The organism is Asaia lannensis NBRC 102526 (assembly GCF_024054035.1).
In the GTDB taxonomy this organism is placed as follows: domain Bacteria; phylum Pseudomonadota; class Alphaproteobacteria; order Acetobacterales; family Acetobacteraceae; genus Asaia; species Asaia lannensis.
On the sequence record NZ_JAMXQU010000012.1, the window covers coordinates 1 to 57,671 of the forward strand.

The following is a 57,671-nucleotide window of genomic DNA, read 5'->3' on the forward strand; positions in this document are numbered from 1 at the left end:
CTTGCGGGCAATCCCGGCCATTCGGGCCCTCTGCTCTGGTGTCCACATCCAGAGCTTGAATCACATCCGCTCCAACTTTCCAAACAGGCTCTAAGAGCAAACCTTTCTCAGAACACGCCTCGATCGATTATTGATCGCTTTAAAATAACTCTGGCCGACACTGGCCTTGCACGGATCATTGACGATTTTCTATATTTGAGGAGTAAATGTATGGTTTGCTCTATACCAATTATTATTATATCCTGAGCGCAAAATGGATTTTTTAGAGTAAACTATGTTGAAGCTCATTTTCATTATGTCGGCTCTGTGTCTCTTGCTTGCTTTCCCATCAAAGCCGCATGCGGAAGAAACAAAATGCCGTTTTCCGGATATTCCCTCTTTTTCGGAAGGGAAAAAACTTCCGGATGGAAGTTTTGCAGATCTGTCTTTTGCCGACTATAGAACGGCCAATCCTAAGGGCGCTGCATTACTGCTGAGCTGCGCTCAAACCTTGTATAAAAATGCCAATCTATCCCAGCTGAATGACGCATCCCGGAAGAGGCTGGATCGTACCATGAGTACCACTTGGCATAATCATAATACTGGACCGACCGCTCAAAAAGACGGGTATATTGCTTTGGGTGGAAGCTCAGAGCTTGGAAGCGCCAATGATTTCGGGACGATGATTATCGATCCCGATAAAAGACTGGTAGCCGTAGGTCTGATTCTCAATAATGTCGATAGAATTGACGAAAGCGTTCCGGTTAATTACGTTAATTCTAATTTCGTATTTATTTATAATTCTCCCATGGACTCAGATAATGAATATATAACAGTAAACGAAATGCACTCTATTATCGAAAAAATAAATCATCATATCAATGATCAATATATTTTTGGTAATGAGTATTTTATGAGATCCAATATATAATAGAAAACTACGTCAATTAAATGGGTGCTTCGGAAATCGGCGGGGTCTTGCCCCTCAAGTCGAGACGACGCCCGTAGAGAGATGATGAACCAGGTCTTTATTCGAGGCGACCGTGGAAAATCTGTTGACGTGTTACAGCAACCGACATTAAAGCTGTAAGCTCTACGGAGGCGTGTGACCAGTACCAAGGCCCACGCCTTTTTTTATTGGCGTTCGCGTCTTCCCATAAAACCAGATCATGATGCGCGGTTTTGCTGCTGCAAGCGCAGACAATGTGCGCTCTTCGGGTGCCCGGCATTTCCATGTGTGGCAATCACAGGCGCGACGGGCTGCCGTCGGCCCGGGTCCGAAAGCCGCCATGATAACGCGGGATTATCTGTCATCCCCTTTTGGGCAGGACGCCAGATAACCCGCCTATACCGCTCATAATCCGCCAGATAATACCTGTTATCTGGCGGTTTTCAGACCCCGGCCAAGTGTCGGAAATCCAACCAAATCAATATCTTGTCGGAGAGTTGGGGCAATGGCACCACCTACGGACGCGAAAAGGCCCCGTATCTCTGACGATGACCGCCTCACAAATATGTGGCTCCACAACCGATCAGCGAACACGGCGCGGGCCTATCGTGCGGACCTTACCGCGTTCCGCAGCTGGGCGGCCAAACCGCTGGCCGAGGTGGTGCTTGATGACCTTCAGGCCTGGTTCGACAGCCTGCCCGGTTCGGATGCCACACGCCGCCGCAAGCTGGCCTCGGTCAAATCCGCCCTCGCCTTCGGGCTGCGTGTCGGATTTTTTGACGCAGATGTAGGCGCGGCGCTGCGCCTGGAGCGCGGGCGTGATCGTCTGAGTGAACGGATTCTGACTGAAGAAGATGTAAGGCGCATCATTGACGGCGAACCCTGCCCGCGAAAGCGGCTGGCGCTTCGCGTCCTGTATTTCATGGGGCTGCGCATTTCGGAAATGTGCGGCCTCACATGGCGAGATATGACACGGCGACAGCAAGGAGGCGTGGCCTCTGTTTGTGGCAAGGGCAACAAGACGCGTCATGTGTCTGTGCCCGCGAAGCTGTGGAAAGAGCTCATGGCCGCGAGGGCTGACGGCTGGCGTCCTGATACGCCGGTCGTCCCCGGTTATGATGGGTGCCCGCTTCACTTGAGCGCGGCGCACCGCCTCGTGAAGCGGGCAACGAAACGCGCAGGACTGCCTGACGCCTCGGCGCACTGGTTCCGCCATGCGCACGCCTCCCACGCGCTCGACAACGGCGCACCTGCCCATGTGGTGCAGCAAACGCTGGGGCACGCAGACCTCAAAACGACGACGCGTTACGCTCATGTTCATAAGGGTGACAGCGGCGCGAACTACCTCAAGGACTGACGCCCCATGATTCGGCGGCGGTCGTCATCAAAGGAGCCGATATGAGCCGCCGAGACAGACGCCGTCCCGAAACACCCGAGGAAATCGAGGCCGAAAACGTCGATTTCTGGACGCGCACCGCACGGCGGCATCGTGCTTTCATTCCATCAAGCCCTGAACAAAATTTGCAAATTGCCTTGCCTTTGCGGTCATCATTCGACCGGTAGGAAAGACAGCCCATAGATCGATATCAGGCAACGACCATGCCGGAAGGAGGCGCGTTACGGCGCCGCTCTCAAGTTCAGGGGCAAACATCCAGTCCGAGGTGATGGTCAGGCCCATATCAGCGAGTATTGCTGCCCGCAGGCCTTCGGCGGCGCTGACCCTGAGACGCCCGGAAACGGACACCGAGACGGCCGAGCCATCCCTGTGAAATGACCAGACATTGGGGAGCTGACTGTAAACGATCGCGTTGTGATCAGCCAGATCAGCAGGCACTGACGGCACCCCCGCACGCGCCAGATAGGCTGGTGTGGCCAAGACCGAGCGTTTGCCCGTTGCCAGTCTGCGTGCCACGGCAGATGAGTCAGCCAAAGCCCCCATACGCAACGAGATGTCCACCCCCTCGGCAACGAGATCGATCATCCGGTCATCAAGCAGAATATCCACATCGAGCTGCGGATGTGCATCGAGAAAGGCAGGAAGCCGCGGTATGATGTGCAATCGTGCAAATGTTGTCGCCGCCGACACACGCAACCGCCCTGACAGGCCGCTCCCGGCACCACGTGCGGCGAGCTCCGCTTCGTCGGCTTCCTGAAGCGCATTGCGTGCGCGTTCATAATATGCCTGCCCCGCTTCGGTGGCTGTAAGACCATGAGTGGAGCGTATGAGCAGGCTGACCTGTAGCCTCGCTTCCAGCTGTGCCACGATTTTCGAGACAGCGGGCTGACCAACATGAAGCTGCCGTGCCGCTGCTGAGAATGAACCCGTTTCGACCACACGCACGAACGTGGTCATCGCCTGATATCGGTCCATTCTATTCCTCCCGGGAATGATGCTTATCGCATCGAGCCATCTGCCATGCCCAGTGAAACAGAGGCAAACCAGGCCTGCAACCCGGTCAGCGTCGGGGAAGGATGGAGCAGGGTTCAGGATGATCGTTCATTTCACCAACGCCGTATCAACACGACCGGTGTCGCATTTCATCTCGGCCTATCAGCTCACCGGTGACCTGCCACAAGCCATGGTCGCTGCCCTTCTCCCGGCGCTCTCCGCTCTCCTTGCAAAACCTGATGGAGGAACCGCTCATGATTGAGGTCTACGCTTTCGCGACGCCCAACAGCGTCAAGGTCACCATCGCGCTGGAAGAGCTCGATCTCGCCTATGCGCTACACGGCATCAATATCCGGCAAGGCGAACAGGGTACCACGGCCTTTACGACGCTTAATCCTAACCAGAAGGTTCCGGTACTGGTTGATCACGACGCGAGGGATGAGAAGCTCGTCCTCACAGAGTCTGCAGCCATACTCGTATACCTGGCTGAAAAAACCGGCCGACTTCTCCCTGCAACCGGGGCCGAACGGGCGCGCGTTTTCGAGCAGCTTTTCTTTCACGCCTCTGCCCTGAGCCCCGCCTTCGGCCAATCGGGTTTCTTCCAGCGTTTCGCTAGCGAGAAACTGCCTCTCGCGATCGAGCGCTTCGACAAAGAGGCAAAACGCGTCCTGCATGTGCTCGACACCTTGCTGGCGCACCGGGATTTCGTGGCAGGCGATCATTTTACTATCGCCGATATTGCCCATTTCGGTTGGCTCTGGCGGCGCAGTTTTCCCGGCCTCACCCTCGATGACACCCCTCATATCGCCCGCTGGTACGAGCGGATTGCGGCCAGACCTGGCGTTCAGCGCGGTATCGCCCGGGTTGAAACGCTCGCCGCCCCAAACTGATCCTCTTCTGATCGCTCCGAGGTTATTCCCATGAACAAACTTTTTACGCCCTTCAATGCCGGGGCGCTGTCGCTCGGCCACAGAATCGTCATGGCACCCCTTACGCGCATGCGGTCGGACCATACTGGCAAGGCCAATGCCCTCATGGTGCTGTATTACAGCCAGCGCAGCTCACCCGGCGGTCTTATCATCTCAGAGGCAACACCCGTTGCGCTCGAAGGATACGGCTATGCCGGCGCGCCGGGCATCTATGACGACTCCCAGATAGACGGGTGGCGCAAGGTGACCGAAGCCGTTCATGCACGCGGTGGCAAGATTGTCATGCAGTTGTGGCACGTAGGGCGACAGTCGCATCCTGATCTGCAGCCAGGTGGTGCAGCCCCGGTCGCGCCCTCTGCAATCAAGGCAGAAGGCGACGCCTATACGCCCAGTGGCCCTGTCCCGTTTTCCATGCCGCGTGCCCTTTCGCTGGAGGAAATTCCCGCGGTGATCGAGCAGTTCAGGGAAGGTGCCGCAAGGGCAAAGCAGGCAGGTTTTGATGGCGTGGAAATTCATGGCGCCAATGGCTATCTGCCAGACCAGTTCCTGCAGGACGGTACCAACCACCGCACCGATGAGTATGGTGGCCCGATCGAGAACCGCGCTCGCTTTCTGTTGGAAGTGACACAGGCAGTCATATCCGTCTGGGGGGCAGACCGCGTGGGTGTTCGCCTGAGCCCAAGTGGCACCTACGGTTCGATGTCAGACAGCAACCCCCAAGAAACCTTCGGTTATGTGGCGGAGCAGCTGGACAGGCTCGGCATCGCCTATCTGCATGTGGTTGAACCCCGCATCAAGGGCACGGAACTCATCGCCGAGAGCGAACCTGTGGCCGCGCGTGATCTGCGCGAGAGATTTCGGGGCACGCTGATCGCGGCAGGTGGGTTCGACAAAAACAGTGCCGCAGCCGTGCTCGCATCCAGTGATGCCGATGCCGTCGCCTTCGGCCGGCATTTCATCAGCAATCCCGATCTGCCTGAGCGCCTGCGCGGGGACCTTGCTCTGACAAATTACGACCGCTCGACCTTCTACGGCGGCGATGCTCGTGGCTACACCGATTATCCCTTCTTCGACGCCTCGACACCAGAGCAATAACCACCGCGGTTATTCCACCAGGGAATGACCATTAGTCGTACCTGCCATCATCCCTCCGGTACGGCGACCTCCTATCGTCAGATCCGTCACCAGATTTCAAGGAAACGAACCCATGACACTTCAGGCAAAGCTCGACGCCTTCAAGACCGATTTCGAAGCCGGAAAGCCCCCCTATAACGTTCCGCATAGCGTCATCGAAACCATGCACCGTGCCACCGCCGAGCTGGTTGCGTCCGGCGCTGCGGAAAAAGCCCTCAAAGCCGGAGACAAGGCACCCGTTTTTACGCTGAACGACCCCGAGGGTAACCCTGTCTCTTCTGCTGATCTTCTGGCCAAGGGGCCTTTGGTCATCAGCTTTTATCGCGGTGTGTGGTGCCCTTACTGCAACATGGAATTGCAGGCTCTCGAAGCGGCACTTCCCTCATTTCGTGAGCTTGGCGCCCATCTGATCGCGATCTCCCCGCAAACTGCGGTAAACAGCCGAAAATCAATCCGCCAGAATGAACTGCAATTTCCGATCCTGTCTGACACGCATAATGACGTCGCCGCGCAGTTTGGCCTTCGCTTTACCCTGCCTGATTATCTGATTGAGCTTTACAAGAATCTCAAGAACGATCTGCCCGGTTTCAATGGTGACGACAGCTGGACGCTGCCTATGCCTGGCCGCTTCGTCATTGGTCAGGACGGCGTCATTCTCTATGCCGAGGTCAATCCGGATTATACGCGTCGCCCGGAACCTGCCGACATGCTTCCTGCCCTGCGCCACGCGACCCAGTCGGCCGACTGATTGCTCCATCCATACCGCCCCGGCTCGCGCAGGGGCGGAGTTTTTCACTGAGGATACGGAGAGAGATATGCGCTCCAATGACATGGGCAATAGCTTCACTCGCCATTTGATGGGTGACGAACAATCCGCCAAGCTCATCGCAGCATCACAGTCAGGCACATTTGGCGCAGCCATAGCCGGGTATGCAGTCGATCATGTTTTCGAGGACATCTGGACACGTGAAGGGCTCGATCAGGCGCGTCGAAGTCTCATCACCATGACCGTCATGGTTGCGCTGCGCCAGCCTCATGAATTCGGCCTCCATATGGGTTTTGCGCTCGATCACGGTATGAAGCTGAAGGAAATAGAGGAGGCTCTGATACAGATGCTCCCTTATGTCGGCTTCCCCGCCATTTCCGGTGTCATGCCTGTCGCTGCGAAGATCATTGCTGAGCGTGGACTCGACAAAAGCGAAGAGTATGAAGGCCATCGCGGTCTGCTCTGAGCCCTCACCCAAGTACTGTACCCTGCCGGTAGAACGGGCCTCGTCTCGCGCTCCCGATGACATCCAGCCTGCGGCGTTCACGAACCTCTCTGCGCCCCTCTCGCGCTTCGTGAGTACTTCACGGCAATCTGCCTTCGAAAAGGAACAGTTATGACGAAACTGCATCGAAAAACGGCCCTTGTGACCGGAGGAAGCAGCGGGCTCGGGCTTGCAATCGCAACGCGTTTCATCGCTGAAGGCGCATTTGTCTATATCACCGGTCGGCGACAGGCCGAGCTTGAGCGGGCTGTAGCGGCATTGGGCAGTCAGGCCGCCTCTATACAGGCCGATGTCAGTCTCCCCGGTGATATCGAACGCGTGGTGGAAACGATACGGCGTGAACGTGGGGCTATCGATATCCTGGTCGCCAATGCCGGTATCGTTCTGCCTCAAACACTCGAACAGGCAACACAAGCCAATTACGATCGGACGTTCGATATCAACGTGAAAGGCCTGTATTTCACGATCAGCAAGGCACTTGGCCTGTTGCGGTCTGGCAGCTCAGTCATCCTTGTGTCATCCATCGCTGCCAATAAGGGTGTGCCTGGCTATGGCACATACAGCGCAAGCAAGGCTGCAATACGCAGCCTGTCCAGAACCTGGACGGCCGAACTGGTCGAACGCGGCATACGGATCAATACCCTCAGCCCCGGACCGTTCGACACACCAATCATGGACAGTCAGGCCGATACGCCGGAAGGTGCCGAAGCCGTCAAGCGTCAATGGGCTGCAGCCGTGCCCATGAAGCGATTGGGGCAGCCAGAGGAACTTGCTGCGGCCGCGCTCTTTCTGGCTTCTGATGAAAGCAGTTATGTTGCAGGCATTGACCTCATTGTCGACGGTGGTGCGGCCGCGGTCTAGGGCTCCGTGATCACCACAGGATTGCGATCACCAGTACGGTGGAGCGTCAGCAGGACCCGCCCATACTGCCAATCAGACTGACATGGTTTCGCAAGGGTGAGCTATCATGATCCGTTTTTATCTCCATCCCACGCCCAACCCGGCGAAAATCGCCCTCATGCTCGAGGAAACCGGTTTGCCCTATGAGGCCATACCGGTCGATACCCGCAAGGGTGATCAGCATGACCCGGCGTTTCTCGCGATCAACCCCAATGGCAAAGTGCCTGCCATTATCGACACCGAAGGTCCTGCGGGCCCGGCAACACGCGTGTTCGATTCCAATGCAATACTGCTCTATCTTGCTGAAAAGACCGGGCAATATCTTGGGACCCCCGCGGACCGGCCTGAATTGCTGTCATGGTTGATGTTTATCGCATCCGGACTCGGGCCTTTTTCCGGTCAGGCCGTGCATTTTCAGCATGCAGCGCCCGCCGGGCTGGACTACGCCGTCAATCGGTACAGGCGCGAGGTCGAACGACATTACACAGTTCTCGACCAGCACCTCACGGACCGCCGTTACATCGTGGGCGATACTTTCACGATTGCCGATATGTCTGCCTGGGGCTGGCTGGAGCGTGCGCCCCGTGTGCTCAAGGAAGATTATCCGCTCGAGCGCTGGCCTGCACTTGCTCGCTTCATGCACGACATCAATGCCCGACCGGCCGTGTCGCGCGTACAGGCGCTCATGAAGAGGCACGCATTCAAGACCGATATGGACGATCAGGCACAACGGGCCCTCTTCCCATCCAATTTCCCTATCCACAATCGGGAGCAGCGCTCATGACCGCTTCGGAAAACTATACACCGCCCAGTGTCTGGACATGGGACAAACAGAATGGCGGCAAATTTGCCAGCACCAATCGCCCTGTCGCCGGGCCGACGCATGAAAAGAACCTCCCCTTAGGGCATCACCCGCTCCAGCTGTACTCACTGGGTACGCCCAATGGGGTAAAGGTGACGATCATGCTGGAGGAACTCCTGGCCCTGGGACATGAGGGGGCGGAATATGATGCCTGGCTGATCCATATAGGGGATGGCGATCAGTTCGGATCGGGCTTTACAGCCATCAACCCGAATTCCAAGATCCCGGCGCTGGTCGACCAAAGCGGGGGCACCCCCCTGCCCGTCTTCGAATCAGGATCGATCCTGCTTTATCTCGCCGAGAAATTCGCGGCTTTTCTGCCTCGGGATGTTCCATCGCGTACGGCCTGTCTGAACTGGCTTTTCTGGCAGGTCGGCAGCGCACCCTATCTCGGCGGCGGCTTTGGCCATTTCTATGCCTACGCCCCTGAGAAGATCGAATATGCAATCAACCGGTTTGCCATGGAGACCAAACGCCAGCTGGACGTTCTCGACCGGCAGCTTGCCAGGCATGAATATATAGCAGGCGACACCTATACAATCGCCGATATGGCAATCTTTCCCTGGTATGGCGGCCTTGTTGAAGGCTGGCTTTATAATGATGCTGCACAGTTTCTGAGCGTCCAGGAGTATTCCCATGTGCAGGCGTGGTCAGCCCGGTTGCTCGAACGCCCTGCTGTCCAGCGGGGCCGGATGGTGAACAGGCTCTCAGGCCCGCTCTCTTCCCAGCTTCGCGAACGCCATGACAGCTCGGATTTCGAGCTCAGAACGCAGGACAAGTTGCCGAAAGACAGCGCGATCTGATCGGTTCCACCCCGCCGCATCGGGCGATGCATCCCGCATCGCCCGGAACTACCAGCGTATCAGCCACGGCAATACCAGACGCGTGCCGCAGGCCGTCAGCGCACAGGCCAATGAATACCAGACGACGAGATAAAGCGGGTCATCGAAGGGGCAGGCAAGAGCAAAGACGAGCGCACCAAAAGCCGCGCCGGCAATGCCAGTGACCCACGCCGTTCCGCGCACATCAACCGGTGCGCCGCGGCGCACGATAACACCCAGCGCGAGGACAGCGGGCAGAGCAAGCTCTACGATCTTGCGTGCACAGACCATGCCGTGCACCGGATCAAGCCTGAGCCATAAGGCCTCTGGCTCAGCCTGAAGCGCATCCACAAGCCAGCCAAGAGCAAAAAGTACAAGAGCGGTCACGCCCAGCCGACGCAGCCCCTGCCGGGGCGAACGCGTCGGGTCGAGCGAGACCAGCGCCGAAGCAACGCCCAGCCCGACGATCAGCAGCAGTCCGATTGCCTTCCACCAGAAGCTCATCATGTGCATGGCATGGGGCATGTCAGGGCGCATCAGGCCAAACCCGAGCACTGCACCAATCTCGACCCCGGCGAGAACCGCGAGGGTCAAGGCATCGCGCCAGAGCGAGCGCCTCCGGACGGGGCGAAGATCGGTTACAAATTGCTCGATCAGGGGATCATTCACCATCATTGCCTCCCATCACCAGCGTGCTCATACGACTCAACCCGCGATGGATATCGACCTTCACCAGCGTCGCGGATTGCCCTGTGCGACGTGCTGCCTCCTCTATGCTCAATCCCTGCAACTTCACCAACCTGATCGCTTCTGCTGGCCCCGGCTTCAACTGCGCCAGAAGCTTTTCCAGTGCATGAGCCGTGGTCACCTGTTCCTCGTGATCGCCCACAGCCACCGTCTCATCAAGCAGGGTCGTTTGTGTACGCCTGGCGGCCCGGAGGCGATCAATCCATTTGTAACGCGCAATCGCCGCAATCCACGGGCCGAATTTCTGGGAAGGATCGAAGGTGTGACGCTTCTCATGCACCGCCATAAGGGTGTCCTGCACGGCGTCATCGACCATTGAGGGCGGCAAGCGTTTGAGGAAAAAACGGCGCAACCATGCCTGAGCCTCGCCCAGCACCAGGCGATAAGCCTGTGCATCTCCTGCCTGCGCGGCCTCCATCCAACGGCTCCAATCCGCTTCTGTCAAAAATCTGCTGCCTTCATGCGTGACCGGAGATCATTTCCTACCGCTATCATTTGACATACGTAAAGACCCGGGTGCCGTAGAAAGTGCGAGGACCGGCTCTGTCCGCCAGCTTGCCGGGAAGCTGGCACGCAGTGCGTCCAGCCGCGGGGCATCATAGGTCTCGATGTAGATATTATGCGGATAACGCGCCGCAAAATTCTGATGCTCTCTTTCCGCCCCGGTAAACGCCTTGTCAGGCTGAACATGCGTTGCGATGGGCTGGGCAAAGATGTGGGCGGCATCGAGTTGCGCGATATAGGCCTCTGCCTCGCGCGCCTGTTGCGCTGTGCGCGTAAAAATGACGGAACGGTATTGTGGCCCCGTATCGGGGAATTGCTGGTCGATCTGCGTCGGGTCCAGTGCCACGGTGAAGAATATCCGCATCAGCGTGCCAAAGCTGACGAGGGTCGGATCATACTCAACCTCAACCGATTCCGCATGACCGGTATCGCCTTCGCTGACGCGTTCATACTGGGCCGTGTCACGCGCACCGCCGTCATATCCAGCTCGGGTAGCGGTGACGCCTCGCACATGCTGGAAAATGCTCTGCACCCCCCAGAAACACCCTCCCGCAAAAACGACGCTGGATGGTGTCATCCCCGGACGGGAATCATCGGGGGGTGCCGTCATCTGCCCGATGGGTTTGTCGTTACCGGTCTTTGCCACGATAACGGGCTCAGGCAAGGTCGGATAGGCAGACGCCCTTGAGGTGACCTGGTGCAGAATGCCATAAAGGCTGAATGTGGCGAGCGCGACGCCAAGCACGTTTTTTCTGATCATCATGCGAACTTTCAGACTGGCCTGAAGGTAAAGGCTGCACCGTTCATGCAGTAGCGCAATCCGGTCGGTTGGGGACCGTCATCAAAGACATGGCCAAGATGACCACCGCATGTCGCGCACCGTACCTCCGTGCGCTCCATGCCAAGACTGTCATCCCCACGCTCCTGAACAGCTTGGGGCAGCGCTGCCGTGAAACTTGGCCAGCCCGTCCCGCTTTCGAACTTGCTGCGTGAGTCAAATGCCGGCGTTGCGCAGCCTGCGCAGGCAAACCGCCCCTGTCGGTGTTCGTTCAGGAGCGGGCTGGACCAGGGTGCCTCTGTGCCAGCCTCGCGCAGAATCTCGAATTGCTCCGGTGTGAGCAGGCGCCGCCATTCAGCAGCACTATGCGTCACGGGATAAGGTTCTGCGCCCCAGGCGCGGCCCGACAGAGCCAGACAGACTGAAGCAAGGCAGAATTGTCGACGCGATGTCATGAACTTCGCCCTTTTGCTGAATTTCACTCCATCCTTCGTGCTGCACCGTGCAAAGGTTACGGGCAGCCACAATGTTTTTGTTCGTTCCGTGCCGTAACTTTTAGGGGCCTGCGCACGAAGGAAGCTCTGCCAGCCTCCAGAAGACTCAGGGAACGAACTGCCATGTCACGATCGCGACGCGCGCCCGCACCGATCATACGCCTCACCCATTGGGCAGGCGCGCTTGCCATGCTCGTCATGATCGGTAGTGGCTGGCAGATCTACAACGCCTCCCCTATCCTGCCTTTCGAATTCCCCGCTGCCATCACTCTTGGAGGCTGGCTTGGCGGCGGCCTTGCCTGGCATTTTGCTGCCATGTGGGTGCTGATGGGGGCGGGGCTGGTTTACGTTGTGTATGGCGCCGCAAGCGGGCATTTTCGCAACGACCTGCGTCCCGCAGGACCGCGATCTGTGGTGAGGGATGTTGGGCAGGCCCTGCGCCTGAAGCTCTCCCACAAGGCCGGGCACTACAACGCCGTGCAACGTGCGCTCTACACGGGCGTGCTTGTGGTTGCTGTGCTGACAGTCACGACGGGCTTGTCGATCTGGAAACCCGTGCAACTTGGATGGCTGACCTGGTTGTTCGGAGGCTACAACATTGCCCGATGCATCCATTTTGCCATGATGAGCCTGATTGTGGGCTTTCTTTTGCTCCATATCGCGCTAGCCCTGATGGTGCCTGCCACCTTGTGGGGCATGGTGTTCGGGCGACGCATGACAGATAGCGACAGAGAGAGCGCATCATGAGCCCGCCGAAAATCGACCGCGCCGGTGTCGCGCCCGAGTTGCGCAAGCTCGAACGCAGGCTCTTCCTGCGAAACAGTCTTTCGCTTGGTGGGCTTTCCCTGCTGTCAGGCTGCGCGCTGGACGATAATGCGTCGGTGGAACACGCCCTCAGCCTGATGTCACGCTTTACCGACCGGATGCAGGCGCTTCTTTTCAGCCGCCAGCGCCTCGCAAGGGAATTCGATCCGTCACGCATCACCCATCCGTTTCCATTCAATGCCTATTATGACGAGAGCGACATAAGACTTGTCGAGACGTCATCATGGCGGCTGGAGGTAAGCGGGCTTGTTTCAGACAAGAGCCCCTGGTCGGTCGCCCGGTTTCGCTCCCTGCCGCAGAAAAGTCAGATCACGCGACATATTTGCGTGGAGGGGTGGAGCGCTATCGGAGATTGGTCGGGGGTTCCACTCTCTGTATTCCTGCAACATGTCGGGGCCGATCTGCGGGCAAAATATGTGAATTTCCGCTGTTTTGATGATTACAGCACGAGTATCGATATGGCGACGGCACTCCATCCGCAAACAATCATGGCGCTGGATTTTGGCGGGAACCCTCTCCCACCCGCCTATGGCGCCCCGATGAAAATCCGTATTCCTACAAAACTCGGCTATAAAAACCCGAAATATCTCGCCTCTATCGAGGTCACGAACCATTTCCCGGGTGGATATTGGGAAGACCAGGGCTATGACTGGTTCGGCGGTTCATAAAAAATCACGCAGGCATGTAACCTGCGGGCAGGCTGAGGCGAAAGAAAAGATATCGGAAGCTGGCGCGGCCATTTTCCGATCCTTTAAACCGATCCAGGAATGTAATCATGTCTTTTCGCACACTCGCACTCGCCTGTGCCTTTTCTTCGACAGTGCTGCTGGGAGCCCCTGCCTTCGCTCAGGACACCATGGCACAAGGGACGATGTCGCAGGGCGCTATGACACATGACAGCATGTCCCACGGTGACATGTCTTCAGACAACATGAAGAAGCATGCCATGACAAGGGACGAAATGGCGCCCCATGGAATGTCGAAGCAGTCCATGAGCAAGCATGGTAGCATGATGAAATCTGGGGGTATGGAAAAGAAGAACAAGATGGCCAACGCGATGAAGCGCGATCCGATGAGCAATGACGCGATGGGCGCTGAATCGAAAGGCGAGATGACAAAGCCAAACTGAGGAATTCACGCCTGTGGCCAAGAGCCACAGGTTTACCGTTCCGGGTGAAATTGCATTGTGCGACGGTTCTTACGGTCCCCAGCGCGTGGGCACCGGTAGAGAAAGATGATATCAGATAACTCTCGCATTCGGCGCCGATGACCTATGTCCCAAAGAATGACACGGCCGATTATCGTGTCAGATGTACACGCAAGGCGTCGATAAACACTCGGACCTTGGAAGAGAGGCTCCGATGTGCTGCATACACAGCATGTACCTCTACAGTCTCTGTCTGAAAATCGGGGAGCAGTCGTACAAGCCGCCCTTGCTCGACCAAGGAACGTGCCAGAAAGTCAGGTAAGCGTCCTATCCCTCCCCCATTTTCGAGGATGACCTGCAGAACGGCGGGCTCCGGGATAACGGATCCAACAGCAACCGACACGCAATGATCGCATGCCGAGCTATCCCGGAAACACCAGATCGAAGGATGATCGGTCCACCCGAGCAACTCGTGATCGGCCAGCTCGTACGGGGTTCGGGGCGTGCCCCTCTCAGAGAGATAGGACGGGCTGGCGCAGGGCCATAATTCGATCCCACCCAATTTGCTGGCGATCAGGTCCGAGTCAGACATGACTCCTATCCGGATTGCCACGTCGATATCCTCTTTCGGTAGATCGACAATTCGGTTTTCGGCGTCCAGATGGATGCGCAGATCGGGATAGTCTTGCAAAAAGCGCGGCAGCATTGGCGCCACCAGCCCGATTGCGAATGTCGTTGCCGCGCTGACTTTCAGAATACCCCGAGGCTGCCCCGTCACACCGTCAAGAGCCGCGGAGGCCTCGTTCAACTCGTCCATGACACGTCTTGCATGGGTGAGGAGTATGCGCCCGGCCTCGGTCAGCCTGAGGACCTGTGGGCCGCGTTCGAACAGCTTGGCTCCTATTTCGCCTTCCAGGCGCGATAGTGTTCGGCTGAGTGACGATTTAGGCGTGCCGCTCGAACGCGAGGCCGCACTGAGACTCATCGCCTCCGCGATACGCAGGAAGCTGCCAAGGTCATCTGAGTTCATGATCTGCGTTCCAGATGTGGAACGGCATGTTTGCATTGACCCATCTGCTCAGTCCACCGGGAACGACTTATCCTGCTTCTTACTCAAGGAGATCGAGATGTCGAAACCAGTCATTCTGATTATGGGCGGGACCGGACAACAAGGTGGCGCCACGATCCGCGAGATGCAACGCCGAGGGCATTGGCGCATTCGCGCGCTCGTTCGTAATGTGCACGCACCGAAAGCAGTCGCTCTGGCGACAAGTGGGGTTGAGGTCATTCGTGGAAATCTGGATGACGAGCGCTCCTTGCGACTAGCGCTTGATGGTGCTGAAGGCGTTTTGTCCGTCCAGTCGCCCATGAAGATCGGCCCAACCGGTGAGGAGCAGCAGGGAAAGAGGCTTGCCAGCCTCGCAAAGAAGAATGGTGTGCGGCACTTCGTGCAATGCTCCGCAGGCGGGGTAGAGCGACGGAGCGGCGTGCCTCATTTCGAGAGCAAATGGGCGATAGAGCAGCACATTGCCTCATTGGGGTTGCCCGCCACGGTTTTGCGCCCTGCTGCCTTCATGGAAAACTTTTTGAGCCTGATCTTTCGGATCACCATGCTTTCCATGATGAAGACCTATCTTAGGCCCAATCAGACCATGCAGCTTGTCTCGGTGGAAGATGTTGCTTGGTTCGCCGCGGAGGCGTTCGAGAAACCGGACCTGTATCTCGGCCGTGCTGTGGAGCTTGCTGGCGACAGTATGACCGCCCGCTCCGCAGTATCGACTTTGAGACATGACGGAATACGGCCCACCCTCTCCTCCATGATCCCGCCCGTGATACGAGCGCGCCTTCCGGAGGACTTTCGTCTGATGTTCGAGTGGATCGCTCGGGACGGATTCAGGGCCGATATCCCAGCTCTGCGGCGTGAGCACCCTTCATTGCTGACACTCGCAAACTGGGCAGAATCTAAGACAAAACCGGGTCATAGGCTTCTACGGTGATCCAAAGACCGGAGCCGTGACCGGAATATGCTGCCTGCGCAAGCTCCTGAGCTCAGGTTCTTGCGCAGGCAGAGAGAAATCTCATTCAGACTTTTCGGAGGAGGGTGGAAATAGGTATCTGTATCGGCTCACGAAGGAGCAGATGGCCCCGACAAGATGTTCTCCAATCACTGGACACGTCGCAAGTTTGCGAAAATTTCAGGTTGGACGAAGGACGATCTGACGATGATGATTGACGTGCCCTATCAGATAGGGCGTACCGCACAGCCTCTCGACTGCGGGTAAATGGGAGCGGCCCGCCCATCAACCCTGCGACAATCGTCATGTCATGGTGATGGATCCTGAACCTGCGCTCCTGCGCCTTGTTCCATCACCTCCTGATGAGGTCAGGTATCGCCTCTGCTCACTACGCAAAGCTATTATTGCGTGGCGCGTGACTGTGCAGAGGCGTCATTACGGATGATCATTTCCATAAACCGGAAGACAACTCAGCTTCACTAGTTTCCTATATCGTCCGACAGCGCTACACGCGGCCTGTCGAAGCGTGAGGACCGTCCGCAGCCGAACGATCCGTTGTCGCTCCATGGTACTGGAGACGGTTCAGGCGGCTCGTCTCGCAGTTTCCGGGCTCCGCCGTGAACCGTCGAGTTCGCACCAGAGCATGTGTGCCGCAGCTACAATTGCCGGCCCGATAAACAGACCTACCAGGCCAAGCATATGCAGCCCGCCCATGATAGCGACGATGGTGTGCAGGAACGGCAGGCGGGTCTCGTCCGAGATGAATTTCGGACGGACGAAATGCTCCCCACAAAACAGAACGAAAAGCCCCCAGCCCGCTACGGCGATACCCATGTTCATGGACCCCGATGCAGCAATGATGCCACCCACAAGAATTACTGCCGGATAACCGCAGAACGGGATCGATGCCGCAATCGCCAGAACAATCGTCAGAATGACGGCGTGCGCTGCGTCAGCAATGAAAATCAGCGGCGAGCAGACAAGCGCCTCACCAATACCAACAAGAACCAGCCCGTTGACGGCCCCGCGAACGCTTCGAACGATGTGCAGAAGAATGTCATCGCGCTGCGTGAGCTGCATACTGACCGTACGAAGAGAGGATGTGATGCGCCCGTAGGATAGGAGACAACACGCAGCGGTAAGCATCGCAACGAAAAAGGCCTCGAGAAGATGTGGAATACTCTTGAGGATCTTGAAAGCCGCGAGCCCGGCAATTCTGGAAATCGACTTGGCCTGGGCCTTTGCCATCATCATGATCTGTTGCGGATCGATCTTGTTTGCGAGACTGGCAGGAAGAACGCTTTTGACTTTGTCGATCCGCGTTGAGACGGCTGGCGGTAGGGTCGGTTTTTCCGCATCGGCAGAACCTGAGCCACCCTCTTTATCATCATGATGAGCCGTGTCCGACCTCTCCGCATTCGTCACGGTCTGTGAGGACGCAATCTGGCCTGGCGTAGTACTTTCCTTGCCGTTGACCGGGGCTGATGCCTCATGAGGAGCAATAAGACGATGGGCTTTCTCAGAGAGCGAACCGATTTCGGTCACCGCGCCATAACCCGCAATGCCAGCCATAATAGTGAAGATCACACATGTCAGCCCAATAAGGCTGATCGCAGCGAGTTTCGCACCGATGAATTGTCCGAGTTTGCGCTGTATCGGTCGCACAGCGATAGCGATGACTGCGCCCCATGCCAAAGCGACGATAAGTGAGAACGAAATCCAGATTGCTCCGGCATATATCGCAACGCCCATGCTGATGAGCGCGAGATATTTTACCCAGGGATGACGTTCGGAAATGAGAGGAGAAGCCATGTGCTCGTTCGTTCCGTTCATTGTTACATCGGTGAAAGGCGTAAAGGGGCAGTTACAGTGCGCGTTTGATTCTAACGGATACCAGAAGAGCAAAACAGAGCTGAGCTCGATTTCAGGCTATGAGGTAGGGCGTGTTAGGGCTCGAAGCACGAATGGCGCCGCATAGCTCTCTGCCACAAGCGTGATGCGCTTCGCGCGAAAGGCAAGACGCAAGCGCGATCTGCGGCGGACCGTGTCAGCAATTTTCCTGCGGCATCAGAGGGGCAGCACCTCAATGGGACGAAATGACGAGCCATCCAGCTTGAGTTTGGCTCATGATGGACCGTAACCCAAAACCTCATCCACCAGGCGAAATACGGCGTCTGGCAAGCCCGCTTTGAACCGGTAAAGGGCCACCTTCCCCGTTGGGCATGCCCTTCCGCGACGGTACGAGAATTCGGGCCGATAACAAGGCGGCGGGAGCAGCCCGAAAGGAGGATTCCGTGGACGCTGCGGCGATCGTGAAGCAGTTGGCCGTTTGTGTGAGGCCTTTGGCAACAAAGCGTGCGTTACCGCTGAAGAGCGAGGTAGAGCTGTGTCTTGCGTCCCGACTCCACGTCAGACTCATGAACGCTACCCAGCCATGGCTCCTCCTTGATGCACTGCCTCAAGCTCGGCATTATGTTGTCTGCGAACGGGGATACGCCTCGAACGCTTTTGCAAGGCTCCATGGAACGCATGCTCACGCCCCGTCATCCCCGTAAATCGTGATGACGAGAACACCACTATGTCATGCATTGCAGATAGCCGCTTCGGCTCCGAAGTGGAGTTTGACCAATACCCAGCAAAATCCAGACTAAACTCGGTTTGATCAATCAAACTGCACCGGTCTTGTACGCACTCCGGGAACGATATTCATTATATTCGAGCCAACCAACGAAAGTAATGAAGTATCATTCAGGGCGTTCGGTAATCACTGCTGGCAAGTCCGTTTTCGAGCCAAATCATGTCCCAGTAGGATAACGATGGGAGGGTGAATGTAATGTAGTCGCCTGCGCTATCCGATCTGGTTATGTATTCAAGCTTATCCGGTGCACCGTGGTTTATGTCGGGACTGGCCATGTAAAGGTTTCCAAGCGTGCTGCCAGCGGTAACGTACATCTTGACTCGCAAGGCACCCGTTGTCGTCGGTGCGGCGGCATTGGCTGCGTTGTCGTTCACGTCAGAGAAAGACGCGCTGCTCATCTGCTGGTAATTGAGCAGGTGCAGGATATCGAAGCCCGAACGATGGTTCTGGAACATCCAGACCGAGCCCGCGGCTGCTGTCGTGCTTCCTGTTGCGCCGGACGTGATCGAGGGCGCCGCAGCTGTCGAGGCGCTGATATTCAGGCGCAGGAGCTTTTCATACGCGACCCCGAAATTCTGATAATCGTATTCGCCCTGCACCATGTCCGCCTTGGGGCTGAGCATGTTGCCAACAGGGAAATCATCGTTGCTGATGAAACGTGCGCCGTCGCCCGGGTTCTGCTGACCGTCCACGATCCAGGCATGGTGTGCGCCGGTCGCGAGCATGGCCGCTTCCTGATAGAGCACACCTGGCGTTTTAAACGTACAGGCTGTAGAGCCGCCGTTGATCGTGCATGAACGAGATGCGCCAAGGGTCTTGTTCATGCCCATGTCCCAGTCCAGTCCCAGGGACTGTTTGCGGCCTGATGCAAGAGCCCAGTTCCAGACCTGCCGTGCCTTGGTCAGGAATGCGCCGAAATTGCCGATATCGGTCGGGTTGTTCCAGCGCTCGACGAAATGGTAAGCCTCGCGGCGAGACTGCACAAGATCCTGCTCATTGTAGGATCCCGCAGGATTCAAGATGATCGGGCCGTTCATGTATCCGGCAACCGTGTTCAGAAACGACGAATAAGCCGTATCCATGATGATGCGATTACCTGAAGCGTCCCATAAAGCGCGATAAATCGTGCCGTAGGTATCCGCAAACATCCCGTCAAAACCAAGACGCCGGCGCATCAGTTCTGCCTGCTGCCCCCAGTACGCCTGCCACGCGGCGTTATTTGGGTTCATGTAGGCGATCTTGTCGTTATACGTCCAAAGATCGCCGATCTGACAGATGCCACCATTGGCGCCGCATGCGCTTGTGAACATCCCCCAGGAGAGCTGGGCACCCGAGCCGTCTTTCGTGAAATCCGGCGTGATGCCGTAATTCGCCCCGTAGACCGGCATATACATGAACGTGCCCATGCGCAGCGACTTTGCGGCGGCGACATGCTGTTTGATCAGGTCGGTGCTGATGTTCTGCCCGTCGCCATTGATCCACGACGCACCGCTGACCCACGGCTTATGCCAGCGATAGAGCATGTTGTAGAATTGCAGGTTATTGCACTTGTAGGCGTTCAGGCTCTGAAGATCGGCCTGCGCGCCGGAGAAGAACGGCGGCTTCCACCCGCCCCAATCGGTATAGGCGCCCACAACCCAGCACTGACGCGGATAGGTCGACCAATCGGACGAGATATCGAATGCACCGCCTTCCTGGTCGAGTTGGTGCCCGTTCTGATCGGCGGCGACCAGACTGACGAAATATCCCTGCCAGTTTGTCCGGCTGGACGGGAAACGCAACTCCGCCGTTGCTGTGCCGCCCGCTGGAAGGGACGTAACCGTGGCTGCCACGGGACTGCCGACCTGTGCGCCTCGACCGGTGACGGTGCCGGTAATCGTGCCGGTGAATGGCGCCCCTGTCTTGTTCGACAGGGTAACGATCATCCGCACCTGCTCCCCGCCCTTATAGCGGGAGAGATCGGTGTTCACAGACTGGATAAGAGGACCGGACAGAACGGGCTCAGCATAGGCCGTCCCTGAGGCGAACAACGCTGCGACACCTGCGAGCACGCCTTTGATCATCGACATGGAATATTGCTCCGGTAGAGGTCACCAACATCGTCAATGCGGGCGAATTATGAATATCAGAGTACTATGTGTTATCAGGACTGGCAAAATCTAACTGACGTATTGCGTGCCAAGCTCAACTGAAGGGGTTTGGACGCTCGCGTGGAGGTTTTGAGTTGCAAGATCTGCGTAGCCGCCGCATATGGCCATTGAAAGACCCAGTCTTTCAGGCTGACGCCAGATCGAACCCGGGAGCTCGCCTCAGTCATGACGCTCCGAGGCGCATTGACGCACGCTCCGCGCCACGTTGTCTGCGATCAGGGTTATGTCTCGAACCGGTTTCGGGAAGGCCAATGAGACAAGGGCTTACGCCCGGTCACCCCGAAAGAAGGCGACGAGCTGAAATCAGCCTGCCCCAAATGGTCCTATCGGTACCGATATCAGGGCAAAAACCTGTGGGCACGTCTCAAGAGGGGCAGCGGTTACAGCGCGTTGAAAAGAAACTTCGACATCCTTCACGTCTGCCATCTGCATTGCCATGATCACAGATCATCTCAATACCCGGCGGGAGCTAGACCTTCATTGCCTCAAGCGGAATCTCACGAAACATATCGCTACTCTTGATAAAGACAAATAAGGAACGACATTTGTCTATTCAATATACATGGTCGTCGAAGTGGCATATATTTTTCAGTCTCCCCAAATCCAATATGTTAATATTTGATTTGCTTACATTTATAATTCCAGTATCGGATAATGACTGAAGGCTTTTATTTATGGTTTGGCGTGTCATTCCCATATTATCCGCAAGCTGCACTTGTGTGATTGGGATATTCATAATAGGCCGGCTTAATCCGCGATATCCGTCCGCGATGATGCTGAGTATCCATGCTACTTTTTGCACCTTATCATAGACTGACATGACAAAAGTGTATTCCTCAAGCATTTCATGGGATCTTATCATAAGTCCAGTGTATCTCGCTGCGAACGATTTACTATTATCCATCAGATATCTGATGATAGCTCCAGGTATCACGAACACCTCGGCATCTATGACAGCCTTAACGTCGTAGTTCGCCAGCGATTTGACCAAAGGCCATGCAAAATGACCGAAGAACCCCGGTCCCATCACCGCCTGCACGTGGTTTCGCCCTTCAGGAGACGTTCTCTCACACCATAAAATGCCGGATCGGATCATTGCAACGTTATCTACGAGCTCGCCTCTCCTGAAGAGGACATGACCCTTTTTTATTTTTATGAAGCTTACATTATCGCATATTTTTGCGCGTTCGTCTTCATCGATCAAACTGAACCAAGGGTTTAGGCTAGACATTTCATGCATTATGTCCAATTTTCATTACTCTCCCAAAATAACAATACGACAATTTTGTCTGGCTGATGCACCGTACAAACATAGAAATGAAAAAAATGATCTTAATAATTTTTACCGAGATATACTCTTCAAATAGTTATAATAATTAAGACAACACAACACTTACTTCGTGATGATCTTCACCCCAAACAGCTACACTTGACAAACCCAGACTGTGCCATTTTCCAGAAGTCCAGGTCGTGGAGGCTGATTTTCCGGGTCGAAATCCCGCATCTCGATGGACAAACGGAGCAGGAATGCCAATCGCCTGCTGGCGGGACAACGTGCTCCCTAGGCATGAAGTTCAAGCGAAAGAACCGTTGCGGCGAACTCACATTCGAGGCCTGGCAATTCCGCCTTTCCTCCGGTCCAACGGAACTCCGTACTCTCGAGATGATGCCAACCCGTCATAGCCGGTCGTACAAGATGGGTTTCATAAGCCGTCATACCATCTGGCGTATATAGATACATCTTCCCCACGAGCGCGCCAAGCAAACGCCGGTCATCGACAAAAGGTCCAATCTTGGAGGAGGGCGAAGCCGCCGCGGTCATGATACTCAGTGACCGAATGGGTTCGTTGAAGGAAAATACCAAGGTACGTCCCTTTCGACGTGTTGGACACACCCGCGTCTTCCCGTTCAGGAGCATCGCTATGCTGTCATCGGAATCGTGGGTGCAACAGTCTGAGTTGACGCTCACTCCAGGAACACGATCCACAATCATGCGAAAAATAGGTTCGACAAACGCACGGTCGGTGCGAAGTGGCGCCGCGCTATGCGCGCCCCATTCAAGATCCCGGCTTTCGCGCCCTTCAAAGGCGACATGACCTGTATCGAGAAACGATTCAGTAAGAATGCCATTCGCCCTGATTATGGAATGCGTCTCAAGCTCCACGTGATACACGTCGTAGTTGTCCGACTGAATATCGCAGGCAATAGAGTGCCCATTAACGAGCATACGTGCCGGCACAAAACAACCATCGAAAAAGAGACAATGCTCCTGGGTGATATGGAGATCACAAAACGGCAGATTTTCTCCCAGTGCGTTACGACGGACGATTATGGTCGGGTGCTCAGCCTTAACCCGACTTTTGCCCACCCATATCACCCGTCGGGTGACGGTTCGACCATTCTCATAAGCGACCAGGAAATCCCCGGGAACGATTTCCTCAACAGCCACATGCCCACGAGCTGTCTCGATCAATGTACCTGCAAGGTAACAAGGCGGAGCGCCCAGGTACTGAACGCCTGTATCCTTACCGAACCCTGCGATACCATTATATGTGGGCACCTGTTGGAAGCCTGCAGGATCGTAACCCAAACCAATGTCGATCTGCACAATGGCCTTAACGGGTGCACTGCTCCCCGAAACCCAGGTACTGACAGTGAGAATTCCCGTACTAGGATCGTAACCAAACGTGTCGGCGCTACCCAGATATCCGAGGTCAATGATATCCCCATTGCCATATCCCCGAATTTTTAGCCCGGTGATGTTGTTGAAGATCCCTGCATTAATTGCAATGTAGTTCCCCCCACCCTGACAGTTTATGGTAACGTCTGTGATAGACCCTTTTCCATCCCTCGAACCGAACGAAATCTGCGAATTCTCCAGATTGATGGTTTGGCCCGATATATTGTAGAATGTCGTATTCCAGTAACAATATTTACTTCCCACCAGGTCAGTAGCAAGCGTCACATTTTTTAGATTGATGACGCCTTTTCCTGTTATCGTACTTGTCGCGCCATAATTATAAACAGTGCTCCATCCAATATTTATTGTTCCATTATTTACAGTATTCCCTGATATATTGAAATATCCATAGGGAATCCCGATGCCGGATGGATCGACAACACCGATCTTATTGCTGCCGTTTACCTGTATTACCCCACCCTCAGAAATGGTCGCGCCGCTATTACTATTTGCACTCCAGCCGCCGAGGGATATACTCGATCCCTGATGCAAATTGAATACCAATGTCCCAGCGACAGTAAATGGCTGATTATATACAATAAACCCGCCAGCCACCCAACATCCCGTGCAGTTCTGATTAACAGCTATTGTATTGGTTTCCCCCGTTTTAGTCTCTCCAGACGCACTTTGGGCGGATCCCCATAGGGTGGCGGACATTATTTTCCTCCGTACTAAAGTATTTTCATGTCTTATGCATTTAGATATTTGGCGATGCGTTGCTAACAGGATTCAGTATGACGATCTGTCACATTTTTTACACAAAACGCGCAACACACTCGCCGACCGCCCGTTTTATCGTCAATAAAACGTCAAAAACGTAGGACTGATTACCCCAATGCCGCCGTCGTCCTCGCGTTACGACGGCATCGAGATATCTTCAGGTTATGCATCTCGCGCCGCGAGAACTTTCTCTGAAAATCCTTTGATAAAACGCGTCAATCGACAACGCCGTCTGCGTATCTTACAAATAACTCAACCAACAACACCGGTACTTTAGGCGTATGACTCACAATAGATGCAAAACGATATTCCCATAACGAAACAAATATTCGAATTCGAGTGTGCTGCCAATGCGCAGCAAGGCTTGCGCCGCAAATGGAACCGTATAGCGCTTTACGATAACCATGATGCTCCCAGTATTTCCCGATGACGCACACTCGGTATAAGGGCACTGATCGAAACGATCGGACGGAAGGGCAATACGGCGTCACGCGACACGGGGAAAATCGCCACGTCCTTCATGGCCATTCGCTGCATCGTGACCGCAGCAAAGCGAATCAAGACCTAGCGGTACCCAACCCAATATGGCTGCACGATCGCAGCAGGAAGTTCTGTGACGGCCTGACTGTCGTCATGGTATTCGCTTAACCCGCATAAGCAGAAACCAGTTCTTCGACATGTTTCAGATCGTCTGGCGTTGCCGGGTTGTAGATCACAAGTCCCAGATCGGGCCGACCCTCGACGATGAAACCTGAGTATTCGAGGGCGATCACGCCAAGCGTCGGATGCAGGAGCCGCTTTGTGCCTTCTCCATGGATCTGCACATCGTTCTCTCGCCACAAAGCAGCAAATTCAGAGCTGTCTGCGCACAGTTCTGCGACGAGTGTGTCAATCTCGCCGGACGCACCGGCGCGTACGGCATCAGCTCTGAAGGCCGCGGCGACAGATCTGGCGAGGCTGTCCCAGTCGAGCTGCATCTCGCGTATATGCGGTGTGCAGAACACGATTTTCAGAATATTGCGGTCCGCAGGAGCAAGCTTGCTGTAATCCGTCAGAACGGCGGCCGCCGCCCTGTTCCAGGCGATGACATCCCAAAGCGCCGTCTTCACGATTGCCGGACTGAAAAGCAGTGCGTCCAGAACATTTTGCAATCGTGGCGAGATGCCGTCCTGAGAACGATATTGTATTTCAGGCGGACGCCCGAGTGCGAGCATGAAAAGATGCTCGCGCTCGGGATCCGTCAGAAGCATGCCTTTCGCCAGACGGTCAAGCACATCGGGTGATGGCGCCCCACCTCGCCCCTGTTCCAGCCAGGTGTACCAGGTGGGGCTGATATGAGCGCATTGGGCAACTTCTTCGCGCCGTAATCCGGGGGTGCGTCGCCGCCCTACGGAAAAACCGAATGCTGTCGGGTTGAGGCGACTGCGTCGATCTCTGAGAAAGGCACCGAGTGTCTGGGGATAGGTCACGTCAGCCTGTCAGTCTTTATGATCACTACTATAACAGGATCCCGATCTGCGCCATCAGGAAAGCATCAACATTTCAGGATACGCAGGATGAAAGTTTTCCTCACCGGAGCGAACGGCTTTATCGGATCACGGCTTGTGGACGAACTGATCGGAGCGGGACATCAGGTCGTAGGGCTTACCCGTTCTTTGGAAGGCGCAAAACGTCTTGAAGCAGCAGGCGCCGTGGCGCATCGAGGCGATATAGAAGATATCGCACACTTGCAGCGCGGTGCTGACGAATGCGAGGGCGTCATTCACACCGCCTTCGATCATGACTTCTCTAACTATGTGGCGAATTGCAAAAAAGACGAGCGGGCAATCAAGGCGCTCGGTGCTGCGCTGTCCGGCTCCGATCGTCCTTTGGTCGTGACGTCGACGACGCTTTTTGGAGAAAGAACCCCGGGATCGATCGCAGATGAAGACGTGTTCAACGATATGCACGGCAATCCGCGGGTCATATCCGAATGCGCGATCCGCGATCTTGCCGAAAAAGGAGTGAACGTCTCGGCTGTCAGGCTGGCCCAGATTCATGACAGGTGGAAACAGGGGCTTATCACCTTCCTTGTCGCGTTTGCCCGGGAAAGCGGTTGCTCGGCCTATATCGCGGGAAGTGACAACAAATGGTGCGCGGCGCATCTCGATGACACGGTGCGGCTCTACCGTCATGCCCTTGACCATGCTGTGGCGGGCGCGCGCTACCATGCCGTGGCTGAAGAAGGTGTTATGCTGCAATCGATTGCAGAGGCCCTCGGGCAGACGCTTGGCCTCCCTGTTTGCGCACTCGACGAGCAGCAAGCCGCTGCACATTTTGGATGGCTGAATCCCTTTGTGGCGAAAAACATGATGGCCTCAAGCGACAAAACCCGCGAACGCCTGAACTGGAAGCCCATAAAGTCAGGCTTGCTGGACGATCTTGCGCACCTTACGCTTGGGACGTGAAGGTTACGCGATCAAGCGCGATTAAGAATAAACTGAATGCTAATTCGATGCATTGACACGGCGCGGTTCGGTATCAATTCCCCCGTGCTCGTGTCGCAGTGCATTCGTCAGAAAGCGGAGATAACCCCGCTGCGTTCCCACATGTTCATCATACAGATCGTCGTCGTGCAGCGACGGCTGTACTCGATCCACGTTTTCTATCTGCGAGATACCCTGACAGCCAAAATTTGAAATGTGCCCGGACTATGGAATGTTGCATCCAAATGTCCGCGAACCGCGTTTCAACCTTTTCAGGAGAGAATCAACATGCGTAGTCACGATGACGAAGATGGAATGTTCAGCGAGATCAGGAGTCTCATAACCGAGCTGCAGAACGACGCCGATCGCCTGAATGCGGCGGCAAGTGCGGAGAACATTGACGAGGGCATACAGCAGCAGATTGCCGGTCTTGCTGACAAGATTGATGGGTTGCAATCGCTGCTGGGCAATCTTCTGCGGTAGTTTCCAGGCCTCATGACAGCGATTTTATGCTTGTGCAAGGTCGCGACAACCGACTGAGAGAGGTCGATCGGACAGTGTAACCTCGCCGTCAAAAATGACGGTCGGGATAAGGGAATCTCCAAACGACTGCGCTGGATGAACAGATCGATCCAGCGCAGCCCTGTCTGCTCTATTCATTCAAGTCTGATTACCTGAACCGGACTGCCCGCACCGGAGGCAATCAGCGTGATATCCATACGAAGCTACAGTGAGCTACGTGTAGATACGGATGAAAGTTTCTTGGCACTCAGTGATTGACCCCATCCACGAGTGTGGCTCGATACGTGGCACCGCGGAAACGGTGTTCACGCGCGGCGCGATAGGTATCACTTTCGTACCAGGTCATGGCAGCTTCGCGATCCGGAAATTCGAGTATCACGATCCCTTCGGGCCCCTCCCCTTCGAGGCAGACCTGGTCGCCGTAAAACACGATCGGAGTCAATGTATGACCCGGGAGGGTCTTTTGCGCGGCCTCGGCATACTGATCCATCTCAGCCTGGTCGATCAGCTTTTCTTTCGTGAAGACTATATAGACGCTCATGTCGGATCCTTGGTTAACTGGACATAGGGGCCGGTCGCCTGCACACACGATCTTTCAATGCCCGATGTACCGGCCCGGTCGGTGGAAGGCTATCAGGACGCCACTTGTCGCAACGGCGCTCAGCGCGGAAAGCAATGCCTTGTCCAGCGGTAGAAAAAGCGCTGAGATACCGAGAATAACAGCATCGAATGTCATCTGGACGCGTCCGGCATTGATGCCCCGTACTCGTTGCAACCACAAAGCCATGATCCCGGTACCCCCTACACCTGCCCGATGCCGGGCAAGACACAGAATACCAAGACCGATAATCGTCCCCGCAAACAGGGCGGAGAAAAATGGCTGTATATAGGCGACATTGAGGACGAACGGGATCTGGCCGGCGGCGAAGGTTATTCCAAAACTTGCAATCATGGTTCGAACAGCAAAGCCCGGACTCATGGCGCGTACTGCGAATAAAAGAAATGGAATATTGATCAGTGAAAACAGGTTGCCCGGGCTGACAGGCACAAAATATGACAGAAGCAGCGATATTCCCGCCATTCCGCCCGTGACCAGCCCTGCCTTGTGAAGGCAGAGAATGCCCATCACGATCAGGCTGCATCCTATGAAAAATGCGTAGATATCCTCGGCGATTGAATGCCGCAGAGCCGGTACATGCGGCAACGTCATGATTATATCCTGTATGCCCCCGGCTCCCGCCTGCAAGGCGCGCTCAAGAGCGGAAGCCGGGGTAACATTGTTGGTCTTTAAGGCAGAAATCCTGCCCTATGCGCTGTACAGTGTCCCTACCGCCTTGTGGAGGGCCATGGCGACTGGCGCAGCGTCATATCGCTTCATCCGGACCTCAATGAAATGCCCACGTGACGTCTCGTCGTTGCACGCCTTCAGAGCCTGCTCAAGCTCCTCTGGCGTCGAGACGGAGCTTACGCCCCAGTTTTCGCATCCGAGTGCCGCAGGAAGGAGATCATAACGCCATTGAGCGAGATCATTGTAATAGGTTTCGCCGTCCTTGCACAAAAGACGCTCGATGAGATAGCCATCGTTGTTGATAAGAATGACAACCGGATTGCGCTCGAACCGGGCGAACTGGCTGACTTCCTGCGCTGTGAGCTGATGCGATCCCTCACCCGTCACCAACACCACCCGTTGCGTTGGGGCTGCCATCGACATCCCGAATGCCGCAGGCGTGGCCCAGCCGATGGATCCCCATAATGTCTGGTTGTGATAGGCGACGTTTTCAGGCAGCTGGATCTGGGCGAGCCCCATCGACGCATTGCCGGTCTCAGCAGAAACGATATCGCCGGGCCTGAGAAACGCCTGCAGGCTGCTATAGAAAATCGCCGAGGTGATATGGCCTGCATTATCGGGTTGCGGTACGGCACGTGCCGGCAGGACGCGTTCATTGCGTGGCAACGTATCCGCTATGGCGATGAGCCGTTCGAGCACGTCGTGCATGAGAACATCATCTATGCGCGTATCACCGGCAGTGACATGATCGGGCATGATATTGATGAGGCGATCCTGCGGAAGCTTCGCGGTGAAGGCGCCGGTGTTGAAATCGGTCTGCTGCATGCCAATTCCGAGAATGACATCGCTACCCTCAACGAAATCTGCCACGGCCTCATTCAGAAGATGCCCGTAATAGAGCCCAAGGTAGGAAAGTGAGGACTCTCGTACCATGCCTTTATCGGCGAACATCGTGGCATGGGGCAAACCGGTACGGTCGAGAAAGAGCTGTATGCTTTCCTTGCAGTCAAAGCGTGCGCTCAGGATGCCGGGTAAAACGCAGCTGTGGTCGCTCTCCATCAGTCGCTCGGTAATGAGCCCGACAGCTTTATCGAGCGACTTGGGGTTACTTTGTGGCGCCTGACGCGGCTTCGGTATCGAAGAGCCGATCGAAGCACCGGCATAGTCTGACGGAATGCCGAAATAGATCGGGCGCTTCTGAGAAGCCAATGTCTGCAGCGCTTTTTCAACGGCGTCGATACAGTTTTCAGGCGTCAGCACCGCACGGTCGCAGGTGAAGTCTTTCGCCGCGTTGAAAAAGGCCAGGAAATTGCCGTTTCCCAACGTGTGATGAACCAGCTTGTCGGAGCCGAGGACGGACGAAGACGGCATACCGACGATATGAATGATTGGCAGGTGCTCTGCATAGGATCCTGCAACCCCATTCAACGCACTGAGTTCGCCAACGCCGAACGTGGTGCTGAGAGCGGCAATACCATTCACGCGCGCATATCCGTCGGCACTGTAAGCGGCATTGAGCTCGTTGCAGCTCCCGACCCAGGTCATGTCTTCGCGTGCGCAGACCGCGTCTTCAATGGGGAATGCGTAATCACCGGCAACACCGAAAACGTGGCGAACGCCAAGATCGGCGATGCGGTTCAGCAAATGCTCTATCACGGTGGCATTCATTGCACTGTGCTCCTTCCATGGGGACATGGCCGGGATACATGCTTTGTCTTACATTGGATAATATGATATATCGATGCATCATATAGGGTAATTACTATGAGTTCGCATCAGATCACGTTTCGCGAGCTGTCGCATTTTCTGGCCGTGGTGAGTCAGGGCGGCTTCGTCCGCGCCAGTCAGGCACTCAATATAAGCCAGCCCTCGGTGAGTCAGAGTATCCGGAGCCTGGAAGCCAAGATCGGTGCGGCGCTTATCCTGCGTGGCAGACGCTCGATCTCCCTGACCGAAAAAGGCCAGATCTTCCTCCGTTATGCAGAAAGGACGCTGAATGAGGAGGTAACCCTCCGCGAAAGGCTGTCTGAAACGCGTGAGGCTATCGACGGGCCGCTACATGTGACTGTGCCCCCGGCTATTGCCTCGATCTGTTTTCCGGGCATCATCGATGTTTTCTGTCGCACCTATCCCGAGGTAACGCTCGAAATCGACGAGTGCCCGTCGGATCGGCTGATCCCTCGTCTGCGCAGCGGCAGGACCGAAATTGCAGCCCTCATTCTGCCGGTAACAGAAAAGGATATTCATCTCCATCCGCTCGGGAGTGACCAGCTCTGTCTTGTCGTGCCCGACACCCATCTCCTGGGCGGCGCGCGATCAATACGCCTCGTCGACATGCTGGAAGAACGGCTCGTGCTGCTGCGTGAGGATTTCAAGATCAACCGTTTCATTGCCCAGGCTTATGCCGAGCATGGAGCACAGCCTCAGGTCGCAGGGCGTACCAGCGATATCTATCTGCTTATGGCGATGGTGCGGGCGGGCGTAGGGCTTGGGATCGTTCCGTCCCTGTTATGCCATGGACAATGGATGCAGGGTCTCAGTACCTTGCGTATGATGGACCCGACAATCAGTTTCGACCTCGTCATGGCCACGCGCAAAAACCATGTCCTGTCACGTGCAGCCGAAGCCTGGACCCGCGTCTGTCAGGAACACTTTGCCGACAATCGGCATGGATGAATTCCTGACGCTTCCGACCGGTGTCCCAATGGAACGACATGATTTCAGCCATGCACGGCCCCTCCGCCCCTCCTGAACGCGTTATATCCATCGAAGGAGCAAACCGGGTTCGCGGTTCAGGCTTCGGCTGAGGGATCGACGACGAAAACCATACAATTCCCGGTCCGTTCATCTTTCGTCGGACGTATAGTGACGCTTTCACCGATCTGCGCAAACCAGCCTGTAAAAAGACCTGCATAAAGCGACGAAAACCAGAACCCGGCCGGTTGCCCCAGTGCGCCGACACGCAGCACGTCATGTATCTTGATCGAAAACAGGTTCCGATCCTGATCCAGCATCAGATCGGCATGTCCCCAACCGATACGCGCAAGGCACGCATTGCACTCCAGTTCGAATCCTTCTGTCGTCCCGCATTCAGGCAGCGGCATACGGTGCGCCATACGCAGGCCCACACTATGCAAAAGCGCGTTGCTCTCCTCCTCCCCGGCCTGGAGATCGAGTTCGGTGGCAAGAGAATGAATGAATAGAGAAAATTCAGGCGAGATCATTTCGTCCCCAGAAAGCTGTATTTGGCAGCGACAAAAGCCCTGACTTCATTCCACGGTCCGGCACGCTGATAATCCGCGTTGAGACTGAGCTTGAGACTGGGCGTCATGCGATAATCGACGGCGCCGTAGATACCCCCTGTCAGACCATTTGCCGAGTTGCCTTCCTGATAGGCGTAGAGCGGCGCAACATTTGCAAGGAGAGCCTGCGAATCCGGATTATTCGGGAAGGTTTCGGCGCGGTTCGAGTGATAGGTCTGATAACCTGCGCGCCCGATGACGCGCCAGTCGATCTGCTTGTACGACCCGGCATAGGTAACCGGGAAGGTGAAGGCGAGGAAATTCTGTGGCGAGAAGTAACCGCCATTACCGTATGTAAACTGATACTCGTTACGGTCGTAGCCGAACCATGTCAGATCCGTGCCGACATGAAGGTTCTGCTGCCCCCAGTCCCAGACCTTGATCTGTCCGCCGGCCCCGGCTTCATATCCCGTGTTGCTCTTCGTATTTCGGCCGGTGAGATAAGATCCGCCGCCACGCATGTAAACAGATGCATCTGCATCGCCATAAGCCAACTGGGCGTACAGACGATTCCTTGTCACCCCGCCCCATGTCGCTCCGGAAGCGTCACGTAAACCGGAATATGAGACGAGTGAGTCCTGCACAGACCGTCGCTCTACTCCCACGGTCAGGATGGTGTTGCGCGCAAGCTTCGGAGCAATGCTGACGCCACCCAATACATTGGTGACTGCAAACCCAAGTGGCGAGGTTCCTGCATCGAGCGTCAGCCATCGCCAGTCATAGCGCGCCGAGAGAGCGACGCCCGTCGCGTTGAAGGCACTGCTCTGGTTGACTGCTCCGCCAATAACGGAATTGAGCGGGTTATAGCCAATATCGCGTGGGCCGTTGACATCGCCCGAGCGGTAGGAGCGGCTGCTCAGGAAGGTGGGTGTTGCGGCAAGCCTGATGTGACCGCCCCCGACGGGCAGTGTCCCAGCCACGTCCGTCGTCACGTTGCTCAGACCGTTGAGCCCTGAACCCGAGCGTGAATCGATGCCGGGCGATATGTTGACGGATGCCGCCATACCATCACTGATCTGGGTAAGATCGGCATCCATCTGGCGGATCAGCGGATCGGTCTCGTTGCTGACAAGTGTCACATCCTCGCTCGCGAACGGATTGGGACGAGTGAAAGCCTGCCCCCGTTCAGGCGCAATCTGCTCGATGCGAAGCAGTCGCGCCTGCGCAAGTTCGCGCACGGCAGCACGGATATTTCCACGAGCCCGATCGAGCTGGGCTGCCGCATACCAGCTGCGCGGGTCCGTCGGTGCAATCGCGTTCATCTGCTGAAGATAGCCACTCGCTTCCGCATAGCGATGCATGGCGATCGTCGTCTGGATCAGCGCGAGATAAGCATCGAGATCACCCGGATCGTGCTGAACGGCACGGAGGTTGATCTGATATGCCTGTGCATATTGCCCGCCCGAGGCATAGAGCCGCGCCAGCGCAAGATTGGCGGCGACTGGCGGATTGGGTTTATCCAGAGCAGGCGCAAGCGCCTCGTAAGCCCTCGCGCGATTGCCATGCTCATTCAGACGATCGGAGGTTGCTACGGCAAGAGCCGTATCGATCTGGGCGAGTTGTGTGACCTGCTCCGGTGTCAGCGTGACTCCTTTGAGCCACGCTGAAAAACGCCTCGCACGTTCGAGATCGCGCATATGTAGAAAGGCACCGGCGAAGGCGACGCGCTGGGCCGGATTAAGCCGACCACCCGCATGAGCGATCTGTATATCGAGCAGCTGAGCGGCACCTGCGGCATCGCCCCGGTCATAGAGACCCATGGCAGCGGCCTGGGCAAGGCTACCATCCGGATCGCCCTGATCGAGTATATGCGCGAAGTAGAAGCGTGCCGCTTCACGATCCGAGGGCGCATTGGCCAGATCCTGCCTGAACGCCGCACGACGGAGCACGGCCTGCAACTCGGGTGTCATTGCTCGTTCCGGCACGAGTGCACGAAGCCGCGTCACGGCTGCATCGTCACCGGTCTGTGCCGCATAGTAAAGCGCTGCCTGCAGACTCGCCTGGTCGCGCTCAGAGGACGCGTTGAGCAAGGGTGCCATAACCTGATCGGCATCGCTGCGTCTGTTCTCGGCAATCAGGGCCTGAGCGTAATGCAGCCGCGACCAGGGCGACAGGGCGTCGTCACGGTCGGCCCTTTGCAGAATGCTCAGGCGTTCGGCCTGTGTACTCGCCTGCGCCGCCTGACTATCGTAAATCAGGGCCTTGAGCTGAGCGTTTGGCACCGAGCTGTCGGAAAGGACGGCATTAGCCTCATCAAAGCGCCGATCGTCGATCAGGGCGCGCACCAGTCGCTCGCGATAGGACACATTACGTGGCTCAGCCGAAAGCAGCGAACGGTAGATGGTGATCGCCTCATCGCGTCGCCCTGTCCGTTCGAGAATATCCGCTCTCATGGCCTTAAGCCAGGATTGACCGGGGGCATGCGCGATAAGCGGGTTGATGAGCGCCAGCGTCTCCGCATAACGCTCCTTGGCAAAAAGATAGTTTGCCCGTGCATAGGTGTCATTCAGAACGGCACCGCTTTCTGCTGCACGCCAGCGCGCGGCAGAAGCCGGATCGGCCTGTATGGCGCGCTCGAGATAGGTACGAGCCTCGGCATCGCGTTTCTGTCTCAGCAAGGTGACACCGAGCCCTCCAAGTGTATCGGGATCGTTCGGTGCCAGGGCGAGGCCCTGTCTGAACGCCACAACAGCAGCCTGAAGATTGTTGGACCTCAGCGCGTCCCATCCCTTCTGCCGTTCGATCTCGAAAGGCTTGAGCGTTCCACCAAGCGCACGCCCGCGCAGCGCCTGTATATCCCTGTCATCCGGATGAGCATTCAGATAGGATGAAATAAGGGAATCTGACGTTGCATTTGCGGGAAGCCACAGAACGGATTGACGCGTCGTCGCAGCGATCTGCTCTTTCTGGGCACCGGTCAGGCCAGCCATCTTGCCGAGCGCCTCAAGGCGCCGAATACCCGTAATACGCGTCTTTTCGTCCCAGACGAGCGATTGCGCATAGGCAATCTGGTATTCAATGTTGTCAGGTGACGACGATACCAGCTTTCCAAGACCTTGCTGGGCCTTCGTACGCTGCTCCGGCACACCTGCAAGAGTGCGATAGTATTCCAGCGCATAGAGCGATGGCGGCCGATCCGGAAACGCTCGCAGATACGCTGCTGCGGCCTGCGCAGTCGCACCCCGTTGTGACAGTGCACGTGCATTCTGGACTTCCGGTGCGGGTGCCGCGCGTGCCTGGAGATCCATGTCGAGCTGGCGGCCCGCGTCAGGGTCGTTGCTGTGGTCACGGATCTGCTTGAGTATGCGATGGGCATCGGCGATGTCGCCGTCCTGCAAACTCATCTGCCCTTCGAGCGCCAGAACATCCGGGTCGCTCGGCGCAAGCTGTCGCGCCTGGCTGAGCGCGACGCGGGCTTCATCCATGCGTCCATGCTCGAACCAGTATCTCGCCCGTTTGATAACCGGTTGCAGAATACGCGCCGTATCGGACGTCTGTACTGTCTGTGCGACAGCAACACCATTGCATAGCGGCAAGCTTATCCCGGGAAGCATTCCTGTGCAGAGTACGGCCCGCAAGGCGAGCTGGGCTCTGCCTCTCTCCTGCTGGGCAATCTTCTTATTTGTCACGGTGGAGTTCCTGTGCCCGACGTCTGGCATGAGTGGTCAACACGCGGAAGAGAATCAGGACACCGAGCCCAACCCCGATAACGGCAAGCAAGATCACACGGAACGGATGGTCACCCAGATAAAGATCCGGCCAGAACCAGAAAGGAAGCGAGCCCACTGCGTAACTTGGCATGTTTCGCGTAGCGAGAATCTGCGTTCCGTTAACGAGCACGAGATCGCCCTGGATACGGGGCTGCGTTTTGGGATCGCGCATCGTCTGAACCAGACGTTCGAGCCCTTGCGGATTTTCGCTCAGCATGATGAGCATCGTCGCGTTGGAGGAAAAAGGCGACCGTCGCTCGATCAGCGCGCCTCCGTCTCCCATGGAGGTTGCGGTACCGATCGACTGCAGGGATTTCTCCACGCCTCCCTCAACCTCTGTATCGACCGCACGCGTGAGCATACGAAACGGCTCCAGCAATGATGACCGACTGTAATTCAGCGTGGTGCCGGTAAAGCTGTACGGCGTACCACGCAGAAACTTCTCGAAATTGGGAGAAGAGGCGGTATTTTCCATCACGATGAGATTGCGCGTTTCGTTGTCCGATACCGTGTCCGCATAGAGCACGGAAAGACCGGAAACAGGAAAATGGGTGGAGGCTCCGATCATCCCGACGAGATCGAGAAAAGCTGTCTCCATCCCTGCTGAATGCGCCGAAGGAAGAACGATTGCGGTATCGGACAGATCGGCCATGCGTGTAAACGGGAAGCCGGAATTGGCGAAATAGGCCAGATTGGGCAGTCGTGTGTAGTGATAGGCACGCGTCAAATCGATGGTGGAATCAGGATCTATGCTCATGCGCAGATCCTCCGTCATGCCACTGCAGTCGCGTCGCCCGATCGGTCGGCTCTCAAGGTAAAAACCAAGCGTGTTGGCGCCATAAATAGCCCAAGGAGGAATCGACACATGGGCGGATTGCACGCGCGAGGCATCGGGCCACAATCTTCTGAGCCAGTCAGGTAAGTCCGATGGTGGGGCGAGTGAGACACTTTTCAGATAAATGCCGTTAACGCTGACATCCACATGCGAGCGCTTGCGGTCGATCTCAGTCCCGAGCGGTCCCCGCACCGTGAAATGCATGCTGAGCGGATGGTTGCGCCATGTGTAGATATCCGGCGTCGTGCGGAACGGAACAGAAATCGTGCCGGGCACATAGCCATAACCTTGGAGGGAAGAGAGAGCGACGAGATCGCCTATGCGGATTGGCTGAGTACGTGTCACAAATCCAGGCGCATCGAAGGGTTTACGTGGATCGATCGATACCTGAGGCGCCGCGATACGCTGCTCATGCGGAAACCCTTTGCTTCCGAACGCAATAGAACGTGCCGCCGCCACGACCTCGTCATCCGAACGCCCGGTCACAATCAGGAGCGTGCCGAACGCATCATTGGCATTGACGGTCTCGAGCACAGTAGGACCCGTGACCTGCGCCTGTCCGGAAAGGAACGGGCCGAGCGTATTGGCAGGTCCGACGACGACCGCACTCCCCGAGGGCGGCAGTTGCGCCATAACGGGAAAATTTGCGCCGCGATAATCTGCAAGCGACCCGAACCACGATGCCAGGACAGCAGAGGCTTCGAGCGTGCGCGGCGAACTATGGCTCGGCATGACGAAAGGGATACGGGCCGGCGTAAGGACGGCATCGTTGAAAAAGGGGGCCGGTAGTGCGGCGAGGTCTCGAGCCGGTGGCAGGGGGGCAGAGGTAATGGAGATGCTGGATTGCCCCAGTATCTTCGCCCAGAGGAGCGGGCTTGTCTGGTCTCCGCAACTCAGCGTGTATTGGCCCGCAAAGTGGAAGGTCAGAATGTTGTGCTCTTTGAAGAAAAGAGGGTTGATCGTGAAGCTCAGGGCATCGAGTTGCGGCTTGAGCTTGTCCGGATGGATAACGCCGATGAACTGATCGTTGAGAAAAATGGTCACGCCGCTGCCAGCGGGTAACATATCGGGCGAAAGCGACCCGCTGAGCGTCAGCGTTGCCGCCGTGACGACTTCAGAAGGTGGAACACCGAAATTGAGCCCCTGAATCGGGATCCAGGGTGTCATGATCATCGTGTCCGCACTGCCGAGCTGGGTAAAACTCCATGATGTGGTATGCGCATTCTCAAGCTCTTCACGACCTGCGCCCAGTGGCTCTGCCTGGCCAGAGGCATTGGATGACGGCAGCGAGCCTCCTGTAGCAGCGGGCAAGGTCGGGGACGCTGGTGCTGGCCCGGATCGGTCGGGGCTCCCTGTCACATCCGATGCGATGCCGGCACTTGTAGGAACATTCGCCCGACCAGGCGGCGCAGATACGATATCCTGGGCCGGCGTGGATGGGCGAGGTATTTCGCCCGACCCATGAGGCATGGGAAGATCGTCCGGGGTCTGCTGTGCCCAAGCGCGGCCGCCCCCCAGAAGAGACGACGCGAGAAGTGTTGCTGCGACAACTCTTACGATGCCTGTTTTCGGACGCACGATCACAGCGGTTTTGTGTAGGGTAGGCTGGGAAACCTTCGGCTTGAGCGATACGGCGCGCTGCCGCTGCCGGAATGTTGCCGGTTTGAACAGATCGACGATACTGCGCAGGATAAGGAGGATGGAACGTGGCAGACTGTCGGGCCTGTAATCGGCCCAGGACGTCCAGGCATCGAGACGCCCGAATATAACGCGCACAATCTGTGCCTCCTGAATAATGGTCGTGGAAGCCCAGCTCAGGGCAAGCGAGCCCTTCTCCGTGGCGCGGATCACCTTTGCCGGAAGTGGATAGGTCTCCTGCATATCCGGCACGAGAACATGAATCATGCTGCCTGAAGGCAGAGCCTCGACCGGCGCATGACCGTGCAACAGGCACCCGCCATAGGACATGTTTTCACTTGTGTATTGGAACATGCGTCCATCTGCAGTGCAGACTGTAACAGGAACAACCATGTCGACACGGGGCGAATTGCGTATCTGCATCGACTCACGCCCGATTGAAATCGCTGCCAGTACGATAACGATGCTGATGGAAATCCAGAGGATATTCATCAGCAAAGCGTCGGTCACGATTGCGTCGTTATGGGTATAGGCGAGCCGGAACAGACCTACACCGAGCGTGATCAGTAACGCAGCTGCCAGATAGACATTCGGATAGACCGCGCTCCAGTCGAGATAGGAGCGATCGAGAAGACCGCCTTTTTCAGTGACGTTGAACTTACCACGACGGGGGAAGATCAGTGTCATGACGCTGACACGTGCAAGAAACGGCGCGAGTGTCGTTTCGTAAACCTCGCTCCACAGAGAATATCGCCAGTTGCGATTGGTCCTGGCGGAAGTCAGAACGCTATGGACAAGATGAGGCATGGCGTAGATTGCGATGGCAAAAGGCGAGGCATCGATCAGCGTCTGATTGAACAGAAGATAGGCCATGGGTGACGTGAGAAACACGAGACGCGGTATGGCAAAAAGAAAACTGGCGATTGCGGCGAAATAACACAGACGCTGCGCAAAATTCAGACCCGGACCCGTCAGAGGGTTATCGAGACGCAGGATCTGCAACATGCCACGCGCCCAGCGCATACGCTGCCCGACATGGAGAATGAGGCGCTCGGTTGACAGTCCTGCGGCGAGAGGCTTTGCGAGATAGGCCGTCGACCAGCCGCGCCTTTGCAGCTTGAGCGCGGTGTGCATATCCTCTGTAACCGTTTCGACCGCCACGCCGCCGATCTCTGCGAGGGCTGCGCGACGGATCACTGCGCATGACCCGCAAAAAAATGTCGCATTCCAGAAATCGTTTCCATCCTGGATCAGACCATAGAAAAGATTTCCCTCCGGGGGCACGACCGCGCCATGAGCGAAATTACGCTGAAACGGATCCTGCGAATAAAAATGATGCGGAGTCTGGATCAAGGCGAGATGCGGCTCACTCATGAACGGTCCGACCGTTTCCTGAAGGAAGCTGCGTTTGGCGATATGATCGCAGTCGAAAATGGCAATCAGCTCGCCTTTGGTGAGCTGCATGGCGTGATTGAGATTGCCTGCCTTGGCGTGACTGTTGTCCGCGCGCGCAATGTACCCTGCCCCGCAGGATTCAGCGAACTCGCGAAATTCCTCACGATGCCCGTCGTCGAGGAGATAGACATTGAGACGGTCGCTCGGCCAGTCGATCCCCATCGCTGCGAGGACAGTCTGACGCACAATGCGCAGTTCCTCGTTATAGGTCGGTATGTAGATATCAACGCTCGGCCAGGTCGTTACATCCCTGGGCATGGGCGCCACCCCACGCTTGAGCGGATGGAGCGACTGGAAATAACTCAATATGAGCATGAGAAAAGCGTAGATCTCGGCAATAACGAGCACGGTGCCGAGGATGGTCTGTGTCAGGGAGCTGAAATTGAGCGTTTCGGTCAGACGCCAGCTGAGATAACGCAACGAGACGATAATCGAGAGCCCCTTGAGCACCATGGTTGCTCTTGGCCCCGGATGGCGGTTTACCAGCAGAAAAAGCAGGATGCCGAATATGCAGACAACCGTCTGTCCGGCGAGGTTGAGATGAACGAATGCAGCGAGCACCATACATAGGATGGCAAACGCAATAAGAGTCGTCTTGATGACCGCGCGGCTCGTCGAAGCGCTGGCATTATCCAGCCACGTTTCGAGGGCGTAAAGACCTTGTCGTGCGTGCTTCATCCGTCTTCTCGCCTCATTGCAGGCCGTTGATCGTCTGGATCAGACGGGTTCCGACGAGTTCGATATCTGCAGCGGCACGCGAATAAGGCGCGTAATGCTGCACAAGCCTCTGGCTCGCAAAGGCCTCGCCCACATGTTCATCGCGGCAGATCGTTCCGAGATGCATGGTACCGAAACGGCGTACGATCTGGGGCATGGCCATCGCACTGACCCGATTGAGCGGATCGAAACGATTAACCACCACACGATGATCGAAACGGGCAGCCTTTGCCGCGCTGATACCGTAGCAGCTCGCCGAGTGGATCTCCGGCACGAGCGAGATACACGATGCTTCTGCGGTCATGACGGAGAGAACGATATCGGCCAGCGGCAGGATGGAGGACAAAGCAACCGAATAACCGGGGGATGTATCGACAATCACGACCGTCTCGGGCTGGCGTGCGAGGGCACCGATTTCGGATACGATCAGATCCGGACGATTGCGTATAACGTGGTCGAACTCGGCCCGGGCATGCAAAGGCTGCGAACCGAAAGGAAAGAGCAGAATATCGCTGGATGTACGAATGGCCGCGTCCTGCCATGGCAGGTGGCTACCTATGCATCCAGACAATCCGAACCTGTGCGCCACGGGAACGCCGAAATGCAGCCGCAAAGCATTCTGAGGATCCAGGTCAATTGCAATGACCTCAGATGCGCCCGCCCTACGCAGTTCATCAGCCAGATGCGCCGCCACCATCGTCTTTCCAACACCTCCTTTTGGAGAAGCCACGCAAATCAGAGTCATCTTGCTGTTCTTGGTCCCGGTTGATCGGAATAAATCGGTTACTACTTGCGAAACATGCCATGCAGGCGTCTCTGCACGCCGCCCTTGCTGGGCGCAGCCGATCTTAGCCGCGTCATAAGCTCCGAAAGCGGAAGCTGCCGCCACGCTGTTGCATTTGCGTTTGCTTGACGCAACGTTTCTTTGTCGTTTCGTTGCTTTGACGACTCATTCTCTGGGCGAATTGTCGATCTTGCCTGCGATGCATCGCGTGCCGCAATCCCCCCGGAAGAAAACAGCCGATCCTCACCGGGCTCTTCGCGCCTTTCCCCAGTCCCCATCTGCGACATCGACGATGCCGGTCGCGGCGATGACAGGCTCGACTGAGGCGGTTCAGTTCGTTTCTGTCTATCGAAAACGCAGGATGCCGACCGTGTTTGTGAGTCCTGCACCTGAGCCGACTGATGATCGGCGATGGTAGAGGCAGATATATCCGCCGGTGCGAGCGGTGGTATTTCGGGTTTCCGGAGGCGCTTTTCATCGCTCTCCGGTCCGTTCGGCTGAACCGTCGCGATACGCGACAACGCGTTGAAATCGTGAAAGCCCTCGCTTTCAGCTTCCGGAGGCTGATCCTGGAAGGATTCGCTCAGCAATCTGAATGTATCTGGCATCACACCAACTCCATAGACGCAATTCTGGACAGTAATGTGAGAGAAGCTGAATAGTAATCGCCGCTTTCACTGAGGCTTGGCAGATCGGCAAGAGCGTCGGCGCCACTCAGGGAAAGGAGATAGACGGCACGAAATCCCGGGGGAGCATTGTAGGCCGACCGCTCTCCCGTCATCAGATCTATCCAGCCGGGTAGTGCCGTCATCGAATAGTTCTGACTGACAGCATAGAGCGATTGCCTCAACGTGCTTGGCAAGCGCTTTCCCCATGCGAAGTAAAGGGGGATACGTATGGCATCGTAGGAAAACCGCGGCGGAAACCCCGGAGCCGGAAAAATACGCTCGGACTTCCGGTCGATCGCCAGCCAGTCGGGAGGCAGTCCCCAAAGACCGAACCGACTGGTTTGCAACAGCTGTTGCCCATGATCGATCAGGGTTTTCCACGGCCCCCCAGGATCGAGCAGTGCTGCACGTATCAGGGCTGGCATGAGATAATAAGAAAGATTGACGGTCACGGATTTGGGACGGTCGAATCCTTTCATTCCGGGGAGAAGGACGAGCCTGCTGCCGACACGCCTGACGCATTTCTGCGACAGATCGGCCAAAATTGCCTTGGCCTGCTCGGTAAAAGCCTCCACACGCCACAAGAGAGCCGCTCGCCGCAACGCCCAGACGATCATGAGATCGCCATCCGACGCATTGTTGGTGTCGGCCACATGAGGCGGCGTAGGGGACCAACGCCAGCTATGAAGACTTCCGTCCCTGTGCTTGAGGTTGGAGCGGGTCCAGTTCCATATCGTTTCGAACGCGGCGCGGTCATTGAATGTCGCGGCGAAAAGCATTCCATAGCCCTGCCCCTCGGAATGGGACATGTCGTGGTTGCCGGTATCGACGATCCGGCCTTCCGGACGCATGAAACGCTTTTTGTAGAGATCCCAATCGGGGTCTCCGAGACCGTTCGACTGGGCATGCGCCCCTGCCCCGGACAAGGCTGAGCCCCCCAGAGCAAGCGAGACGCTGCAGAAACGACGTCTGACCAGTGAACGATACATTAACGATCTTCCGATAAGGCACAGCATATCGGCTGGGCTCACTAGTCGGAGCATGCTATTTCTCAGCAAGGTTCGTCAATACCTAGGGCGTTTTCGTAAAAACTTTCATTAAAATGCAAAAAACACTGCATAGAATTTTTTATGATTTGGCTTGATTGCGCCCTATCGTTAATTACCCTTTAACGTCTTCTTCTTGACTTCCCCTTTCCATCGACCGCATCGAGTTTTTCTTGCCATAAGCTGTAATCACCCAGCTATGGATAGCCCTATGCACGACGAAGCACCGCCACCACGGGGCGGTATTTTCATTATACAGTCGATTACCGTTCTGAATTCCTGATCTGAGATCGGCAGTAACGACACGCTGGGGCCAGCTGCATGTCAGAACAGTAACCCGGAAGCAACAACCCACGACAAAATGCTAAAACGATGGTTCGCACTCAGTCGTTCAGGCGAGATTTCGGCGCGGCGCCGTTATTGGAAATACCAGGCGATAGAGTGTTCCACCCTCGGATGAGATATCGAGTGTCGCACCCAGCTGACGGGCAAATCCACGCACAAGCTGCAGGCCAATTCCCTCGCGCTTGTCGTTCTCACCTTCACTGGGGAACGCGAGGCCCACTCCATCATCCTGTATGAGCAGAAGGGCCCTGTCGTCTTCACGATGAAGCTGTATCAGAACTGCGCCGGTTCGCCCTTCGGGAAAGGCATAACGAAGCGCGTTGGTCACGATTTCAGTCACAATGAGTGAAAGGGGCACCGCTTGATCAGGCGTTACGGGAAGATCGTGAATATCGAGGGAGAGACTGATACGCCCCCGGTTCGACTGATTGTTCGCCGTGAAGATCTGGCTGGCAAGCTCTTCAAGAAAGGAGCGTACATCCAGGGAAGATAATCCACCCTCAGGATAAAGATACCTATGGAGTGTGGCCAGAGAGCGCACACGATCTCTTACCAGGTGGAATTCCTGCTTCGCTTCCGGCAGTTTGATACGGTTAGCCTGAAGATTGAGAAGCGATGCCACGATCTGCAGGTTGTTTTTAACACGATGATGGATTTCTCGTATCAGCAGGTCCTGCTGTTTCGTCGCCCGTTGCAGGCGCGCTTCATGACGGTCCAGACGTCTGGTCGCGCGATTGAAGGCGCGTTCCATCTGGCGGATCTCGAAAGGGAGTGATTTTGGCAGATCCGGCTGGAATGTTCCGTGACGGCGCCAGTCTGCCACACTGACCGCGAGCTTTTCCATTGGCTCGACCAGATAGCGCTGTGCGGCCAGAGCAACCAGCAATAACTCTACAACAAGGATCAGAACGATCAGCATTACACGCGCCAAGAAAAGCTGTAACGCTCTCGTTTCTGCAGCGCTTCTTGCCGATACGGCGACGATGCTCGTCGGCCCATATCCGGGCATAAGCGTGTAATAGACATCGTCGATCTCGAACTGATCGCTCATACGATGCTGTTTGAGGTTTCCCTCGAGCCGGTTATCAACTTCTTTGGGCCATGGCATCGGCAGATGTTGGACAGGGGTCAAAGGTAGAGGTGCGCCTTTACCCGTGTAGAGCCATAGATCGGTCGTGCCCGTCGCACTGTCGCTCGCTGAATGTGCATACTGTCCCCCAGCAAGAAGCTCCTCATTAATGAGAGGCCGGAAAGCAATCAGCTGCCCCGGAACGATTTCACCAGACCTGTCGACATAATCGAGCTTGATCTGAGACCGCACGAGCGGTGTGGAACCGAGAAACACAACAGTCGAGCCATTATCGCCCGAATGCACATCGTTGCGCGTCGCTATAGCATTTTCTGTAGCCGAAGCAAGTGAGAGCAGGTTGCCCTGGCAGGGGTTGCCGTCTTTCTCGCTACCACGACTTGTGGCAACGATCTTGCCCGCCCGATCGACGAGATTGAGAGAGCAGTAATGCTGCTGGCTGATTGACTGCACGAGCTGAAACGCACGGGAGGCAATTTCTTCATGCAGGGTGATCTGTGAAAGTGTTTCGAGCGCACCCTGAGCGCGCCCGAGATCTGTCGCGATTTCATGTCGAGCGCTGAAAGCTTCCGCGCGGGTGCGGGCGAAACTATTATCCGAGGTCGCGAGATAGGCATGCCATGCAAGAAATCCTGCCACGCATGCCAAGGGGAGCGACGTGCAGATAATGAGTGCCATGACGCGGGAGCCAACCGTATCGAGTAGGCGCCCACGCAGGCCTTTCTTCCTGACTGGGAGGGATGACGGTGCATTCTTCAACCGGCCAACCCTTTTAGCGACTGCATTCGTGTTCGTAGATACGACCAGTCATTCTATTTCTGATCGTCACGATCTTCCTCGATGAGGCGCAGCAGCTCTTCCGGGATCGGCTCATTCGCCACATCGTCAAAGAGCTGGTGGAGACCACGTTTGAGCCAGAGATCGAACGGATTTTCTTTATCCGAAGACGCGTCCTTCTGGCGGGACTTCTCCGGCGTGCCGTCCTTTCCCCCAGTCATAGCGTCACCTCGAAACATGAAACAGGTCGATGCAATCTTAACAATGTGCCAGCGCCCAAGTTGCACGAGCTAGGTCTAATCATCGCATTTTGAAGAGAAGAAAAGCCTCACCAAGCCGAAAGGGGAATGAGCAAGCCCATTCCCCTCAATTCCTCCAAAATCACTGCACCTTGTGATGCAGCGACATCATCGCAACAACCGGTCAGAAAGTAAAAAGATCGTCAGATTTCAGCCCCTTGCGGCGGCGATCATCCAGCGTGGCGCGCAACGCTGCAACCTTGACACGAAGCTTGTCGTTGGCGGGAAGATCGCCGGTCATCCAGGCTTCAAGCTGGCGGCGAGCGCGGAAGACGCGGCTTTTTGCCGTGCCGACTGCACAACCCGTTGCCTCGGCAAGAGCCTCGTAGCTCATGCCCTGCACCACGACCATAACGAGCGCTTCGCGCTGGTCAGCGGGGAGACGGGACAGCGCCATCGACAGATCCTTGAGTGCAAGGCTGTCTTCATGCGTCGCGTTGCTCGCAAAGGACGATGCGGGCACATCTTCGATATCCGTCGTCTCACGACGCTTACGCAGGTCAGAGATGAAACGGTTGCGCAGAATGCGATGCATCCACGCAGAGAAATTTGTTCCAGGAATGAAGCTGTCCTGCGCGGCGAGGGCGTTGCAGACCGCATCCTGCACCAGATCCTCTGCTGCGGCGCGATTGCGGGTCAGGGACAGAGCCTGAATACGCAGCTTGGGGAGAATCTGGATAACTTGGTCATGGAAGCTGGTCATGCGAAAATCCTTCTTCGCTCGGTGCTTTTCAACGGATCAATGAACGGCACGACAAAGAGGTTGCATGCTTCGAAAAAAAACTGAAATTTTTTGTCGAAGAGTGATTGAGCGGTTCGGGAACGAGCCCCTCGCCCGATCAGGCCTGCCCTGACTCACGCGGCACAGATGCAAGTTCCGCCAGTTGCCCGCGTGCACGCGAAACACGCGCTTTCATGGTCCCGACCGGGCAGTCGCATATAGACGCGGCCTCCTCGTAACTGAGTTCCTGGGCGCCTACGAGTATAAGTGCCTCACGAAGGATATCGGGCAGGCGCCACAGAAGTTGCGACAGGTCCATCACCCCGTCCTGAAAGCTGTCTCGTTCCGCGACATCGCCCTCACTGCCGCGCGAGATTTCCCCAAGTATCTCAGTCTCTTTTACACGTCGCCGGCGCTGCTCGTAAAAGACATTGCGCAGGATGGTGAAAAGCCAGGCCTTGATGTTTGTCCCGTCGACAAAGCTGTCACGCGCGGAGAGCGCACGAAGCACCGTGTCCTGAACGAGATCGTCCGCCGCACTGGCTTCGCGCGTGAGATAGCGTGCGAAGCCGCGCAGATCGGCAAGATGCACGGAGATGCCACGCCTTACAGGGTCTCGGCGGCCATCCTTTTTCGGTACCCGGCTCAGATCGTCAGCACTCAGTTTTTCTCTCCCTGAGGCCGCAAACGTGCATTCCTCTTTGCTCAAATCCGAAAAAGTGCCATCGTGACGCGACAGACCGCGTTTTGTTCGCGAATTATTTTTCGGAGCTTCGTTTTCCAATGGTCGATGCAGAGCGCCAAGACCTGATACAAGCCTTGCCCTTTGCGCGACGTTTTGCAAGGGCTCTTGAAGGCAATCAGAAACAGGGCGATCAACTCGTTGCCCTGGCAATCAGGGATATGGCAAACAGGAAGGGCGGTCACGATATTGGTGTCCGCTATCGACTCTACAGGTCTGTCATCGCGTGTTTCCGTCCCGAAAGCGAAGCGTCGCACGCGTCTTCCTCCCTTACGCTCACACAGCGTTTCGTCCTTCTCCTGACATCGCTCGAAGAAGTGCCCCTGAGCGCTGTTGCCCTGATTCTCGACTGCAGCGAGAGCGAAATCCTCGCCGATATCGCCAAAGCGAACGAGGGTCTGCGCTCGGTAGCCGAAACGAGCGTGTTGATCATCGAAGACGAGCCGATCATCGCCATGGACATCCAGGATGTGGTGCAGCAATGCGGGCATCGTATTGCGGGGGTCGCCTATACCGAGGCCGATGCGGTCAGACTGGCGAAAGAAACACGTCCGGGTCTCATTCTCGCCGATATCAATCTGGGCGGCGGCGGAGACGGTATGCATGCGGTCGGCCGGATCATGAAAGATCATCAGGCCCCTGTCATTTTCGTGACCGCCTATCCCGAACGCCTTCTTACCGGCGAGCAGGAAGAGCCCTCTTTCATCATTACCAAGCCTTTCGAGCCTACCACCCTTGCCATCACGACCTATCAGGCCGTAACCGGCGGGTTGAAAGCCATCTGACCCCATCGGACCGGCTTGCATAGAGCGAAGCTGTGCGACACATAGGGCGCATGGCTGCACCGATCCTTCATCTTCGCGACATCGTCTATACTCTCGGCGGACGCCCCTTGCTGGATGGCGCCGAAATCGGCGTTGCGCCGGGCGAGAAGCTCTGCCTTGTCGGGCGCAACGGCTCCGGCAAATCGACCCTGCTGCGCATCGCGGCGGGTGAGATCACTCCCGATTCAGGGCAGTGTTTCATCCAGCCCGGCATCAAGGTTGTTTATCTCCCACAAGAGCCCGACCTGACGGGCTTTGCCACAAGCTACGACTACGTGGCGCAGGACCTCCCCCCCGAGGAGGATTACCTTGCGCGCAGCATGCTCGCCGAGCTCGGGCTGACAGGAGACGAGACGACACTCACGTTATCCGGTGGTGAAGCGAGACGCTGCGCCCTCGCCCGCGCTCTGGCCGCCCGTCCGGACCTGCTCCTTCTCGATGAGCCGACGAACCATCTCGATCTGCCCACGATCACATGGCTCGAGCGAGAGCTTGCTGCCATGCGATCTGCCATGATCGTTATCAGCCATGACCGGCGACTGCTTGAAACCCTGTCGCGTGCTGTGGTCTGGCTGGAGCAGGGCGTCACGCGCCGCCTAGATCAGGGTTTCGCGCGGTTCGAGGACTGGCGCGAAGAGGTGCTCGCCCTTGAGGAGCTGGCAGCGCACAAGCTCGATCGGGAGATTGCCCGCGAGGAAGACTGGATGCGTTACGGCGTCACGGCGCGACGCAAGCGCAACGTGCGTCGCGTGGCGGAACTTGCGGGCTTGCGTTCAAGACGCAAGGAAATTTCGAGCCAGTTCCGAGGCGCGCTCAAACTGAGCGTTTCAGAGGCGCAGAGCACCGGAAAACTGACCACGGTGGCAGAGAATGTCACCAAAAGCTTCGGCGATCGAACGATCGTCCGCGATCTGGATCTGCGCGTCCTGAAAGGCGATCGTCTCGGGATCGTGGGCGCAAACGGTATGGGCAAGACGACGCTTCTGCGCCTTCTTACGGGCGAGGATCAACCGGATAGCGGACGGATCCAGATCGGACCCTCGACCTCTCTTGTGACACTGGACCAGCGTCGCGCCAGCCTCGATCCCACGATGACGCTTGCCGATACCATGACTGGCGGAAGCGGAGACATGGTGCAGGTCGGCAACGAGAAGCGCCATGTCATCGGCTACATGAAAGATTTTCTCTTCCGCCCGGAACAGGCGCGTACGCCCGTGGGCGTGCTGTCGGGTGGGGAACGAGGCCGTCTGGCTCTTGCCTGCGCCCTCGCTCAGCCTTCCAATCTTCTCGTTCTTGACGAACCTACAAACGATCTCGATCTCGAAACGCTCGACCTCCTGCAGGAGATGCTCGACGATTATCCCGGCACGGTCATGCTTGTAAGCCATGACCGCGATTTTCTCGATCGTGTCGCCACCTCCGTACTCGTTGCTCAGGGCGATGGGGAATGGATCGAGTATGCAGGTGGGTATAGCGACATGCTGGCACAGACCGGGGGTGCTGCACCGGCCGAACGTGGCACGCCATCACAAGATATCAAACCTGAGAGCACTAAAGATAAGAATGCTGCAAAATCAGATAGAAGCAGCAAAAAGCTGAGCTATAAAGACAAGCTTGCGCTTGAGAAGCTTCCTCAGGAAATGGAAAGGCTGGAAAAGCAGATCGTTGCCTTGCGCGAGACACTATCCGATCCGGCTCTTTACGCCAAAGACCCAGCCAAATTTGGCAAAACCACGGAAGCGCTAACGGCAGCCGAGGCGGCACTGACCGCTGCGGAGGAAGAATGGCTTCTTCTGGAAATCAAGAAAGAAGACCTCGCGACCGGCGCCTGATCGCACCTGCCTTTTCACCGCGCTTTTCCTTTCACGCAACGGATATGATGCGACACCCAGGGCGCCTCATATCCGCCAGTCGAACGTCAGGAGACCGGCAGATGCTCGGCAAGCTGTATCAGCCCAGACGCCTCCATGCGCGCGCGGGTCTCATCCATGCTTGCCTTTACCCTGATTGCGGCATCCAGCGCCCTGATGCCCGCCTCTGCATCAACAAGAATAGGCGCGCCGTCGAGACAGGCCGCCGCGAAGGCGTCGTGCTCGGCAGCAAGACAGTCGCAATCCTTCCAGCGCAGAGCCTCTCGCTTGAATCCGCCCGTCCCGGGCAAGGGAAGGCCGCGTTTGCGACCGATCATGGTCAGCTCCTGCTGCATGAAATCGGCCGAAAGATACCCTTCTTCGGAGAACACGCGCATGCGGCGTTCCGTTTTCAGCGAGATACGGCTTGCTGAAATCGACGCGACACAGCCATTGGCAAACCGGACACGCGCATTGGAAATGTCCTCATGCTCGCTCGATACCGCAACGCCTACCGCATCGATTGAATCGATCGGTGAATCGACCAGGGACAACACAAGATCGAGGTCGTGAATCATCAGATCGAGGATAACGGAAACGTCGGTCCCACGCGGCTTGAATGGCGCGATGCGGGTCGCCTCGATGTAAAGCGGCTTGCCTATACGCTCCGATATCGCCCGGTGCTCGGACGAATACCGAAGCAGATGGCCGACCTGAAGCACGACACCGTTTTCCGCAGCCAAGGCCGCAAGTTTTTTCGCTTCTTCCAGTGTGGCGGCGATAGGTTTCTCGACCAGAACATGTCGCTTTGCCTGCAGACAGGCTGCTCCAACAGGAAAATGCTGTTCAGCCGGTGCCGCGACAATGACTGCATCGACGGCCGCAATCAGTTCTTGCAGGCTCGATGCCACGCTGCATCCCGCTTCACGGGCAACAACAGCAGCACGCTCCATATCGGGGTCATACAGGGCGACCAGGGTTTCTCTCGGGCAATCCCGCGCCTTGAGAGCATGGAACCGGCCGAAATGGCCAGCACCGACGATTCCGACCTTCAGCATGTGTTTTCCCGGTCTATGCGCGTCTGAATTCATGAATTTTGGTGTAGCAGGGCGTTGTGGGAGGTTGCAACGCGGAGCGCCTGCCTGCATCTTCCCGCAGCCTGACCGCCCTGCGGTAGCCTCACACCTCCGGTCGTTGCAAGAAGGACGCCGCCCCGTTCGATGATGTACTATAGTCGGCCTACCATGCTTGGAGTTCTCGGGGTCTGTTTCCTCGGCCTCCTGCTCTGCCTGCCTAATTTCATGCGTGCGCCTTCGGCGAATCTGCCCTGGCATCGGATCCATCTGGGTCTAGATCTCAGTGGCGGTTCGTATCTGCTGCTTCGACTCGACCAGCAGAGCCTGGTCGACGACCGCCTGCAGGGGCTTGAGGATCAGGCCAAGCAGGTTCTGATCGAGAAAAACCTCGGCTATCGCGATTTCCGCAAGGATGCGACGGCACGCACGCTGAGCTTTCTGCCTCGCGACGCAAACGAACAGCAGGCTAGCCTCAACGCGCTGTCATCGGTCGCAGGCTCCGGTAGCGATGTGTCCGCCTCGGTCGATAACGACCGTATCGTGCTGACACTCGATCAGGCCGCACTCAGGCAGCGTGCACGCGAGGCAGTCGGTCAGTCTATCGAGATCGTGCGTCGTCGTATCGACGGTACGGGTGCAGTCGACCCGGAAATCACCCGTCAGGGGGACGATCGCATCGTCGTCGAACTCCCGGGCATCAGCGACCCGGAGCATATCAAGCGTCTGCTCGGCACGACGGCCAAAATGACCTTCCGTCTCCTGGCCAATGACACAGCCGGCGGGGCCGTAGCACCACCGGGTGCCACGATGATGCAGGACGTCAGCACTGGTGCCATGCTGCCCGTGCTCGACCACGTTGCCGTCGACGGTGCGGCTTTGACGAATGCAGCGGCGTCGATCGATCAGCAATCCGGCGAATGGGCAGTGACCTTCTCGTTCAACCGCGCGGGTGCGCGGGCCTTTGCCCAGACGACCACAGAAAATGTCGGCCGACGTTTTGCTATTGTGCTCGATAACAAGGTGATCGAGGCACCGGTCATTCGTACCCCGATCACACAGGGCAATGGCCAGATCACGGGTAATTTCACCGCACAGACGGCAACCGATCTCGCTGTGATGCTCCGTGCCGGCGCACTCCCCGCCCCCCTGGCTGTCATCGAGCAGCGCTCGATCGGCCCGTCGCTCGGCGCCGATTCGATCAAGGCAGGAGCGATCAGCCTGGGCGTTGGCTTTGTTCTCGTGATCCTGTTCATGCTGCTGTTCTACGGACAGTTCGGCCTCTACGCAGATATCGCTCTTCTGGCCAATCTTGTGCTGATGATCGCGATCCTCTCGCTGTTCGAGGCAACGCTTACCCTGCCCGGCATGGCCGGTATGCTTCTCACGCTCGGTATGGCAGTGGATGCGAACATCCTGATCAACGAGCGCATACGTGAAGAAGTGAAGCGCGGTCGCACGCCGCTCGCGGCCATGCAGGCCGGGTTCGAACGGGCATCGTCCACCATCATCGACAGTAATGCGACGGCGTTTCTGGCCCATGTGATGCTTTTCGTGTTCGGTACCGGTCCTGTGCGTGGTTTTGCCCTGACGATCACCATCGGTATCGTGACCACCCTGTTCACCACCATGCTTCTGTCACGTCTGCTGATGGTTCGCTGGTATGCCCTCACCCGTCCCACAGAACTGCCGGTCTGAAGCGATGATCTTACGTCCCCTCTTCCGCTTCGTCCGTGATGACAAGCACATTCCGTTCATGCGAGGCCGTTATGTGGGTCTTGCAACCTCGGCCATCCTTTCGGCGATCTCGGTCGTCCTGTTCTTCGTGCCAGGCCTCAAACTCGGCCTCGACTTTCGCGGCGGTATCGTCGTCGAGGCACAAACGCAGGGACCAGCCAATTTCGATCGTCTGCGACAGGTTCTTGCGGCCCATAACGTGTCGGCTGCGGGTTTGCAGCGCTTCGGTGGCGACAATGATGTCCTGATCCAGCTCGACACGCCGCCTGCAGGTCCCCATCAGGATGCGGACACGCAAAAGCTTGTCGATACCGTGCGAAACGCGGTGGTCGAGGCTCAGCCTGGCACGCAGGTACTGCGCGCAGACGCTGTCGGTGCCTCAGTCTCGTCTGAGCTGTTTCGCAACGGCCTGCTTGCACTTGGGCTCAGCCTTGCGATGATTCTGGTCTATATCTGGATCAGGTTCGAGTGGGAGTTTGCGCTCAGTGCCGTGATCACCTTGGTGCTCGACCTGACCAAGACCATCGGCTTCCTTGCCATTACGCGGTTTCAGTTCGATCTGGTGATGGTGGCCGCGATCCTCACGATCCTCGGTTATTCGACCAACGACAAGGTCGTCGTCTATGACCGCGTGCGCGAAAACCTGCGCAAATACCGGACCATGCCGCTGCGCGAGTTGCTCGATCTGTCGATCAACGAGACTCTTAACCGTACGCTGGGCACATCGATGACCGTATTCCTTGCGGCTCTGCCGCTTGCCATTTTCGGCGGTCAGAGCCTGTCCGGGTTTGCCACGGTCATGCTCTTCGGCATTGTGGTTGGCACGTCATCGTCGATTTTCATTGCTGCACCGCTGCTTCTCCTCATGGGTGAAAAGCGTCTGCGCCGCAGCAAGGTCGCGAATGGCTGATAGACGCGCCCAGTTCCCCTCGCCACACTCGGCCTGAAACAGCCGGGGCAGAAGCGTTCAGTCAACCGCCCCTCATGGGGCGGTTTTCTGTTGTATGGAGGAGTCAACCTGCGGTTGGGGCACGGGCGTAGCGTAGCCGAGTATCTGCCGGATACCGTCATCGGCCAGAGCGAAATTCGCATCTGTCGGGGAATAAGCGGCCTGACGGATAAGCTGCCACGTATTGTGATCGATGGCGATCAGTCGGGCGATATCGGTCTTGGTCGCGCGATGCTGCAGAATTCTCGTGATCATGCCGTGTTCAGCCATGCCGTTGGCGATGGCGTAGCTCGTCAGGAGAACGCTCGGTGAGCGCGAGTGCATCATTCTGTCGCCTGTGTTGTCGGCACAGCCGGACAATGCAAGACCGGTCAGAGCGATCGAGATAAAGGCGATAGCGGAAGAATGGGCGTGGCGCATGAAACGATCATGCGCCACTCTATGCGTCACGCCAAGCGCCGACGCTTCAGCGATTTAACGGATACCACAATGCAGCGACAGGCAGCCGAAAGCGCGGCAACGAACGCCCGGGTGATTGGGCATCGAGCCGCCGGACGGATCTGCAGACAAGATCCTACTTGGCGTCACGGGCCATGAGATCGCGGATTTCTGTCAGAAGAACCTCGCTCTTCGTGGGGGCTGGCGGCGCGGCTGGAGCCGCTTCCTGCTTGTGCTGGAAACGCGACACAAGCTTGATGAGCCAGAACACGGCGAATGCCACGATAAGGAACTGAATCACGGCATTGAGAAATACGCCGACATTGACCGTAACGGCGCCAGCTTTCTGGGCTTCGGCCAGCGTAGGAAGCACAGGCCCCTTCAGCGTGATGAAGATGTTAGAGAAATCGATCCCGCCCGTCAGAAGACCGATCCCCGGTGTAAGGATATCCTTGACGAGACTGGTTACGATCGACGTGAAGGCCGCACCGACAATGATACCGACGGCCATGTCGATAACATTGCCACGCATGATGAATTTCTGGAATTCGGAGATCCAGCCGGGTGTGTGTAGCTTCGAGCGGAGATCGGCCATCGTTGGTTTTTTTCCTTCAGGAACGATGTGAGAAGAGGTGGCTCACCCCTGCGGCCTTCGGTGAAGACCGGGAGACTGCCTCACGATGTGAGACAAAAGCCGGAGCGCGACTAGACAAAACAGTCACGAGGCAAAAGTTTCTGCGCTTTTCTCGTTTCCCAATCCGTTTCTTTCCGTTATAGCCCCCGCATCCGCTCCGGTCGGCATCGGAGCATTTCAACGAGGATATTCCTATGAAGCCCGGCATTCACCCTGACTATCACGAAATCACGATCATCATGACCGATGGTACGGAGTTCAAGACGCATTCCTGCTACGGCAAGGCTGGCGACACGCTCCGTCTCGACGTCGATCCGAAGTCCCACCCGGCCTGGACTGGCGTGCAGCGCATGCTCGACACAGGGGGGCAGGTTGCCAAGTTCAACAAGCGCTTTGCCGGCATCGGGGCACGCTCCGCCAAGAAGTAATCCAGGCGCTCCTTCCCGGACAGGGCCTTGTCCTGTCCGGAAACGATCCTACATGCACAGTGAGCGGATGCCCGAACGGGGTCCGTATCTCACTGTCATGTTGTCTGCGTCTGCCATCATGGAGGCGCTGTTCAGGATCTGCCTTGAAGGAGGTTCATCATGTCTTACGATTTCGCACCGCTTCTGCGGTCTGCCATCGGGTTCGATCGTCTGGCACGGCTCGTCGACGACGCTGTGTCGAATGCACCAGCCCATGCAAGCTACCCCCCTTACAATATCGAAAAGTCGCAGGATGACGTTTATCGCGTCACGATGGCACTTGCGGGGTTCGGCCAGGACGACATCGAGGTTCTGCTGGCCGAGAATCAACTGATCATCAAGGGAAATGTCCCGCGCAGAGCCTCGGATGGAGAGCTGCTGCACCGAGGTATCGCAACACGGGCTTTCGAGCGCCGCTTTGCCCTTGCCGATCATGTCGAGGTTACAGGCGCGGACCTGCACAACGGCCTTCTCACTGTATCGATCCGTCAGGTCATGCCGGAAGCACTCAAGCCCAGACGCATACCCGTCACGCGCGGTCAGGACGCCGCCTCCAACGATAGCCGGCCTTTCTCAACGATGACGGCCATGCCGGTGCCCGCAGCCGGCACTGCGGTTGCACCCGCTCATCACGCGGTCTGATGAGGGATGCCTCGTTGTGCCACAGGCATGACGAGGCATGGTTTTTTGTGGAATTCTTACGGAAGGACTTGACCCTCAAGCCATGGCCGGACCATATCAGCGCAGACTTTGCAATGCATCCAGCAGGTGCCGCGCAGACGACCCCGGCCCGCCGGGGAAGGACATTTCAATCGGTGCCTGCTGGAGCGGCGCTCCTCATGCAGGATAGACCGAGATGACCTTGCCGCTTATGCCGAAAGCCACTGCAGTATGGCTGATCGACAAAACCGCCCTCACCTTCACCCAGATCGCCGAATTCTGCGGCATGCATCCGCTCGAAGTGCAGGCGATCGCCGATGGTGAAGTAGCTGCCGGGATCAACGGATACGATCCGGTCAAGAACAATCAGGTGACCCAAGAACAGATCACGCGCTGCGAAGGCAATCCGGATCTGCGCCTCAAGCTGTCCCCGAAAGCCAATCCGGTGGCACGCCGCGCCAAAGGCGCACGGTATACACCGATTGCACGACGCAACGACCGCCCCGATGCGATCGCCTTCGTGCTGCGTCAGTTCCCGCAGCTTTCCGAACTGCAGATCATCAAGCTTCTCGGCACCACCAAGGATACCATCGCCAAGGTGCGCGATCGCCAGCATTGGAACAGCGCCAACATCAAGCCGCGCGATCCGGTGATTCTGGGCCTGTGCAGCCAGACGGACCTGAACGCTGCCGTTCAGGCGGCCAACGAGCGCCTTGCCCGTGAAGGTCACAGCGTTCCTGTCGTCGCAGAAATGTCAGATTTCGACGACGCTCAGAATTAAGAAGAGATGGCGCCGGTCGTTCTCCCTAGTGTAGGATTTCGGGGTTAGCGACCGGATATGAAGCGGAAAAAACCTGATGCTCGTTGATCATGAAGTCATGCTTCGCCGTCTGCATGAACTGCGCAGCGAACATCGCGATCTTGATACGGTAATCGATCGTCTCGTTCAGCATCCGCTAAACCAGTTGCAGCTACAGCGCCTCAAAAAGCGCAAGCTGCTGCTGAAGGACGAGATCATATTTATCGAAAACCGTCTGATACCGGATGATATTGCCTGAATGAGCGAAGATCTCGATCTCTACCGTCAGACGACGGATCTGGCCCAGACACCGCGTGTGGGCATCATCATGGGAAGCCAGTCCGACTGGTCGACCATGAGCTTCGCCGCCGAAAAACTGGCCGAGCTCGATATCAGCTTCGAGACACGAATCGTCTCTGCCCATCGCACACCTGACAGGCTTGCAGACTATGCCCGTTCGGGTCGTGGGCGCGGGCTTCAGGTCATCATCGCCGGTGCCGGGGGTGCCGCTCATCTACCGGGCATGGTCTCCGCATGGACGACACTGCCGGTGCTTGGCGTTCCGGTTGAGTCCCACGCACTCAAGGGCATGGACTCACTCCTCTCCATCGTCCAGATGCCCGGCGGTGTTCCTGTGGGTACGCTTGCCATCGGCAAGGCGGGCGCGATCAACGCGGCATTGCTCGCGGCGTCAATCATCTCCCTTCAGGATGAGGGCGTACGCGCGCGTCTGGATACATGGCGCGCAATGCAGACCGCCTCCGTGGCAGATTCACCCGAATCATGAGCCACAGCGGACTTCCTCTCGGTTCGACAATCGGGATCATCGGTGGCGGGCAGCTGGGACGCATGTCCGCCGTAGCGGCCGCCCGACTGGGTTATCACGTGCACATTCTGAGTGCAGAGCCCAACCCGCCAGCGCAGGATACCGCACGGCAGGTCACAATCGGCGCCTATGATGACGAGGCCGTACTGAGACGCTTCGCCGAGAGCGTGGATGTCATCACCTTCGAATTCGAAAATATCTCGGCACAAGGGCTCGACCTGCTGGCATCGCTTTGCCCGGTCCATCCTGCGGGCGCCGTCCTGGCCATCAGCCAGGATCGTATTCTCGAGAAAAGTTTTCTTGGCGAGAATGAAATCCCGGTCGCACCCTGGGTGTCGGTGGCTGGGCCCGCACAGCTTGCAGACGCTGCCGAGACGCTGGGCTTTCCTTTCCTGCTCAAGACAACCCGGTTCGGGTATGACGGCAAGGGACAGTTCAGGATACAGGATGCTGCGACGCTGCAGGCACTGACACGCGATCTACCCTACCCGCTGATCGCTGAAGGGTTTGTCGATTTCGATCGCGAGCTCAGTGTCATGGTTGCGCGGAATGCACGCGGCGATATCCAGAATTTCGCGGTCACCGAGAACCAGCACCGCGATGGCATTCTCGACGTCAGCCTTGCCCCTGCACGCGTTCCCGTTGCACTGGCGTGCGAAGCCGTCTCTCTGGCACGTGACATTGCATGCCGTATCGGTCTCGTCGGCATTATGGGTGTTGAGATGTTCGTCGCAGCGGATGGCTCGCTGCTGGTGAACGAGATTGCCCCACGTCCGCATAATTCTGGCCACTGGACCATGGATGCCTGCCTGATCGACCAGTTCGAGATGCATATCCGTGCCGTCGCCAATCTCCCCCTCCCCGATCCATGCCGCCATAGCGATGCGGTTATGAAAAACCTGATCGGTCCGGAGGGCATGGCGCTATGCGAGAACACGCTGGCCGGTTCGGGGCTTGCCTTGCATCTTTATGGCAAAAGCGACTGTCGCCCAGGCCGAAAGATGGGCCACATCAATGCCCT

The 57,671-nt window shown here is 56.9% G+C and carries 53 protein-coding genes (1 of these 53 running past the window's edge); 27 read left to right on the plus strand and 26 right to left on the minus strand.

What is annotated here, in order from left to right; genetic code table 11:
* Positions 1-274 precede the first annotated feature (274 nt).
* The gene (locus NF685_RS12885; RefSeq protein ID WP_252849929.1) at positions 275-910 is read left to right on the plus strand and encodes a hypothetical protein; all 636 of its coding nucleotides are present in this window, start codon (positions 275-277) and stop codon (positions 908-910) included.
* Positions 911-1,493: 583 nt separating this feature from the next.
* On the plus strand, positions 1,494-2,285 hold the full coding sequence (locus NF685_RS12890; RefSeq protein WP_252849930.1) for a tyrosine-type recombinase/integrase: 792 nt from the start codon (positions 1,494-1,496) through the stop codon (positions 2,283-2,285).
* A gap of 138 nt (positions 2,286-2,423) precedes the next feature.
* Here NF685_RS12890 and NF685_RS12895 read toward each other — a convergent pair whose 3' ends face one another.
* Positions 2,424-3,299 (minus strand): LysR family transcriptional regulator, encoded by an 876-nt coding sequence (locus NF685_RS12895; protein ID WP_252849931.1) that lies wholly within the window; start codon positions 3,297-3,299, stop codon positions 2,424-2,426.
* 118 nt (positions 3,300-3,417) lie between these two features.
* Between NF685_RS12895 and NF685_RS12900 the strand changes: the two genes are divergently transcribed.
* From NF685_RS12900 to yghU, 8 genes are all read left to right on the plus strand, one after another.
* Complete coding sequence (locus NF685_RS12900) at positions 3,418-3,579, plus strand: hypothetical protein (protein ID WP_158625400.1); 162 nt, start codon at positions 3,418-3,420, stop codon at positions 3,577-3,579.
* Entirely contained in the window at positions 3,572-4,207 is a 636-nt protein-coding gene (locus NF685_RS12905; protein ID WP_188426473.1) for a glutathione S-transferase family protein, read from the plus strand. Before NF685_RS12900 ends, NF685_RS12905 begins: the two co-directional genes overlap by 8 nt.
* Before the next feature lie 30 nt (positions 4,208-4,237).
* The gene (locus NF685_RS12910) at positions 4,238-5,341 is read left to right on the plus strand and encodes an alkene reductase (RefSeq protein WP_289847470.1); all 1,104 of its coding nucleotides are present in this window, start codon (positions 4,238-4,240) and stop codon (positions 5,339-5,341) included.
* 112 nt (positions 5,342-5,453) lie between these two features.
* On the plus strand, positions 5,454-6,128 hold the full coding sequence (locus tag NF685_RS12915; RefSeq protein ID WP_252849932.1) for a peroxiredoxin-like family protein: 675 nt from the start codon (positions 5,454-5,456) through the stop codon (positions 6,126-6,128).
* A gap of 67 nt (positions 6,129-6,195) precedes the next feature.
* Positions 6,196-6,612, plus strand: coding sequence for a carboxymuconolactone decarboxylase family protein (locus NF685_RS12920; protein ID WP_186807680.1), 417 nt, complete (start codon positions 6,196-6,198; stop codon positions 6,610-6,612).
* A gap of 150 nt (positions 6,613-6,762) precedes the next feature.
* A complete protein-coding gene (locus NF685_RS12925) occupies positions 6,763-7,512 on the plus strand; it encodes an SDR family NAD(P)-dependent oxidoreductase (protein ID WP_222547446.1) in 750 nt (249 codons plus the stop codon).
* Positions 7,513-7,618: 106 nt separating this feature from the next.
* Positions 7,619-8,335, plus strand: a complete 717-nt coding sequence (locus tag NF685_RS12930) for a glutathione S-transferase family protein (RefSeq protein ID WP_252849933.1) — start codon at positions 7,619-7,621, stop codon at positions 8,333-8,335.
* The gene (gene yghU / locus NF685_RS12935; RefSeq protein WP_252849934.1) at positions 8,332-9,216 is read left to right on the plus strand and encodes a glutathione-dependent disulfide-bond oxidoreductase; all 885 of its coding nucleotides are present in this window, start codon (positions 8,332-8,334) and stop codon (positions 9,214-9,216) included. The genes NF685_RS12930 and yghU overlap by 4 nt, the downstream gene beginning before the upstream one ends.
* A gap of 48 nt (positions 9,217-9,264) precedes the next feature.
* Here the strand turns inward: yghU and NF685_RS12940 are convergent, their stop codons facing one another.
* Genes NF685_RS12940 through msrB form a run of 4 tightly spaced genes read right to left on the minus strand, consistent with a single transcriptional unit; the run spans position 9,265 to position 11,718 of the window.
* Positions 9,265-9,909: an NrsF family protein gene (locus NF685_RS12940; protein WP_252849935.1), complete on the minus strand. Its 645-nt coding sequence runs from the start codon at positions 9,907-9,909 to the stop codon at positions 9,265-9,267.
* Positions 9,896-10,426, minus strand: a complete 531-nt coding sequence (locus NF685_RS12945; protein WP_264813788.1) for a sigma-70 family RNA polymerase sigma factor — start codon at positions 10,424-10,426, stop codon at positions 9,896-9,898. The genes NF685_RS12940 and NF685_RS12945 overlap by 14 nt, the downstream gene beginning before the upstream one ends.
* Before the next feature lie 30 nt (positions 10,427-10,456).
* The gene (gene msrA, locus NF685_RS12950; RefSeq protein ID WP_252849937.1) at positions 10,457-11,248 is read right to left on the minus strand and encodes a peptide-methionine (S)-S-oxide reductase MsrA; all 792 of its coding nucleotides are present in this window, start codon (positions 11,246-11,248) and stop codon (positions 10,457-10,459) included.
* Positions 11,249-11,256: 8 nt separating this feature from the next.
* A complete protein-coding gene (msrB, locus tag NF685_RS12955) occupies positions 11,257-11,718 on the minus strand; it encodes a peptide-methionine (R)-S-oxide reductase MsrB (protein ID WP_252849938.1) in 462 nt (153 codons plus the stop codon).
* A 162-nt stretch (positions 11,719-11,880) separates the two neighbouring features.
* Here msrB and NF685_RS12960 point away from each other — a divergent pair, with 162 nt between their 5' ends.
* The 3 genes from NF685_RS12960 (at position 11,881) to NF685_RS12970 (ending at position 13,711) form a co-directional block, all read left to right on the plus strand.
* Positions 11,881-12,504 carry a cytochrome b/b6 domain-containing protein gene (locus tag NF685_RS12960; RefSeq protein WP_252849939.1) on the plus strand — a complete coding sequence of 208 codons (624 nt, stop codon included), beginning with the start codon at positions 11,881-11,883 and terminating at the stop codon, positions 12,502-12,504.
* Positions 12,501-13,250, plus strand: coding sequence for a molybdopterin-dependent oxidoreductase (locus NF685_RS12965; protein WP_252849940.1), 750 nt, complete (start codon positions 12,501-12,503; stop codon positions 13,248-13,250). The genes NF685_RS12960 and NF685_RS12965 overlap by 4 nt, the downstream gene beginning before the upstream one ends.
* Before the next feature lie 107 nt (positions 13,251-13,357).
* Positions 13,358-13,711: a pentapeptide MXKDX repeat protein gene (locus tag NF685_RS12970; protein ID WP_252849941.1), complete on the plus strand. Its 354-nt coding sequence runs from the start codon at positions 13,358-13,360 to the stop codon at positions 13,709-13,711.
* Positions 13,712-13,880: 169 nt separating this feature from the next.
* Here the strand turns inward: NF685_RS12970 and NF685_RS12975 are convergent, their stop codons facing one another.
* The gene (locus NF685_RS12975) at positions 13,881-14,759 is read right to left on the minus strand and encodes a LysR family transcriptional regulator (RefSeq protein WP_252849942.1); all 879 of its coding nucleotides are present in this window, start codon (positions 14,757-14,759) and stop codon (positions 13,881-13,883) included.
* On the opposite strand from NF685_RS12975, the gene NF685_RS12980 reads away from it, so the two are divergent.
* Positions 14,758-15,726 (plus strand): NmrA/HSCARG family protein, encoded by a 969-nt coding sequence (locus tag NF685_RS12980; protein WP_252849943.1) that lies wholly within the window; start codon positions 14,758-14,760, stop codon positions 15,724-15,726. The genes NF685_RS12975 and NF685_RS12980 overlap by 2 nt on opposite strands.
* A 600-nt stretch (positions 15,727-16,326) precedes the next feature.
* On the opposite strand, the gene NF685_RS12985 is transcribed toward NF685_RS12980, so the two are convergent.
* The 5 genes from NF685_RS12985 to NF685_RS13005 all read right to left on the minus strand — a co-directional run bounded on the left by NF685_RS12985 (position 16,327) and on the right by NF685_RS13005 (position 25,461).
* Positions 16,327-17,556 (minus strand): AI-2E family transporter, encoded by a 1,230-nt coding sequence (locus NF685_RS12985; RefSeq protein ID WP_252849944.1) that lies wholly within the window; start codon positions 17,554-17,556, stop codon positions 16,327-16,329.
* A gap of 936 nt (positions 17,557-18,492) precedes the next feature.
* Positions 18,493-20,451: a glycoside hydrolase family 66 protein gene (locus NF685_RS12990; RefSeq protein ID WP_252849945.1), complete on the minus strand. Its 1,959-nt coding sequence runs from the start codon at positions 20,449-20,451 to the stop codon at positions 18,493-18,495.
* A 634-nt stretch (positions 20,452-21,085) separates the two neighbouring features.
* Positions 21,086-21,736, minus strand: coding sequence for a Crp/Fnr family transcriptional regulator (locus NF685_RS12995; protein WP_252849946.1), 651 nt, complete (start codon positions 21,734-21,736; stop codon positions 21,086-21,088).
* Positions 21,737-22,093: 357 nt separating this feature from the next.
* On the minus strand, positions 22,094-23,929 hold the full coding sequence (locus NF685_RS13000; protein WP_252849947.1) for a Hint domain-containing protein: 1,836 nt from the start codon (positions 23,927-23,929) through the stop codon (positions 22,094-22,096).
* 707 nt (positions 23,930-24,636) lie between these two features.
* Positions 24,637-25,461: a helix-turn-helix transcriptional regulator gene (locus tag NF685_RS13005; RefSeq protein WP_252849948.1), complete on the minus strand. Its 825-nt coding sequence runs from the start codon at positions 25,459-25,461 to the stop codon at positions 24,637-24,639.
* A gap of 87 nt (positions 25,462-25,548) precedes the next feature.
* Between NF685_RS13005 and NF685_RS13010 the strand changes: the two genes are divergently transcribed.
* Together NF685_RS13010 and NF685_RS13015 are read left to right on the plus strand one after the other, a co-directional pair.
* Positions 25,549-26,439, plus strand: coding sequence for an SDR family oxidoreductase (locus NF685_RS13010; RefSeq protein WP_264813783.1), 891 nt, complete (start codon positions 25,549-25,551; stop codon positions 26,437-26,439).
* A 306-nt stretch (positions 26,440-26,745) separates the two neighbouring features.
* A complete protein-coding gene (locus tag NF685_RS13015; protein ID WP_252849950.1) occupies positions 26,746-26,940 on the plus strand; it encodes a hypothetical protein in 195 nt (64 codons plus the stop codon).
* A gap of 286 nt (positions 26,941-27,226) precedes the next feature.
* Here the strand turns inward: NF685_RS13015 and NF685_RS13020 are convergent, their stop codons facing one another.
* From NF685_RS13020 to NF685_RS13030, 3 genes are all read right to left on the minus strand, one after another.
* The gene (locus tag NF685_RS13020) at positions 27,227-27,520 is read right to left on the minus strand and encodes a DUF1330 domain-containing protein (RefSeq protein WP_252849951.1); all 294 of its coding nucleotides are present in this window, start codon (positions 27,518-27,520) and stop codon (positions 27,227-27,229) included.
* 54 nt (positions 27,521-27,574) lie between these two features.
* A complete protein-coding gene (locus tag NF685_RS13025) occupies positions 27,575-28,189 on the minus strand; it encodes a YitT family protein (protein ID WP_252849952.1) in 615 nt (204 codons plus the stop codon).
* 96 nt (positions 28,190-28,285) lie between these two features.
* Complete coding sequence (locus tag NF685_RS13030; RefSeq protein ID WP_252849953.1) at positions 28,286-29,935, minus strand: alpha-keto acid decarboxylase family protein; 1,650 nt, start codon at positions 29,933-29,935, stop codon at positions 28,286-28,288.
* A 96-nt stretch (positions 29,936-30,031) separates the two neighbouring features.
* Between NF685_RS13030 and NF685_RS13035 the strand changes: the two genes are divergently transcribed.
* A complete protein-coding gene (locus tag NF685_RS13035; RefSeq protein ID WP_252849954.1) occupies positions 30,032-30,943 on the plus strand; it encodes a LysR family transcriptional regulator in 912 nt (303 codons plus the stop codon).
* 116 nt (positions 30,944-31,059) lie between these two features.
* On the opposite strand, the gene bcsD is transcribed toward NF685_RS13035, so the two are convergent.
* From bcsD to NF685_RS13080, 9 genes are all read right to left on the minus strand, one after another.
* Complete coding sequence (bcsD, locus tag NF685_RS13040; RefSeq protein WP_252849955.1) at positions 31,060-31,491, minus strand: cellulose biosynthesis protein BcsD; 432 nt, start codon at positions 31,489-31,491, stop codon at positions 31,060-31,062.
* Complete coding sequence (locus NF685_RS13045) at positions 31,488-35,198, minus strand: cellulose synthase subunit BcsC-related outer membrane protein (RefSeq protein ID WP_252849956.1); 3,711 nt, start codon at positions 35,196-35,198, stop codon at positions 31,488-31,490. Before NF685_RS13045 ends, bcsD begins: the two co-directional genes overlap by 4 nt.
* Entirely contained in the window at positions 35,188-39,885 is a 4,698-nt protein-coding gene (bcsA, locus tag NF685_RS13050; protein ID WP_252849957.1) for a UDP-forming cellulose synthase catalytic subunit, read from the minus strand. The genes NF685_RS13045 and bcsA overlap by 11 nt, the downstream gene beginning before the upstream one ends.
* 13 nt (positions 39,886-39,898) lie before the next feature.
* The gene (locus tag NF685_RS13055) at positions 39,899-40,669 is read right to left on the minus strand and encodes a cellulose synthase operon protein YhjQ/BcsQ (protein WP_252849958.1); all 771 of its coding nucleotides are present in this window, start codon (positions 40,667-40,669) and stop codon (positions 39,899-39,901) included.
* 646 nt (positions 40,670-41,315) lie between these two features.
* Positions 41,316-42,365 carry a glycosyl hydrolase family 8 gene (locus NF685_RS13060; protein WP_252849959.1) on the minus strand — a complete coding sequence of 350 codons (1,050 nt, stop codon included), beginning with the start codon at positions 42,363-42,365 and terminating at the stop codon, positions 41,316-41,318.
* Between the two features lie 448 nt (positions 42,366-42,813).
* Positions 42,814-44,532 (minus strand): sensor histidine kinase, encoded by a 1,719-nt coding sequence (locus tag NF685_RS13065; RefSeq protein ID WP_252849960.1) that lies wholly within the window; start codon positions 44,530-44,532, stop codon positions 42,814-42,816.
* Between the two features lie 134 nt (positions 44,533-44,666).
* Positions 44,667-44,852 carry a NepR family anti-sigma factor gene (locus tag NF685_RS13070; protein WP_252849961.1) on the minus strand — a complete coding sequence of 62 codons (186 nt, stop codon included), beginning with the start codon at positions 44,850-44,852 and terminating at the stop codon, positions 44,667-44,669.
* A gap of 202 nt (positions 44,853-45,054) precedes the next feature.
* The gene (locus NF685_RS13075) at positions 45,055-45,633 is read right to left on the minus strand and encodes a sigma-70 family RNA polymerase sigma factor (RefSeq protein ID WP_222547472.1); all 579 of its coding nucleotides are present in this window, start codon (positions 45,631-45,633) and stop codon (positions 45,055-45,057) included.
* A gap of 136 nt (positions 45,634-45,769) precedes the next feature.
* On the minus strand, positions 45,770-46,243 hold the full coding sequence (locus NF685_RS13080; protein WP_306414250.1) for a sigma-70 family RNA polymerase sigma factor: 474 nt from the start codon (positions 46,241-46,243) through the stop codon (positions 45,770-45,772).
* A 191-nt stretch (positions 46,244-46,434) separates the two neighbouring features.
* Here NF685_RS13080 and NF685_RS13085 point away from each other — a divergent pair, with 191 nt between their 5' ends.
* Entirely contained in the window at positions 46,435-47,178 is a 744-nt protein-coding gene (locus tag NF685_RS13085; protein ID WP_252849962.1) for a PhyR family response regulator anti-anti-sigma factor, read from the plus strand.
* 50 nt (positions 47,179-47,228) lie between these two features.
* Positions 47,229-49,049, plus strand: a complete 1,821-nt coding sequence (locus NF685_RS13090) for an ABC-F family ATP-binding cassette domain-containing protein (protein ID WP_252849963.1) — start codon at positions 47,229-47,231, stop codon at positions 49,047-49,049.
* 86 nt (positions 49,050-49,135) lie between these two features.
* Here the strand turns inward: NF685_RS13090 and NF685_RS13095 are convergent, their stop codons facing one another.
* Entirely contained in the window at positions 49,136-50,125 is a 990-nt protein-coding gene (locus NF685_RS13095; RefSeq protein ID WP_252849964.1) for a Gfo/Idh/MocA family protein, read from the minus strand.
* Positions 50,126-50,290: 165 nt separating this feature from the next.
* On the opposite strand from NF685_RS13095, the gene secD reads away from it, so the two are divergent.
* Entirely contained in the window at positions 50,291-51,838 is a 1,548-nt protein-coding gene (secD, locus tag NF685_RS13100; RefSeq protein WP_222548475.1) for a protein translocase subunit SecD, read from the plus strand.
* Positions 51,839-51,842: 4 nt separating this feature from the next.
* Positions 51,843-52,787, plus strand: a complete 945-nt coding sequence (gene secF, locus NF685_RS13105; RefSeq protein ID WP_222547476.1) for a protein translocase subunit SecF — start codon at positions 51,843-51,845, stop codon at positions 52,785-52,787.
* 72 nt (positions 52,788-52,859) lie between these two features.
* Here the strand turns inward: secF and NF685_RS13110 are convergent, their stop codons facing one another.
* Together NF685_RS13110 and mscL are read right to left on the minus strand one after the other, a co-directional pair.
* Positions 52,860-53,246, minus strand: a complete 387-nt coding sequence (locus NF685_RS13110) for a hypothetical protein (protein ID WP_252849965.1) — start codon at positions 53,244-53,246, stop codon at positions 52,860-52,862.
* Between the two features lie 154 nt (positions 53,247-53,400).
* Positions 53,401-53,859 (minus strand): large-conductance mechanosensitive channel protein MscL, encoded by a 459-nt coding sequence (gene mscL, locus NF685_RS13115; protein WP_222547478.1) that lies wholly within the window; start codon positions 53,857-53,859, stop codon positions 53,401-53,403.
* A gap of 233 nt (positions 53,860-54,092) precedes the next feature.
* Here mscL and rpmE point away from each other — a divergent pair, with 233 nt between their 5' ends.
* From rpmE to NF685_RS13145, 6 genes are all read left to right on the plus strand, one after another.
* Positions 54,093-54,326, plus strand: coding sequence for a 50S ribosomal protein L31 (rpmE, locus tag NF685_RS13120; RefSeq protein ID WP_222547479.1), 234 nt, complete (start codon positions 54,093-54,095; stop codon positions 54,324-54,326).
* 159 nt (positions 54,327-54,485) lie between these two features.
* A complete protein-coding gene (locus tag NF685_RS13125) occupies positions 54,486-55,007 on the plus strand; it encodes an Hsp20 family protein (protein ID WP_252849966.1) in 522 nt (173 codons plus the stop codon).
* Between the two features lie 214 nt (positions 55,008-55,221).
* The gene (locus NF685_RS13130; RefSeq protein ID WP_222547481.1) at positions 55,222-55,806 is read left to right on the plus strand and encodes a DUF1013 domain-containing protein; all 585 of its coding nucleotides are present in this window, start codon (positions 55,222-55,224) and stop codon (positions 55,804-55,806) included.
* A 76-nt stretch (positions 55,807-55,882) separates the two neighbouring features.
* On the plus strand, positions 55,883-56,083 hold the full coding sequence (locus NF685_RS13135) for a DUF465 domain-containing protein (RefSeq protein WP_222547482.1): 201 nt from the start codon (positions 55,883-55,885) through the stop codon (positions 56,081-56,083).
* Positions 56,084-56,611 (plus strand): 5-(carboxyamino)imidazole ribonucleotide mutase, encoded by a 528-nt coding sequence (purE, locus tag NF685_RS13140; protein ID WP_222547483.1) that lies wholly within the window; start codon positions 56,084-56,086, stop codon positions 56,609-56,611.
* Positions 56,608-57,671, plus strand: the 5' portion of a protein-coding gene (locus tag NF685_RS13145; RefSeq protein WP_252849967.1) for a 5-(carboxyamino)imidazole ribonucleotide synthase. The gene runs 118 nt beyond the window's last position; only the first 1,064 of its 1,182 coding nucleotides appear in the window; its start codon is at positions 56,608-56,610; its stop codon lies beyond the right edge, outside the window. Before purE ends, NF685_RS13145 begins: the two co-directional genes overlap by 4 nt.

Coding starts and splice junctions, on each gene's coding strand:
- NF685_RS12885 (WP_252849929.1), top strand. CDS start 275: ATGTTGAAGCTCATTTTCATTATGTCGGCTCTGTGTCTCTTGCTTGCT.
- NF685_RS12890 (WP_252849930.1), top strand. CDS start 1,494: ATGTGGCTCCACAACCGATCAGCGAACACGGCGCGGGCCTATCGTGCG.
- NF685_RS12895 (WP_252849931.1), bottom strand. CDS start 3,299: ATGGACCGATATCAGGCGATGACCACGTTCGTGCGTGTGGTCGAAACG.
- NF685_RS12900 (WP_158625400.1), top strand. CDS start 3,418: ATGATCGTTCATTTCACCAACGCCGTATCAACACGACCGGTGTCGCAT.
- NF685_RS12905 (WP_188426473.1), top strand. CDS start 3,572: ATGATTGAGGTCTACGCTTTCGCGACGCCCAACAGCGTCAAGGTCACC.
- NF685_RS12910 (WP_289847470.1), top strand. CDS start 4,238: ATGAACAAACTTTTTACGCCCTTCAATGCCGGGGCGCTGTCGCTCGGC.
- NF685_RS12915 (WP_252849932.1), top strand. CDS start 5,454: ATGACACTTCAGGCAAAGCTCGACGCCTTCAAGACCGATTTCGAAGCC.
- NF685_RS12920 (WP_186807680.1), top strand. CDS start 6,196: ATGCGCTCCAATGACATGGGCAATAGCTTCACTCGCCATTTGATGGGT.
- NF685_RS12925 (WP_222547446.1), top strand. CDS start 6,763: ATGACGAAACTGCATCGAAAAACGGCCCTTGTGACCGGAGGAAGCAGC.
- NF685_RS12930 (WP_252849933.1), top strand. CDS start 7,619: ATGATCCGTTTTTATCTCCATCCCACGCCCAACCCGGCGAAAATCGCC.
- yghU (WP_252849934.1), top strand. CDS start 8,332: ATGACCGCTTCGGAAAACTATACACCGCCCAGTGTCTGGACATGGGAC.
- NF685_RS12940 (WP_252849935.1), bottom strand. CDS start 9,909: ATGATGGTGAATGATCCCCTGATCGAGCAATTTGTAACCGATCTTCGC.
- msrA (WP_252849937.1), bottom strand. CDS start 11,248: ATGATGATCAGAAAAAACGTGCTTGGCGTCGCGCTCGCCACATTCAGC.
- msrB (WP_252849938.1), bottom strand. CDS start 11,718: ATGACATCGCGTCGACAATTCTGCCTTGCTTCAGTCTGTCTGGCTCTG.
- NF685_RS12960 (WP_252849939.1), top strand. CDS start 11,881: ATGTCACGATCGCGACGCGCGCCCGCACCGATCATACGCCTCACCCAT.
- NF685_RS12965 (WP_252849940.1), top strand. CDS start 12,501: ATGAGCCCGCCGAAAATCGACCGCGCCGGTGTCGCGCCCGAGTTGCGC.
- NF685_RS12970 (WP_252849941.1), top strand. CDS start 13,358: ATGTCTTTTCGCACACTCGCACTCGCCTGTGCCTTTTCTTCGACAGTG.
- NF685_RS12980 (WP_252849943.1), top strand. CDS start 14,758: ATGATCTGCGTTCCAGATGTGGAACGGCATGTTTGCATTGACCCATCT.
- NF685_RS12975 (WP_252849942.1), bottom strand. CDS start 14,759: ATGAACTCAGATGACCTTGGCAGCTTCCTGCGTATCGCGGAGGCGATG.
- NF685_RS12985 (WP_252849944.1), bottom strand. CDS start 17,556: ATGGCTTCTCCTCTCATTTCCGAACGTCATCCCTGGGTAAAATATCTC.
- NF685_RS12990 (WP_252849945.1), bottom strand. CDS start 20,451: ATGTCGATGATCAAAGGCGTGCTCGCAGGTGTCGCAGCGTTGTTCGCC.
- NF685_RS13000 (WP_252849947.1), bottom strand. CDS start 23,929: ATGTCCGCCACCCTATGGGGATCCGCCCAAAGTGCGTCTGGAGAGACT.
- NF685_RS13010 (WP_264813783.1), top strand. CDS start 25,549: ATGAAAGTTTTCCTCACCGGAGCGAACGGCTTTATCGGATCACGGCTT.
- NF685_RS13015 (WP_252849950.1), top strand. CDS start 26,746: ATGCGTAGTCACGATGACGAAGATGGAATGTTCAGCGAGATCAGGAGT.
- NF685_RS13020 (WP_252849951.1), bottom strand. CDS start 27,520: ATGAGCGTCTATATAGTCTTCACGAAAGAAAAGCTGATCGACCAGGCT.
- NF685_RS13025 (WP_252849952.1), bottom strand. CDS start 28,189: ATGACGTTGCCGCATGTACCGGCTCTGCGGCATTCAATCGCCGAGGAT.
- NF685_RS13030 (WP_252849953.1), bottom strand. CDS start 29,935: ATGAATGCCACCGTGATAGAGCATTTGCTGAACCGCATCGCCGATCTT.
- NF685_RS13035 (WP_252849954.1), top strand. CDS start 30,032: ATGAGTTCGCATCAGATCACGTTTCGCGAGCTGTCGCATTTTCTGGCC.
- bcsD (WP_252849955.1), bottom strand. CDS start 31,491: ATGATCTCGCCTGAATTTTCTCTATTCATTCATTCTCTTGCCACCGAA.
- bcsA (WP_252849957.1), bottom strand. CDS start 39,885: ATGAAGCACGCACGACAAGGTCTTTACGCCCTCGAAACGTGGCTGGAT.
- NF685_RS13055 (WP_252849958.1), bottom strand. CDS start 40,669: ATGACTCTGATTTGCGTGGCTTCTCCAAAAGGAGGTGTTGGAAAGACG.
- NF685_RS13060 (WP_252849959.1), bottom strand. CDS start 42,365: ATGTATCGTTCACTGGTCAGACGTCGTTTCTGCAGCGTCTCGCTTGCT.
- NF685_RS13065 (WP_252849960.1), bottom strand. CDS start 44,532: ATGGCACTCATTATCTGCACGTCGCTCCCCTTGGCATGCGTGGCAGGA.
- NF685_RS13070 (WP_252849961.1), bottom strand. CDS start 44,852: ATGACTGGGGGAAAGGACGGCACGCCGGAGAAGTCCCGCCAGAAGGAC.
- NF685_RS13075 (WP_222547472.1), bottom strand. CDS start 45,633: ATGACCAGCTTCCATGACCAAGTTATCCAGATTCTCCCCAAGCTGCGT.
- NF685_RS13085 (WP_252849962.1), top strand. CDS start 46,435: ATGGTCGATGCAGAGCGCCAAGACCTGATACAAGCCTTGCCCTTTGCG.
- NF685_RS13090 (WP_252849963.1), top strand. CDS start 47,229: ATGGCTGCACCGATCCTTCATCTTCGCGACATCGTCTATACTCTCGGC.
- NF685_RS13095 (WP_252849964.1), bottom strand. CDS start 50,125: ATGCTGAAGGTCGGAATCGTCGGTGCTGGCCATTTCGGCCGGTTCCAT.
- secD (WP_222548475.1), top strand. CDS start 50,291: ATGTACTATAGTCGGCCTACCATGCTTGGAGTTCTCGGGGTCTGTTTC.
- secF (WP_222547476.1), top strand. CDS start 51,843: ATGATCTTACGTCCCCTCTTCCGCTTCGTCCGTGATGACAAGCACATT.
- NF685_RS13110 (WP_252849965.1), bottom strand. CDS start 53,246: ATGCGCCACGCCCATTCTTCCGCTATCGCCTTTATCTCGATCGCTCTG.
- mscL (WP_222547478.1), bottom strand. CDS start 53,859: ATGGCCGATCTCCGCTCGAAGCTACACACACCCGGCTGGATCTCCGAA.
- rpmE (WP_222547479.1), top strand. CDS start 54,093: ATGAAGCCCGGCATTCACCCTGACTATCACGAAATCACGATCATCATG.
- NF685_RS13125 (WP_252849966.1), top strand. CDS start 54,486: ATGTCTTACGATTTCGCACCGCTTCTGCGGTCTGCCATCGGGTTCGAT.
- NF685_RS13130 (WP_222547481.1), top strand. CDS start 55,222: ATGACCTTGCCGCTTATGCCGAAAGCCACTGCAGTATGGCTGATCGAC.
- NF685_RS13135 (WP_222547482.1), top strand. CDS start 55,883: ATGCTCGTTGATCATGAAGTCATGCTTCGCCGTCTGCATGAACTGCGC.
- purE (WP_222547483.1), top strand. CDS start 56,084: ATGAGCGAAGATCTCGATCTCTACCGTCAGACGACGGATCTGGCCCAG.